This is a genomic window from Cupriavidus sp. OTU4054 (assembly GCF_038440175.1).
Lineage (GTDB): Bacteria > Pseudomonadota > Gammaproteobacteria > Burkholderiales > Burkholderiaceae > Cupriavidus > Cupriavidus pauculus_D.
In genome coordinates, this window is record NZ_JASATF010000002.1 from 224,447 (window position 1) to 281,494 (window position 57,048).

49 protein-coding genes (2 of these 49 only partly in view) are annotated in these 57,048 nt (G+C 65.8%); 17 read left to right on the forward strand and 32 right to left on the reverse strand.

Translation table 11 applies throughout. From position 1 onward, the window contains the following. On the reverse strand, nt 1-400 hold the 5' portion of the coding sequence (locus AAHB16_RS03890) for a LysR substrate-binding domain-containing protein (RefSeq protein WP_342050151.1). Its footprint begins 524 nt before the window's first position; 400 of the gene's 924 nt are visible here — the first part of the coding sequence; it begins with the start codon at nt 398-400; the stop codon falls past the left edge of the window. A 129-nt stretch (nt 401-529) separates the two neighbouring features. Here AAHB16_RS03890 and phnA point away from each other — a divergent pair, with 129 nt between their 5' ends. Together phnA and AAHB16_RS03900 are read left to right on the forward strand one after the other, a co-directional pair. After that, complete coding sequence (phnA, locus tag AAHB16_RS03895) at nt 530-1,750, forward strand: phosphonoacetate hydrolase (RefSeq protein WP_342050152.1); 1,221 nt, start codon at nt 530-532, stop codon at nt 1,748-1,750. A gap of 42 nt (nt 1,751-1,792) precedes the next feature. Continuing rightward, complete coding sequence (locus AAHB16_RS03900; RefSeq protein ID WP_342050153.1) at nt 1,793-3,103, forward strand: MFS transporter; 1,311 nt, start codon at nt 1,793-1,795, stop codon at nt 3,101-3,103. On the opposite strand, the gene AAHB16_RS03905 is transcribed toward AAHB16_RS03900, so the two are convergent. After that, nucleotides 3,090-3,650 carry a CBS domain-containing protein gene (locus tag AAHB16_RS03905; protein ID WP_317889556.1) on the reverse strand — a complete coding sequence of 187 codons (561 nt, stop codon included), beginning with the start codon at nt 3,648-3,650 and terminating at the stop codon, nt 3,090-3,092. The two genes, AAHB16_RS03900 and AAHB16_RS03905, sit on opposite strands and share 14 nt — an antisense overlap. A 54-nt stretch (nt 3,651-3,704) precedes the next feature. Between AAHB16_RS03905 and AAHB16_RS03910 the strand changes: the two genes are divergently transcribed. After that, nucleotides 3,705-4,088 carry a hypothetical protein gene (locus AAHB16_RS03910; protein ID WP_150374476.1) on the forward strand — a complete coding sequence of 128 codons (384 nt, stop codon included), beginning with the start codon at nt 3,705-3,707 and terminating at the stop codon, nt 4,086-4,088. A gap of 42 nt (nt 4,089-4,130) precedes the next feature. Here AAHB16_RS03910 and AAHB16_RS03915 read toward each other — a convergent pair whose 3' ends face one another. Then, on the reverse strand, nt 4,131-4,976 hold the full coding sequence (locus AAHB16_RS03915) for an oxidoreductase (RefSeq protein WP_150374477.1): 846 nt from the start codon (nt 4,974-4,976) through the stop codon (nt 4,131-4,133). 221 nt (nt 4,977-5,197) lie between these two features. Between AAHB16_RS03915 and AAHB16_RS03920 the strand changes: the two genes are divergently transcribed. Further along, nucleotides 5,198-6,601, forward strand: coding sequence for an NHL repeat-containing protein (locus tag AAHB16_RS03920; protein WP_150374478.1), 1,404 nt, complete (start codon nt 5,198-5,200; stop codon nt 6,599-6,601). A 139-nt stretch (nt 6,602-6,740) separates the two neighbouring features. Continuing rightward, nucleotides 6,741-8,126 (forward strand): GntP family permease, encoded by a 1,386-nt coding sequence (locus AAHB16_RS03925; RefSeq protein ID WP_150374479.1) that lies wholly within the window; start codon nt 6,741-6,743, stop codon nt 8,124-8,126. Nucleotides 8,127-8,147: 21 nt separating this feature from the next. Here the strand turns inward: AAHB16_RS03925 and AAHB16_RS03930 are convergent, their stop codons facing one another. Beyond that, a complete protein-coding gene (locus AAHB16_RS03930) occupies nt 8,148-9,062 on the reverse strand; it encodes a LysR substrate-binding domain-containing protein (RefSeq protein ID WP_150374480.1) in 915 nt (304 codons plus the stop codon). A 126-nt stretch (nt 9,063-9,188) separates the two neighbouring features. Here AAHB16_RS03930 and AAHB16_RS03935 point away from each other — a divergent pair, with 126 nt between their 5' ends. Next, nucleotides 9,189-10,640, forward strand: coding sequence for an amidase (locus AAHB16_RS03935; protein WP_150374481.1), 1,452 nt, complete (start codon nt 9,189-9,191; stop codon nt 10,638-10,640). Nucleotides 10,641-10,712: 72 nt separating this feature from the next. Next, a complete protein-coding gene (locus AAHB16_RS03940) occupies nt 10,713-11,696 on the forward strand; it encodes a Bug family tripartite tricarboxylate transporter substrate binding protein (protein WP_150377283.1) in 984 nt (327 codons plus the stop codon). Here AAHB16_RS03940 and AAHB16_RS03945 read toward each other — a convergent pair. The 4 genes from AAHB16_RS03945 to AAHB16_RS03960 form a co-directional block, all read right to left on the reverse strand. Continuing rightward, a complete protein-coding gene (locus AAHB16_RS03945) occupies nt 11,683-12,633 on the reverse strand; it encodes an SMP-30/gluconolactonase/LRE family protein (RefSeq protein WP_150374482.1) in 951 nt (316 codons plus the stop codon). The two genes, AAHB16_RS03940 and AAHB16_RS03945, sit on opposite strands and share 14 nt — an antisense overlap. A gap of 16 nt (nt 12,634-12,649) precedes the next feature. Then, nucleotides 12,650-13,105: a RidA family protein gene (locus AAHB16_RS03950; protein WP_342050154.1), complete on the reverse strand. Its 456-nt coding sequence runs from the start codon at nt 13,103-13,105 to the stop codon at nt 12,650-12,652. Between the two features lie 99 nt (nt 13,106-13,204). After that, the gene (locus tag AAHB16_RS03955) at nt 13,205-14,953 is read right to left on the reverse strand and encodes a M30 family zinc metallopeptidase (RefSeq protein WP_342050155.1); all 1,749 of its coding nucleotides are present in this window, start codon (nt 14,951-14,953) and stop codon (nt 13,205-13,207) included. Nucleotides 14,954-15,029: 76 nt separating this feature from the next. Further along, nucleotides 15,030-16,694 (reverse strand): hypothetical protein, encoded by a 1,665-nt coding sequence (locus AAHB16_RS03960; RefSeq protein WP_342050156.1) that lies wholly within the window; start codon nt 16,692-16,694, stop codon nt 15,030-15,032. Between the two features lie 247 nt (nt 16,695-16,941). Between AAHB16_RS03960 and AAHB16_RS03965 the strand changes: the two genes are divergently transcribed. Both AAHB16_RS03965 and AAHB16_RS03970 read left to right on the forward strand, forming a co-directional pair. Continuing rightward, on the forward strand, nt 16,942-18,219 hold the full coding sequence (locus tag AAHB16_RS03965; RefSeq protein WP_342050157.1) for an MASE1 domain-containing protein: 1,278 nt from the start codon (nt 16,942-16,944) through the stop codon (nt 18,217-18,219). After that, entirely contained in the window at nt 18,212-19,408 is a 1,197-nt protein-coding gene (locus AAHB16_RS03970) for an alpha/beta hydrolase (protein ID WP_342050158.1), read from the forward strand. Before AAHB16_RS03965 ends, AAHB16_RS03970 begins: the two co-directional genes overlap by 8 nt. 106 nt (nt 19,409-19,514) lie before the next feature. On the opposite strand, the gene AAHB16_RS03975 is transcribed toward AAHB16_RS03970, so the two are convergent. The 9 genes from AAHB16_RS03975 to AAHB16_RS04015 form a co-directional block, all read right to left on the reverse strand. Continuing rightward, nucleotides 19,515-20,834 (reverse strand): hypothetical protein, encoded by a 1,320-nt coding sequence (locus AAHB16_RS03975; protein ID WP_342050159.1) that lies wholly within the window; start codon nt 20,832-20,834, stop codon nt 19,515-19,517. A gap of 21 nt (nt 20,835-20,855) precedes the next feature. After that, nucleotides 20,856-22,508, reverse strand: a complete 1,653-nt coding sequence (locus tag AAHB16_RS03980) for a phospholipase D-like domain-containing protein (protein ID WP_342050264.1) — start codon at nt 22,506-22,508, stop codon at nt 20,856-20,858. 67 nt (nt 22,509-22,575) lie between these two features. Then, nucleotides 22,576-24,066 carry a M81 family metallopeptidase gene (locus AAHB16_RS03985; RefSeq protein WP_342050160.1) on the reverse strand — a complete coding sequence of 497 codons (1,491 nt, stop codon included), beginning with the start codon at nt 24,064-24,066 and terminating at the stop codon, nt 22,576-22,578. A 12-nt stretch (nt 24,067-24,078) separates the two neighbouring features. Further along, nucleotides 24,079-25,332 (reverse strand): Zn-dependent hydrolase, encoded by a 1,254-nt coding sequence (locus AAHB16_RS03990; protein WP_342050161.1) that lies wholly within the window; start codon nt 25,330-25,332, stop codon nt 24,079-24,081. Nucleotides 25,333-25,355: 23 nt separating this feature from the next. Further along, the gene (locus AAHB16_RS03995; protein ID WP_150374491.1) at nt 25,356-26,060 is read right to left on the reverse strand and encodes an ABC transporter ATP-binding protein; all 705 of its coding nucleotides are present in this window, start codon (nt 26,058-26,060) and stop codon (nt 25,356-25,358) included. After that, the gene (locus tag AAHB16_RS04000; protein ID WP_342050162.1) at nt 26,057-26,824 is read right to left on the reverse strand and encodes an ABC transporter ATP-binding protein; all 768 of its coding nucleotides are present in this window, start codon (nt 26,822-26,824) and stop codon (nt 26,057-26,059) included. The genes AAHB16_RS03995 and AAHB16_RS04000 overlap by 4 nt, the downstream gene beginning before the upstream one ends. Further along, nucleotides 26,821-27,819, reverse strand: a complete 999-nt coding sequence (locus AAHB16_RS04005) for a branched-chain amino acid ABC transporter permease (protein WP_150374493.1) — start codon at nt 27,817-27,819, stop codon at nt 26,821-26,823. The genes AAHB16_RS04000 and AAHB16_RS04005 overlap by 4 nt, the downstream gene beginning before the upstream one ends. After that, the gene (locus AAHB16_RS04010; RefSeq protein ID WP_150374494.1) at nt 27,819-28,676 is read right to left on the reverse strand and encodes a branched-chain amino acid ABC transporter permease; all 858 of its coding nucleotides are present in this window, start codon (nt 28,674-28,676) and stop codon (nt 27,819-27,821) included. Before AAHB16_RS04010 ends, AAHB16_RS04005 begins: the two co-directional genes overlap by 1 nt. Before the next feature lie 104 nt (nt 28,677-28,780). After that, a complete protein-coding gene (locus AAHB16_RS04015) occupies nt 28,781-29,983 on the reverse strand; it encodes an ABC transporter substrate-binding protein (protein ID WP_342050163.1) in 1,203 nt (400 codons plus the stop codon). 146 nt (nt 29,984-30,129) lie between these two features. Here AAHB16_RS04015 and AAHB16_RS04020 point away from each other — a divergent pair, with 146 nt between their 5' ends. After that, entirely contained in the window at nt 30,130-30,969 is an 840-nt protein-coding gene (locus AAHB16_RS04020) for a FadR/GntR family transcriptional regulator (RefSeq protein ID WP_342050164.1), read from the forward strand. A 2-nt stretch (nt 30,970-30,971) separates the two neighbouring features. On the opposite strand, the gene AAHB16_RS04025 is transcribed toward AAHB16_RS04020, so the two are convergent. Genes AAHB16_RS04025 through AAHB16_RS04045 form a run of 5 tightly spaced genes read right to left on the reverse strand, consistent with a single transcriptional unit; the run spans nt 30,972 to nt 35,763 of the window. Next, nucleotides 30,972-31,676 (reverse strand): RraA family protein, encoded by a 705-nt coding sequence (locus AAHB16_RS04025; protein WP_342050165.1) that lies wholly within the window; start codon nt 31,674-31,676, stop codon nt 30,972-30,974. A gap of 53 nt (nt 31,677-31,729) precedes the next feature. Further along, nucleotides 31,730-32,932, reverse strand: a complete 1,203-nt coding sequence (locus AAHB16_RS04030; protein WP_150374498.1) for a pyridoxal phosphate-dependent aminotransferase — start codon at nt 32,930-32,932, stop codon at nt 31,730-31,732. Nucleotides 32,933-32,955: 23 nt separating this feature from the next. Beyond that, complete coding sequence (locus AAHB16_RS04035; protein WP_342050166.1) at nt 32,956-33,480, reverse strand: LeuD/DmdB family oxidoreductase small subunit; 525 nt, start codon at nt 33,478-33,480, stop codon at nt 32,956-32,958. Further along, nucleotides 33,473-34,774, reverse strand: a complete 1,302-nt coding sequence (locus tag AAHB16_RS04040; protein WP_342050167.1) for a 3-isopropylmalate dehydratase large subunit — start codon at nt 34,772-34,774, stop codon at nt 33,473-33,475. The genes AAHB16_RS04035 and AAHB16_RS04040 overlap by 8 nt, the downstream gene beginning before the upstream one ends. Beyond that, on the reverse strand, nt 34,774-35,763 hold the full coding sequence (locus AAHB16_RS04045) for a Bug family tripartite tricarboxylate transporter substrate binding protein (RefSeq protein WP_223851714.1): 990 nt from the start codon (nt 35,761-35,763) through the stop codon (nt 34,774-34,776). Before AAHB16_RS04045 ends, AAHB16_RS04040 begins: the two co-directional genes overlap by 1 nt. A 135-nt stretch (nt 35,764-35,898) precedes the next feature. Between AAHB16_RS04045 and AAHB16_RS04050 the strand changes: the two genes are divergently transcribed. Then, complete coding sequence (locus AAHB16_RS04050; protein WP_342050168.1) at nt 35,899-36,873, forward strand: LysR family transcriptional regulator; 975 nt, start codon at nt 35,899-35,901, stop codon at nt 36,871-36,873. A gap of 57 nt (nt 36,874-36,930) precedes the next feature. Here the strand turns inward: AAHB16_RS04050 and AAHB16_RS04055 are convergent, their stop codons facing one another. Together AAHB16_RS04055 and AAHB16_RS04060 are read right to left on the reverse strand one after the other, a co-directional pair. Next, a complete protein-coding gene (locus tag AAHB16_RS04055; RefSeq protein WP_342050169.1) occupies nt 36,931-37,344 on the reverse strand; it encodes a phosphate-starvation-inducible protein PsiE in 414 nt (137 codons plus the stop codon). Nucleotides 37,345-37,495: 151 nt separating this feature from the next. Continuing rightward, complete coding sequence (locus AAHB16_RS04060) at nt 37,496-38,251, reverse strand: SDR family oxidoreductase (RefSeq protein WP_150374502.1); 756 nt, start codon at nt 38,249-38,251, stop codon at nt 37,496-37,498. A gap of 116 nt (nt 38,252-38,367) precedes the next feature. Here AAHB16_RS04060 and AAHB16_RS04065 point away from each other — a divergent pair, with 116 nt between their 5' ends. Continuing rightward, the gene (locus AAHB16_RS04065; protein WP_342050170.1) at nt 38,368-39,267 is read left to right on the forward strand and encodes a LysR family transcriptional regulator; all 900 of its coding nucleotides are present in this window, start codon (nt 38,368-38,370) and stop codon (nt 39,265-39,267) included. Between the two features lie 3 nt (nt 39,268-39,270). Here AAHB16_RS04065 and AAHB16_RS04070 read toward each other — a convergent pair whose 3' ends face one another. Further along, nucleotides 39,271-39,924, reverse strand: coding sequence for a hydrolase (locus AAHB16_RS04070; protein WP_191002357.1), 654 nt, complete (start codon nt 39,922-39,924; stop codon nt 39,271-39,273). Between the two features lie 221 nt (nt 39,925-40,145). Between AAHB16_RS04070 and AAHB16_RS04075 the strand changes: the two genes are divergently transcribed. Both AAHB16_RS04075 and AAHB16_RS04080 read left to right on the forward strand, forming a co-directional pair. After that, nucleotides 40,146-41,027: a LysR family transcriptional regulator gene (locus AAHB16_RS04075; RefSeq protein WP_342050171.1), complete on the forward strand. Its 882-nt coding sequence runs from the start codon at nt 40,146-40,148 to the stop codon at nt 41,025-41,027. Between the two features lie 194 nt (nt 41,028-41,221). Next, the gene (locus AAHB16_RS04080) at nt 41,222-43,159 is read left to right on the forward strand and encodes a hypothetical protein (RefSeq protein WP_342050172.1); all 1,938 of its coding nucleotides are present in this window, start codon (nt 41,222-41,224) and stop codon (nt 43,157-43,159) included. Between the two features lie 22 nt (nt 43,160-43,181). Here the strand turns inward: AAHB16_RS04080 and fabI are convergent, their stop codons facing one another. Genes fabI through AAHB16_RS04105 form a run of 5 tightly spaced genes read right to left on the reverse strand, consistent with a single transcriptional unit; the run spans nt 43,182 to nt 51,212 of the window. Further along, nucleotides 43,182-43,964, reverse strand: coding sequence for an enoyl-ACP reductase FabI (gene fabI, locus AAHB16_RS04085; RefSeq protein ID WP_150374506.1), 783 nt, complete (start codon nt 43,962-43,964; stop codon nt 43,182-43,184). After that, nucleotides 43,961-45,178 (reverse strand): acetate/propionate family kinase, encoded by a 1,218-nt coding sequence (locus tag AAHB16_RS04090; protein ID WP_342050173.1) that lies wholly within the window; start codon nt 45,176-45,178, stop codon nt 43,961-43,963. The genes fabI and AAHB16_RS04090 overlap by 4 nt, the downstream gene beginning before the upstream one ends. A gap of 4 nt (nt 45,179-45,182) precedes the next feature. Next, nucleotides 45,183-46,109 (reverse strand): phosphate acetyltransferase, encoded by a 927-nt coding sequence (locus AAHB16_RS04095; protein WP_263364826.1) that lies wholly within the window; start codon nt 46,107-46,109, stop codon nt 45,183-45,185. Nucleotides 46,110-46,132: 23 nt separating this feature from the next. Continuing rightward, complete coding sequence (locus tag AAHB16_RS04100; RefSeq protein WP_342050174.1) at nt 46,133-48,442, reverse strand: DUF3141 domain-containing protein; 2,310 nt, start codon at nt 48,440-48,442, stop codon at nt 46,133-46,135. Further along, on the reverse strand, nt 48,432-51,212 hold the full coding sequence (locus AAHB16_RS04105; protein WP_342050175.1) for a decarboxylase: 2,781 nt from the start codon (nt 51,210-51,212) through the stop codon (nt 48,432-48,434). Before AAHB16_RS04105 ends, AAHB16_RS04100 begins: the two co-directional genes overlap by 11 nt. Before the next feature lie 195 nt (nt 51,213-51,407). Here AAHB16_RS04105 and AAHB16_RS04110 point away from each other — a divergent pair, with 195 nt between their 5' ends. Together AAHB16_RS04110 and aspT are read left to right on the forward strand one after the other, a co-directional pair. Next, the gene (locus tag AAHB16_RS04110) at nt 51,408-53,024 is read left to right on the forward strand and encodes a bifunctional aspartate transaminase/aspartate 4-decarboxylase (RefSeq protein WP_150374511.1); all 1,617 of its coding nucleotides are present in this window, start codon (nt 51,408-51,410) and stop codon (nt 53,022-53,024) included. 21 nt (nt 53,025-53,045) lie between these two features. Beyond that, a complete protein-coding gene (gene aspT / locus AAHB16_RS04115) occupies nt 53,046-54,737 on the forward strand; it encodes an aspartate-alanine antiporter (RefSeq protein ID WP_342050176.1) in 1,692 nt (563 codons plus the stop codon). Here the strand turns inward: aspT and AAHB16_RS04120 are convergent. Next, nucleotides 54,721-55,830 (reverse strand): AI-2E family transporter, encoded by a 1,110-nt coding sequence (locus AAHB16_RS04120; RefSeq protein ID WP_150374513.1) that lies wholly within the window; start codon nt 55,828-55,830, stop codon nt 54,721-54,723. The genes aspT and AAHB16_RS04120 overlap by 17 nt on opposite strands. 23 nt (nt 55,831-55,853) lie before the next feature. Next, entirely contained in the window at nt 55,854-56,123 is a 270-nt protein-coding gene (locus tag AAHB16_RS04125) for a hypothetical protein (protein ID WP_223851715.1), read from the reverse strand. 117 nt (nt 56,124-56,240) lie between these two features. Here AAHB16_RS04125 and AAHB16_RS04130 point away from each other — a divergent pair, with 117 nt between their 5' ends. Next, nucleotides 56,241-57,048, forward strand: partial view of a patatin-like phospholipase family protein gene (locus tag AAHB16_RS04130; RefSeq protein ID WP_446718061.1) — the start only. Its footprint extends 1,508 nt past the window's final position; only the first 808 of its 2,316 coding nucleotides appear in the window; it begins with the start codon at nt 56,241-56,243; its stop codon lies off the right edge, out of view.

Below are 57,048 nucleotides of genomic sequence, written 5' to 3' on the forward strand. Positions count from 1 at the left end.
CATTGCTGAACGCGGTGGAGACGCGCACATCCACATCGGGCTGCTGCTGCCGGAAGTCGTCGAGGCGCGGAATCAGCCAGCGCATCGCAAAGGTGGCGGGCGCGTTGACCCGCACCACCTTGCGCGTCGCAATGCGCCCGTATCGCTCCGACGCGGCGCTGATGTGATCGAAAGCTTCGCTGATCTCGCGCCCGAAGGCCTGGGCATGCACCGTGGGCACCATGCGCTGCCCCTGCCGGATAAACAGCGGCTGCCCCAGCCACTGCTCGAGGATTTCTATCTGCCGGCTGACCGCGCCATGCGTGAGGTGCAACTCGCGCGCCGCGGCGGAATAGCTGCCGGCGCGCGCGGCGACCTCGAAGATGCGTAAGGCGTTCAACGGCGGCAACTTGTGGGGCACTGTGATGTTTCCTGACAGATTGTGAGAGAGAAACTCGTTTGTGTGAGTTTATTAACCACCATAGCATGGACTTCAAGCGGATGCCCCACCCCATCCGCCCTATTTCCCCACTCTCACAGCGAGATTTCCATGAGCGCCAGGATCGAAGTCAACGGACACGCCTACCAGTTGCCCGCCCGCCCCACCGTCATCGTCTGCATCGACGGTTGCGAGCAGGAGTACATCAACCTTGCGGTACAGGCCGGCGTGGCGCCGTTCTTTGCCAGTCTGGCCTCGCGCGGAACGGTACTGACCGGCGATTGCGTCGTGCCGTCCTTTACCAACCCCAACAACCTGTCGATCGTGACCGGCGTGCCGCCGTCGGTGCATGGCATCTGTGGCAACTTTTTCTACGACGCGGAGACCGGCGAAGAAGTCCTGATGAACGACGCGCGCTACCTGCGTGCCCCCACGGTACTGGCCGCCGCCGCGCAAGCCGGCGCGAAGGTTGCCGTGGTGACGGCAAAGGACAAGCTCCGCGCGCTACTCGGCCACGGCCTGCGGGGCATCTGCTTTTCCGCGGAAAAGGCCGATCAGGCGACACTCGAAGAGCATGGCATCGACGATGTACTGGCCCGGGTCGGCTTGCCATTGCCAACGGTCTATAGCGCCGATCTGTCGGAGTTCGTATTCGCCGCGGGTGTTGCGCTTCTCAAGTCCGACCGGCCGGACCTGATGTACCTGTCGACCACGGACTACGTACAGCACAAGCACGCACCGGGTACGCCGGGCGCCAATGCGTTCTACGCCATGATGGATGGCTATCTGTCCGACATGCAGGCGCTCGGCGCGGTCATCGGCATCACGGCCGACCATGGCATGAACGCCAAGACCGATGCGCTGGGCAAGGCCAACATCCTCTTTCTGCAGCAGGTGCTGGACCAGCGTTTCGGTGGCGGCGCCACGCGCGTGCTGCTGCCGATTACCGATCCCTATGTGGCGCACCACGGCGCGCTCGGCTCTTACGCCACCGTGTATCTGCCGGCGGGCACCGATCCGCGCGCGGTGCATCAGGCCATCGAGGCGCTGCCGGGCATCGAGCTCGTCCTGGACAAGCGCGACGCATGCGAACGCTTCGAACTGCCCGCGGACCGCATTGGCGACCTGGTGGTGGTCAGCGACCGCCTGACCGTCATCGGCACCGCGCCCGCGCGTCATGACCTCAGCGGTCTCGATGTGCCCCTGCGCTCGCATGGCGGGCTGTCCGAACAGAAGGTGCCGCTGCTCTTCAACCGGCCCCTGGCCAACCTTCCGGCGGGCCGTCTGCGCAATTTCAGCGTCCTGTCGCTCGCGCTCAATCACGCCGACTAGGCGCGCCGTGCCCCCACAAAAAAATACAACGGAGACAACACGATGGACATGCTGCAACAGCAGGAGCGGCGCGCCGGGCGATTGCCGCAAGATGCCCTGCCGCACGAGGCGGCAACCAGCGCCAGCCTGTATGCCAGGTGGCAATGGCGGGCCCTCCTCGGGGTGACGTTCTGCTACCTGTTCTATTACACGGGACGCCAGACGTTCGGCTTCGCGATACCGGGCATTCAGGCGGAGCTGGGGCTTTCGAAGTCCGCGCTCGGGTGGGTCAGCGCGACGATGCTGTGGGCCTATGCGGTCGGGCAATCGATCAACGGCAACCTCGGAGACAAGTTCGGCGGACGCGTGATGATGCTGGCGGGCGCGATTCTCTCGTTTCTGGCCAACGTCGCGACCAGCGAAGCCAGTGGACTGGTCTCCCTGATCGTCTTCTGGGGCATGAACGGCTATTTTCAGGCGATGGGATTCGCGCCCGGCAGCCGGCTGATCTCGAACTGGTGGGGGCATGGCAAGCGAGGCTTTGTCTATTCCTTCTATGTCGGCGGGTCGAGCCTGTCCTCGGTGATTGCCTATGTGTTGCCGATTCTCATCCTGCAGGTACTGGGGCTTGGCTGGCGGGAGATCTTCCGGTATGCGCCGATGCTGATGGTGGCGGGTGCGCTGGCGATGTTCTTCGTCGTGCGCGAGCGTCCCGAGGACCTGGGGCTAAAGGGGCCGGAGCAATCGGCTGGCGGCGCGTCCGAGCGCGAATACGCCAGCAGCGCGGCCCGATACAAGGCGGTGCTGTCGCAATGGCGGCTGTATGTCACCGCGCTATCGATCGGCTTTCAGAATGCCGCCCGTTACGCGCTCCTTATCTGGATTCCGGTGCACTTCTTCGGTCCGCAATGGAAGTCGCATCCCGACGGCATCGACCCGATGTGGATCACGCTGGCGTTGCCCGTGGGGATGGCGATCGGCGCGATCACCAATGGCTGGCTGTCGGATGCGCTGTTCGGTTCGCGGCGGTATCTGTCGATCGTGAGCTATATGGTCATCGCCACGCTCGTCGCGATGGGCATGATCGTCCTGCCGCACGGTAGTCCGTGGGCCGTGGCGGCGATCATGGCGTGCGGCTTCTTCGTCTACGGCCCGGCGTCGTCGTTCTGGGCACTGTGCCCCGATATCGTCGGCCGCAAGCTGGCCGGCACGGCGACGGGATGCGTCAACTTCGTGAGCTACCTGTTCGCCGGGCTGGCCGAGCCGATGATGGGCCGGCTGATGGACCATACGGGTTCCACCGCGGTGATCTTTCCGGTGGTTGCCTCGCTCTGCATGGCCAGCGCCATCACGGCGATATTTATCCGGCGCTGACGCTGTCCCGCTCGGCCACTGCCCGCAGAATGTCGCGCCAGCTGACGATGCCTACCGGTTCGAACGCTGGCGTGACGACAGGAATGCACGAGATGTTGTTGGCCAGGAACAAGGCGATGGCGTCCGCGATCGTGGCTTCCGGCGGCAGTGTCAGCGGCTGACGGGACATGATCTGGTGCACGCGCTTGTTCAGCGTGGCGAGATCGCGGGCGTTCTCCACATTGCTGCCGATGAATGGGCTCAAGGCGCGCAGCAGGTCCCGGTCGGACACGACGCCGCGCAGCTTGCCGTCCTCGACCACCAGCAAATGGTGAAAACTCGCCTGATCGAAGATATCCCTGACGGTCGTCAGCAAATCGTCGAACCCCACCGTGGCGAGGCGCCTGGACATGATGCTTTCTACGTTCACTTCTTGCTCCCCTCTTGCACGCGTCTGGGCCGTCCGACAGGTACGGTAGCCCGCCTCTATATCGGCAATATCCGGGAAGAATTGAATCGGGAAGGCGCCGGCGACCCCGCCGTGGGAGGCATGGCGTTGCCATGGCACGCAAACGATGCTACATCGTACGTGGTCAGCCTCAACCCGCACCGAAGCGCGCCGATGCCCTCCGCCGTCCGTAATTCCCTGCTCTGGATCTTCGACGCCTTCGATCGGGATGCCACCTATCTCCGCAAGCAGATGTTCGGCTGCGATGCGGCCTATATCGATGGACGCCTGTGCCTCGTGGCGGCGGATCGGGCGAAGCCGTGGAATGGGTTGCTGGTGTGCACCGCGCGGGAAGCGCATGCGAGCCTCCTCGAGGACTTGCCTGCGCTGCGTCCCCATCCGGTGCTCGGCAAGTGGCTCTACGTTCCGCAGGAGGATGCCGCGTTCGAGGACACCGCCGAAGCGCTCGTCGCCCTTGTGCTCGAGCGCGATACGCGTATCGGCGTGGAAGCGAAGCCCCGGAAGCGCGGCCGGCGGTCGGCGTTGCCCAAGCCGTAGCCTGTTTCGTCGCCGCGACGATCGCGGCCGCCTCCGGCGCAATCAAGCATCGTAGTCGGCCGACCGGCTCAGATCCCGCTGGCTTTCGATCTCGTTCACGCGCTTGTGCAGGTCCTGCACGACCGTATCGAAGCCCCACGCGCCCAGTACCAGATGGCGCGGCGCGTCGGCATTGCGCGCGATGGCGACCATGGCCTCGCCCGCGCGGACGGGGTCGCCGGCCTGTGTGCCGCTCGCCTGTTTGGTGCCGGCCAGCCGCTTGCCCGCAGTGTCGGCGTAGTCGGTAATCTTGCTCTGCGTCTGCCGCAGCGACCGGCCGGCCCAATCGGTGCGGAATGGGCCCGGCTCGATACACGTCACGCCGATACCCAGCGGCGCCACCTCCGCGCGCAGCGAGTCGGACCAGCCTTCCACCGCGTGCTTGGAGGCGGCATAGTAGCCAGACCCCGCGAAGCCGATAAAGCCGGCAACCGACGTGATATTGATGATATTGCCGCGCCGCCTTGCGCGCATGTGCGGAAGCACGGCACGCGTCACGCTGAACAGGCCGAAGACGTTCGCATCGAACTGCGCGCGGATCTCGGCATCCTCGCCTTCCTCGACGGTGCTCTGGTAGCCGTAACCGGCATTGTTGACCAGCACGTCGATCTGGCCGAAGCGCGCAACGGCCTCGGTCACGGCGGCTTGCACGTCGGCGGGGCTGGTCACATCGAGCGTAAGCGCGAGGGCACGGTCTTCCGCGCGCTGGACGATGTCGGCGACGCTCGACACATCGCGCGCCGTGACGACCACGCGCCAGCCCTTGTCGAGGATGACGCCCGCGAGCGCGCGGCCCAGACCGGTGGAGCATCCGGTGATCAACCAGACGGGAGTATCCGTTTGCGACATGATGTGTCCTTCAGAGGGGTTACATGGAGGGCGTGCGGGTCCTGATATCCGCACACTGTAGGCATTCCGCGCGGCGCGATAAAGCCATGTCACCCACATGCGCCTTGCCAGGGGATTTCATAATGCCGCGGCAATCGCCCCTGTGGCGATTGCTGCTCAAGGGTTAACAGTCGGTGCCGATACAAGGCGAGAGCGATTGGCTCTTCTCCTCACTATCGAGCATGCACACTCAAACTCGCATTACCCATATTGCTGCCGCGTCGATGCTTCTGATCGGCCTGACGATCGCCGGTTGCGGCGGCGATAGCAATGGTGGGCAGGCTGCCACCGCACCGGCAGGCAATACGCCCCCGCCCCCCTCCACGCCTTCCGTCCCGGAAGCGAAGACCTATACGATCGGCGGCGCGGTGACGGGCCTCGCCTCGAGCGCGACCGTGGTACTGCAGAACAATGGCGTGGACGCGGTGTCGGTGGCCGCCAATGGCAGCTTCACCTTCGCCACGGCTGTCAGCGGTGCATACGACGTGACGGTTTCCACGCAGCCGGCGGGCCAGACCTGCACCGTTACGCACGGATCGGGCACGGCCACGGCCAACGTCAGCGATGTCGCCGTGGATTGCGTCAACAATCCCGCGCCCGAGGCGCAGGTATCGACCTACGCGGGTTCGGCCACCGGCGGCTTCACGGACGGCCCGCTCGCATCGGCCACGTTCCTGTCGCCCATCGGCATCGCCTTCGATGCGGCCGGCAATATGCTCGTCGCCGACTCGCAGAACAGCGCGATCCGCAAGATCACGCCCGCGGGCATCGTGAGCACCGTCGTCGGTACGAACACCGTGGGCGTCGTGGACGGTCCCGCGGCATCCGCGCGCTTCCGCTATCCGAACGCGGTGACCGTCGATGGGGCGGGCAACCTGTACATCGTCGACCAGGGCAACAACTCCATCCGCAAGTTCGACGGCACGACGGTCTCCACCTACGCCGGCTCCACGGCCGGCACGCCGGGCTATGCCAACGCCGGATCGGGTACTGGGGCGCGATTCAGCTCGCCGACGAGCGCGGCGTTCGACGCGAGCGGCGATCTCTACGTGACCGAGTTCAACAACCACACGATTCGCAAGATCACGGCAGCGGGCGTCGTCACGACGCTGGCGGGTAGCAACCTGACGCCGGGCGCCACGGACGGTCCGGGTTCCACGGCGACGTTCTTCTCGCCGATGGATATCAAGCGCGATTCGCACGGCGATTTCTTCATCGTGGACATCTCGACCAACTCGATTCGCAAGATGACGCCGGCAGGCACGGTCACGACGTTTGCCGGATCCGGTGTCGCCGCCGTGGTCGACGGCACGGGCACGGCTGCCCAGTTCGACGGCCCCAACGGTCTGGCCATCGACCCGGACGACAACCTGTACGTTGCCGACCGTAATGGCAACACCATCCGCAAGATCACGCCCGCCGGCGTGGTAACGACCATCGCGGGAGGAAGCACGCCGGGCTCCACAAACGGCAGCGGGTCGACGGCGCGATTCAACACGCCGACCTCGATCGCGATCGACAGCGCCCGGAACCTCTATGTGACCGAGCTCAACCAGAACACGATCCGCAAGATCACGCTGCCTTGATGCGTGCCCGGCTCTCGTAGCACAGAGGGCGGGCGCGGTGACGAGGGCCACCGTGCGCGGGTATCCCCTGCGCACGGTGGCCCTTCGTTGTTACACTTCGGGCTTGCCAACGTGGCGCACGCCCTGCCTTCATCCCCCTATGACTCCTCTGGATTTACAACTGCTGCTGACCGCCCTGGTCAGTGTGCTGGTGCTCGTCGCGCTGATCGTGTCGCGCATCAAGATGCATCCCCTGCTTGCGCTGCTCGTGGTTTCAGTGGGGGTGGGGTTTGCGACGGGCATGGCGCCCGAAAGCATTGTCAAGCATCTGGTCGATGGCGCGGGCAAGACGCTCGGGGCCGTGGGTGTCGTGATCGCGCTGGGCGCCATGCTCGGCAAGATTCTTGCCGATGCGGGCACCACGGAGCAGATTGCCGAAGCCATCCTGCGGCGCGCGTCCGATCGGATGATTCCGTGGGCCATGACGCTCGTGGCGTTCGTGGTCGGGATTCCGATGTTCTTCGAAGTGGGGCTCGTGGTGATGCTGCCGTTGATTTTCAGCGTGGCGCGCAAGCTCGAAGCCAAGGGCCGGTTCAAGGGTTCGGCCTACGTTTATGTGGGCGTGCCCGTTATCTCCGCGCTGGCGGCCATGCATGGCATGGTGCCGCCCCACCCCGGTCCGCTGACCGCGATCGCCAGCCTCAAGACCTCGGTCGGTCCGACGATGCTGTATGGATTTCTGGGCGCCATTCCGGCCATGATTCTCGGCGGCCCGCTTTACGGCGCGTTTATTTCGCGGCGCATGACCACGAAGCCCGACCAGGCGTTGCTGGACCAATTCACGATCACGGAAAAGGCAGACGCCAGCCGTCAGCCCGGTGTGGGCATTGGCGTGCTGGCGGCGCTGCTGCCCGCGATCCTGATGCTCGTGCATGCGATCGCGGAAACGGTTCTGCCCAAAGGCAGCGCGGCGCTGCATGTGGCCAGCTTTCTCGGCAATCCGCTGATCGCCATGCTGCTGGGGGTGCTGTTCGCGATTGGCGCTCTCGTGCTGTCGCGCGGCGGCGATGCCGAGAAACTGCGCGGCGCGCTGGGCAGCAGTCTCAAGCCCATTGCCTCGATCATCATGATCATCGCGGGCGGCGGCGCCTTCCAGCAGATGCTGACGAGCGCCAAGGTCGGCGACGCCATCGTCCATCTGACGCAGCAGCTCGCGTTTCCGCCGCTGATTCTCGGCTGGCTCATCGCCATGCTGCTGTCCGTGTCGACAGGCTCGGCCACGGTCGGCATCGTGGGCGCGGCGGGCCTGCTCGCGCCGCTGGCCGGCAGCGATCCGAGCCTGAACCTGCCGTTGCTGGCCTTGTCGATCGGTTGCGGCTCGCTGTTCTTCAATTACGCCAATCACGCGGGCTTCTGGATGGTCAAGGAATCGTTCGGCATGACGATGAGCGAAGCGACCAAGACCATCTCGGTCGTGCAGTCGATCGTCGCCGTGGTGGGGCTGATCATGGTGCTGATCTTCAACGCCGCGATTCCCATGCACTGAGGCGCGGCCCCGGTTCCCCCATCAGCCCGCCTCCGCCACGAGGCGCTCGCGGATAAAGCCGAGGAAGGCGCGCGTGCCTTCCGGCAGCACCCGTCCGGCCAGCGTCTGGATTTCGATCACGCGGCTGCTCATGCCGCGTTCCCGGATCGTCACCGGGTGGATTTCCCCGCGGCGCACGCGGTCGCCGACCGTTACCGCGCCGGAGATCGACAGGCCGCCACCGTTCAGGACGAAGCTCGTCAAGGTTTCGAAATGGTTGGTCACCAGCACCGGTTCGAAAATGATGCCGCGCTCGCTGCAGGCGATATCGAACAGCTGGCGCACGGTGTTGTCGCCCTCGGGTAACGCGACCGGATGCGCCTGCATCTGCGCGAGCGTGATGCTGCGGAAGCGCGCGAGCGGATGATCGGGACGCATGATCGCGATGACGGGGGCCGGCTGCCTGTGCTCCACGCGAATGCCGTGCCCGGCCGCGCGACTATAGGTGATGCCGATATCCGCATCGCCATGGAGCACGATATTGGTGACCTCGGCCGGCGGCGCCACGCGAAGGTGGAAATGCAGCCCCGGATAGTCGTTCCGAAACGCTGCAATCGCCCGAGGCAGGAAATCGATCGCAAAGCCCGCGGACGTGGCTACCCTGACCCGGCCACGGCGCAGGCCCTGCAGCGCGGCAATCTCGGTCACGACCCGGTCGGCGTCGAGTGCGCCCCGCAGCGCGAAAGCGGCCAGCAACTCGCCGGCCGCGCTGGCCACCATGCCGCGCGGCCGGCGGTCGAACAGCGGCACGCCCAGCTGGTCCTCGAGCACGGCGACCTGTCGGCTGACCGCGGACACCGTGACATTGAGCCGCTTGGCGGCATCGGTCAGGGATCCGCAGCGGACCACTTCCAGGAAATAGCGCAGCGAGGTGTCCTGCAGGCGGTGTGACAGCACGATTCTGGTCTCTCCGGGATATCCCGAGGTTTGCGTTTTACGCAAGGATATCTGGAAAAATCATCGATTGTCGAAAAGGCACGCCCGCTCGTATGCTTTTCGGAACGCGACAAAAACAGAGCTCTTATGCCATCGCCTGCCAACGCTTCCATCGTCGAACTCGACGCCGTGTCCCTGTCCCGTGCCATCCATGCACGCGACGTCTCCTGTGTGGAGGTGCTCGATGCCTTCCTGGCGCAGATCGACCGCCACAATCCGCAGGTCAATGCGATCGTCGCGCCCGTCGATCGCGACGCCCTCCGCACATTGGCCGCCGAGCGCGACGGCGAGCTGTCCCGTGGCCAGAGCCGCGGCCCGCTCCATGGCTTTCCGCAGGCGCCCAAGGACATCATGCCGGCCGCCGGGATGGTCACCACCAAGGGCTCCCCGATCTTTGCCGGCCAGGTCAGCCGCACCGACGCCGTGATCTTCGAGCGCATGCGGGCGGGCGGCGCGCTGTTCGTCGGCCGCAGCAATTCGCCGGAGTTCGGGCTGGGGGGCCACACGTACAACCAGGTCTATGGGACGACCCGCAATGCCTGGGAACCGTCGCGGTCGGCCGGCGGCAGCAGCGGCGGTGCGGCGGTGGCCGTGGCGCTGCATATGCTGCCCGTGGCGGACGGCTCGGACATGATGGGATCGCTGCGGACACCGGCCGCGTTCAACCATGTGTACGGGCTGCGCACGTCCTTCGGTTGCGTGCCCCACGGGCCGACCGATGAGGTCTTCTTTCAGCAATTCAGCGTGGCCGGGCCGATGGCGCGCAATGTGCCGGACCTGGCATTGCTGCTGTCGGTGCAGGCCGGATTCGATGCACGGCTGCCTTTGACGCGCCGCGCGGAACCTCAGGGCAGTGTTGCGCTGCCGCCGCCGCGCGACTGGAAAGGCGTCCGCATCGGCTGGCTCGGCGATCTGGGCGGTCAGTTGCCGACGGAACCCGGTCTGCTCGGGACCTGCGAGCAGGCGCTGACGCATCTGCGCGATATCGGCTGCACGGTGGAAGCCGCGCTGCCCGACTTCGACCTCGAATCGCTGTGGATGGCGTGGATCGACCTGCGCAGTTTCGCGGTGGCCGGGGCCAACAAGGCGCTCTGGGATGACCCCGCGAAGCGTGCGCTGCTCAAGCCCGAAGCCGTTTGGGAGATCGAACGCGGGCAGGCGCTGTCCGGCAGCCGCGTATTCGAGGCCATGTGCGTGCGCAGCGCCTGGTATCAGGCCATGCGGGCGCTGTTCGAGCGTTACGACTACCTCGTCTTGCCCTCCACGCAGGTATTCCCCTTCCCGGCCGAATGGGACTGGCCGCATGCGATCGATGGCCGCGACATGGATACCTATCACCGCTGGATGCAGACCGTGGTGCCGGCCACGATGGCGGGACTGCCCGCACTCGCGGCACCGGCCGGTTTCGGTCCGAATGGATTGCCCGCGGGCATCCAGATCATCGGGCCGGCGCAGGCCGATGCGGCCGTCCTGCAGCTTGGGCACGCCTATGACGAGGCCGGCGGGTTCTCGCGCCTGCGCAGCCCGCTGTTGGGCTGAGCCATTGCACTGACGGACCCTCGCTTTCCCCAACGATCGATTGCCCCCGAAATCTTCGCAGACATTGACATGATGACCTCCACACTCCTGAAACTGGTGCTCGCATGCGGCGTGGCCATGACCTTGTCCGCGCCGCAGGCCATGGCGCAATCGGCGTCGTATCCCGATCGGCCGATCCGGCTCGTGGTGCCCTTTGCCGCCGGCGGTGCGACGGATGTGCTGGGACGGTTGCTGGCGGTGGGGCTCGGCGAGAAACTGGGGCAGTCCGTGGTCGTCGAGAACAAGCCCGGCGCCGGCACGATCGTGGGCGCGACGCAGGTCGCGAAGGCGGCACCCGACGGCTATACGCTCCTGCTGGCCTCCAACAGCACGCTCACGCTGAATCCGGCCATTCGCCAGCACCTCTCATATGACTCGGTCAAGAGCTTTACCGCGCTGGGACAGGTGGCCGATATGGCGCTCGTCCTCGTCGCCAACCCCGACACGCGGCTTGGCTCGCTGAAGGATCTGGTGACGCAGGCCAAGGCCCAGCCGGACAAGTTCTCCTATGGTTCGTTCGGCAGCGGATCGTCGGTCCATTTCGGGGCCGAGATGCTGAAGTCCGCCGCCGGCATGCGCATGGTGCATGTGCCGTTCAACGGCAGCGCGCCGAGCCTGACGGCGCTGGTCGGCGGCCAGACGCAGGTGGCCGTGGATACGATCGTCGCGAGCCAGCCGCTGATCAAGGCCGGAAAGATCAAGGCGCTTGCCGTGCTGTCCGCGCAGCGTCACCCGGCGCTGCCGCAAGTGCCAACGGTCGCGGAAAGCGGCTATCCGGGCTTCGAGATGGGGAGCTGGTTCGCACTGATGGCCCCGGCGGGACTGCCCGCGCCCGTGCAACAGAAACTGGAGAAGGCGCTCGCCGATGTCGCCAACGCGCCGGCCACGCAGGCACGCATGGTGGAGCTCGGGCTGACGCCCGCCTATGGCAACGGTGCCACGGTGCAGACGCGCATCGAGAAGGAATTGCCGGCGATGCGCGCCGTCGCGGCGCGCGCCGATATCAGGGCGGACTAGCTGGCAGGCGATAGATGCGGCCCGACGATCCCGTGACCGACGTGACGTACATGTCGCGGCCATCGCGGGAGATGGCGAGATTGGAGTGATGGTCGCCGGGTACATCGATCGCCTTCACCAACGCGCCTTTGGCGTCGAGGACCCAGACGCCGCCGCCATGGAACAGCGCCACGAATAGCGATCCATCGGGTCCGGTGCGAATGCCGTCGGGCGTATGGCGCCCCGTGGCGCTTGAGGGGGCCAGCGCATCGAGTGCCGCGAAGGTGTGGCGACCTGGCAATGATCCATCGGCACGGATCCGATAGTCGAGGACGCTGTCCGATCCGCTTTCGCCGACGTAGAGGATGCGCTCGTCGGCGGACAACGCGATACCGTTCGCGTTGTCGAGGCCGGACGCGATTTCCTGCGCGACCTGATTCGCGGCAGCGCCGGCTTGCGGTACCAGAAACACCTTTCCGGTGCCCGGCCGGTCGCCCGACGCGGTGAAGTAGAGATCGCCGCGCCGGTTCGCGACGAGGTCGTTGGGGCGAACGAATCTTTCCCCATCACGAGAACGGTCGATGCGGCCCAGACGCCGGCCATCGGGAGCGACGCGCTCGATCGTTCCGCTGTCGTAGCATGCCACCCACAAGTCTCCGTTCACGACGGCCAGCCCGTTGGCCCCGCAGCCGGGCAACGTCTGAACCACCGCGGGGCCTCTGTCATCGAGCCGGTTGACGGTGGAAACCTGATAGTCGACGTAATAGAGCACCTTGTCCGCCAGCACGGTGCCTTCGGGAAAGCCGAGTGCGTCGGCAACGATACGCGCACGGAGCGGCTCGGCGAAAGTGCCGCTCGTGCCGGCCGCGAGCGATGCCGCCAGCAGCAGGCCGACCCAGCGCTTGATCGTGGCGGTCCCGATGGTGGTCCCGATGGTGGTCCCGATGGTGGTTCTCATGGCAGGCGCACGATGGTCAACCTTTCAGCTCGAAAATACTGTCGATTTCCACCGGAATCCCCATGGGCAGCGAGTACATGCCCAGCGCGCTGCGCGCCGGCAGCTTGTCTCGCCCGAACAGTGTCAGCAGCACGTCGCTCGCACCGTTGGCCACTTTGGGATGCTGGGTGAAGTCCGGTTCCGCGCGCACATAGACGGTCAGCAGGTTGCATCGCTCGATATTGTCCAGACCGCATGCCTGATCGACGCAGGACAGGATCATCAGCATCGTCAGGCGCGCCGCATGCTGGGCGGCCTCCAGCGACATATCGCGCCCGACGACGCCGACGATCGGCTTGCCATCCTCGAAGGGGCCGAGACCGGAGACATACACCTGGTTTCCGGAAATGGAGACGGTCTGGTAGGACCCCAGGGGCGCGATGGGGGCAGGCAACGCGAGGCCTGCCTGGGAGAGGCGGTCGAGTAGGGACATGTTCCGGCTGAGCTCGTATCGAAGGCGTGGTCCATTGTATGGATCGGCAGCTTTCAATTCGCCTGCGGTCGCCGGTCAGATGACACCCTGAAGGACAGGCTAGTCCTCCGTATCCTCCACATCGCCGAAGTCCTGCACGATGATCGATAGCGTGATGCCCGGCGGCACTTTCACCACCTCGGTGAAGCTGCCTTTGACCGCAAGGCGCAGAATCGGCACGCTGGCATAGGGCTGGATCGCGGCCGGCAATGTCGTGACGTAGGTGCGGAACACCTGCAGGAACAGCGGATTGATCTTGTTGAGGTGGAAGCCCCCGTCGAAGCGCTCGGGGAAGCCATATCCCGCGGTGAATGGCGAGACCATCATGCCCGCCGCGGTGACGGAAAACTTGCGCCACTGATCGGCGAATCCGGAGCCCGGAACGGCCTCGCGGATGGCGGCATCGAGCACCGCGAGCGTATCGGGACTCGACACGTTGTACAGCAGCGTCTTGTAGAAGCCGAGGCCGAGCTGGCGATTCAGGAATGCGCCGAAGGAGCCCGAGACCGAATAGCTCTCGCAGGTATTCGTGAACGGCGTCCAGTGGACGAGGCTGCAGTTGTAGGAGCCTTCGCGCCGCGCGACATAGTCCAGATACCGTACGTCGGCCAGCGGACTGTAGCCCGGCGTAATGCCCTCGGCCGCGAAGTCCTCGATCATCATGGCGGTGCCCTCCTCCAGCCATGAGTCGTACATCGCCGGCCATCCGTGCAGCACGCCACGGCGATAGAAGTTCTGCATGTGCATCCCCTCGTGCGCAAGCGTCATCGTGCTGTTCTGCACGCCCTGTGCGCCGCCAAGATACAGCGTCTCCGAATCCAGATAGAGCGAGATCGCATCGTTCCCGTAGAGGTTCTCGGTAGCGGTGCGCTTGATGGCGTTGCGCGAGAAGAAATAGCCCACGTCGCCAAACGGCTCGCCATTGCGATCGAAGTTCAGGATGACGATATCGATCGGGCGTCCGTTGCCCGACAGCAGATTGGTGTAATTGTGGGGACCCCACAGCGGGCCGCCGACGGCAGTCAGGATGTCGTAGATGCGGCCGGCGGGTACGAACGCGTTCATCAGCGTGTCGGCCAGCGTCGTGCCGATCCGTGACGGCGCCCATTCGTCTGCCTCCACCCACAGGTTGACCGTGGTGCCATCCGAGACCTGCGCCTGGCGCATCAGCGTGGCGGTACGCGCCGTGTTGTCGGAGTGATACCAGGTCCGCGAGTCGCCCACATGCCCGGGATCGACGGGCTGCACCGAGCGATACAAGCCCGGCTGCGCGGTGCGCTCGCCCGCGAAATCGACCCAGCCGCGGCGGTTGAACTCGCCGATGGCGTCATGCATCGAGCGCCCCACGATACTGGCGGCGGACGCGTTGGCAACGGACGCGCCGATGCGATCGAGTTGCCACGGTTGCCGCGTAGCGGTGAGCGAGATCGGCGGCATGGGCTGTGCCGTGCCCGTGGTATTGGCGAACACCAGCGTGACATCCTGGCCCGTGAGGCCGTCGATGCGGACCGGCACGTCGAGGGTGTCGTTCGTGTCGTTTACGTGCTGCCATACGCCGATGCCCGCACCCGCATAGGTATGCGCATCGAGCGCGGCGCAGTTGCTGCAGGCGGTGACGACGGTGGATGCCGCGTCCGGTTGCGGCGCGGGCGTATTCGGCACGGCAGGCGCGGCGGTGCCCTGCTCCACCGTCTGCGTGCTCGCGGTCGGCTGCGCATCGTCGCCACCGCAGGCGGAGAGCATCAGCGCGAGCGCGAGCGCGAGTGCGGCGGCCGTGCGGGAAAGACAGGGAAAACTGTGGGGACGCATAAGCTGGAGGGGAGCGTGATGACGGACCCGCTGCGATGTTCGACAACGTGCGGCGGGTCCGGTCCTGCGGTGGGGATTACTGAACGATCAGCACGGGGATATGCAGATCGCCATCGCGCACGGAAGGCGCCGCGCCCTTCGGCGTGGTGTTGATCTTGATGTACCCGAAGCTACCCACTGCGGCCGTCTTGGGCACGCGGATCGTCAGCGGCTGGTCGCCACTGCGCGAGCTGCCCTTGGAAGGCGACAGCGTGAGCCAGTCCGGCGCATCGGTGACCTGCCACTGCAGGCGGTACGGCGTGCTGGTGTCGCCGGCCTTCACGTCGATCCTGAACGTCTCTTCCGGCTTCAGGCGAATCGGATTGTCGGCGTCCAGCGTCACGGGCCTGGTGCCACCCGCGCCATCGGACACCACGGCCCCGAACATCGGAGGCGAGTACGTCTCGGAGATGGCATTGGCCGTGCGGTAGCCAAACAGGTCCACGCCGACCGAGCTGGGCACGAACAGGCCCGGGTCCACGAAGAACCCGAAGTTGCCGGAGAGCTCCGACACGTTCAGCGTCACGTCATCGGCCACGCTGGCGGACCCCGCCGGCACCTGGAAGACGACCCAGATGGGCGTGTCGACGTTGCGAATCGTCGTATCGGCGCCGCTGAACAGATCGCCACTGGAGAAGACGTGCCCGAGATCGGTCGCGTGATAGCGCGAGAAGGTGAGCACGTTGTCCTGATTGGAGGCAGCGATGCTGACGGACGGATACGAATACGACTGGGTGACATCGCTGCTTGCCGTGACGCCGCCCTTCTCGCCCGCGGTGGCGCTGACGCCGACCTTCCTGCTCGTGGTCGTATTGCGTGCCATCGTGACCGGCGCATAGTCGACGATCTCGCCTTTGATCGTCTTGCCCGCGCGGGTGACGTTCAATTGCAGCTTCAACGTCGAGTCGTTGTTGTAGTAACCGCAGGCAACCGTCGTGCAGGTCGCGGCCATGATCGGCGTGCTCGACCATTTGATCTTGGCGAGGTAGTAGTCCACCTGATTCACCGAGTTCAGACGATACAGGCTCATATTGGCCGTCACGTTGCCGGCAGCGGCCTGCCCGTGATACCAGTGCTTGATGCCGTTGACGGTGGTCGAGTACGTTTTCTGGCCCCGGCCGAGCAGGGTCCACGCATTCGCATCGGGCTCGACATTGCCGATCGCATCGAACATCGGCGCGGCGGAGGGCGACATCACGTGCTGCGCGACCTGCTGTCCCGGCGTGCGCAGCGGCGCGAGGCAGTTCTCGAGGCCCGCTTCCAACGCCGCGTCGTCACCCGAGATTTCGCAGGTGACCGGTGTGTAGTTGGCATCGGTCGACTTGGCCAGCACGAAGCGCGTGCGCGGTACCGACTCCGCTTCGGCGGGTGCCGAGGCCGGCAGCATGCTGATGATCAGATCGTCGCCCGTCGCCGGCGACTTCGCCTTGGTGGGGCTCAATTGCTGGAAGCCACCGTGCGCATCGCCGGCGGCCCACGGGTCGACGTCCTCGTCCGAGACGATCGCGTAACCGGCGATATAGCGCTTGGCCACATCGCATGCGTCGTAGCTTGCCGCGCTCACGGAATAGACCGGGTAACCGGTGACTTCCTGAATCTGGTCCATCCCCGTGCAGTTGGCCAGCTGATTGTTCGGCGTGGGCGCTGCCGCGGTGTTGCTGTTGTCGTCACCACCGCCGCAGCCGTTGAGTGTGGCAGCCATTGCCGCGAGCGCTGCAGCGCGTGCCGTCCTTCTCCAATAGGTCTCGAACATCGACTTCCCTTCTTCGTTGGTTTTCTATGCGAATACCTAACGGTCGTGACGTTTGGCACTTTAGTTAAAAGTGTGCTTTTTGAAAAATCTATACACAGTGCGTCGTGCCGTGCAAATTCTGGAACGGCAGTGCCTTGCTCAAGGCCCATATGCGCGCGCCGATAGACGACAGGAGACCTCTCTGGGAAAACCATTCATGCAGTCCGCACGTAACCGCTTCATGCTTGTCGCAGGCGTTGTCGCCCTCGCTTACTTGTTCGTTGGCGCGCTCTCTGCTGCAATGGCCGCGAGCGATACGCAAGCCATTGCCGTGTGGCTGGCATCGGGCGTGAGCTTCGGCGCCATGCTCGCGAGTTCGGCGAGCCATCGCACTGCCGTCGTAACCGGTACGGCGGTGGCAACCGTGCTCTGGGGTGCGATCGGGCATGCATTGCCGTGGAACGCGGCCATTGCATTCGGCCTGATCGAGGCGGGCAGTATCGTGCTGGGCGCATGGGTGGCATCGCGCGCGAACGTCGATCGGCCGCTACAGCAAGTGACGCTGCTCGTGCTTGGCGCATGCGTCACAGGTATCAGCGGTGCCACGCTCGCCAACGAACTCTGGCGATGGCAGTACCCCGAACAACTCGTGTCGTCGAACGAGTGGCGCGCGTGGGCGTTCTCCACGATTGTCGGCATTCTGCTCGTGGCACCGGTTATCGGCGCATTCAAGGGTTTCGCGATCAAGCGTTCGGGCGGCATGCCCATGAAACAGTTCGGCGCGGGTGCCGCGATGTTTGCGCTGTTCCTTGTCACGACGCTGATCGTGTTCAATCGCGGCGTGGATGCGCGGTTCGGCGAGATCGCGCCGACGCTCGCCTATCTGCCGATGCCGTTCCTGCTGCTGGCGTCGATGTTCTGGGGCCCGCGCGGCGGCTCGCTTGCCACGCTGGTGGGCGCGGTGCTGATCATCGGCCTCACGGCCCGAGGGGGCGGCCCGTTTGCGGTCAACGAGGCGTTCGCGGGCGAAGCGGTGATCGAGGTGCAGGCCTACGTTTGCGTGTGGGCGGTGCTGTTGCTCGCCGGCCGCGCCCTCAACGAGGCACGGCGCATGGCGTTGATCGATGCGCGCGAGTGGCAGTTGCGCTACGAGCGCACGCTGCTGGCCACGGGCGTGGCGAGCGTGGAGTTCGATCCCGTCACGGGTGCCGCGGTCTGGGGCGAGTCCGCAGAGGCCGTGCTGGGCAAGGATGCCGTGCAACTCCGCAATATTCGCGACTGGCTGGATCGGGTCGTCATGCGCGACCGGCCGCTTGCGCAGGCGGGATGGGATGCGGTGGCGAGTGGTCGGCACGACGGCAGCGCCGGCACCTGCGACATTCGCCTCGACGGGCGTGAACTGCATGTGCAGACGCGATTCGCATCGGTACATGGACCCGATGGTGCCGTCGAGCGCGTGGTCTGCCTGATCCGTGCGGAAGCGCATCATGCGTGAGCCGGGCGTATTTCTGATTCACGGCCTGGGCGGCACGCAGTTCGATCTCGGCTCGATGCACAAGCGGCTCAAGAACGCGGGCTTCGTCACGCACTCGCTGACGCTGCCGGGCCACGGCACGAAGCCTGAAGACCTGCTGAACGTCAGCGCGGAAGACTGGCTCGACGCCGTCCGCGAGAAATATCGCGAAGCTGCGGCCCAGCACGATGTGCTGCATGTGATGGGCATGTGCATGGGCGCGCTGCTGGCCGTGGAAACGGTCAAGCGCGAGCGGCATGCCAAGGGCAAGCTCGTGGCGCTGGCGCCACCGATCTATATCGATGGCTGGGCCACGCCGTGGTACAGCTCCGCCCGTTCGCTGCTCTATCGCGTGCCGGGCGTGGCCGCGCGCATGAAGGTCGTGGAGGACGAACCCTACGGCATCAAGAACGAACAGCTTCGCGGCATCATCAAGGCCAAGTTCAAGCGCGGCGAGAACTTCCATTACCGCTGGGTGCCATTGGCCTGTATTCGTGAAGTGGACCGCCTGCGCGCCATGGTCATGGCCGACCTCGATCAGATCGTGTGCCCGACGCTCGTGGTGCACGCGCGCGAAGACGAACTGACGAGCCTTCGCTCCGCGAGTTATCTCGTGGAACGCATCGGAGGCCGCGCCCGCGCGGGCCTTGCGCGTATGGTCGTGCTCGAGGACAGCTATCACATGATCTGCGTGGACAACGACCGCGAGATCGTCGCGCGCAACGTGGTGGAGTTCTTCGATGCCAACGCGGCGGCTTCGCTGGGCATGGGACTCGTGGATGCGGCCATGGCACCCGCCGATATCGAGCGCTTGCTCGATACGGTGCGGCAGTTGCTGGACGCCGGCGACTTCGCGGGCCTGTATGCCGCGGGCATTCCCGACTTTACGTGGCTGCAGCCGGGCGTCAATCGCACGTCGGGCGTCTATCGGGGAGTCAAGGGCCTGGCGAAGCTCAAGGGCTGGGCCATGGGGCAGACGCCCGTGCATTTCGGTGCATTCGGCAAGCCGAGCCTCAATGGCGGCGTTGTCGTGCTGCCTGCGTCGTTGATGAGCGGAAACGGGCTGGCGTCGCCCGGGGTGCTGGCGTTGTCGCTGCGCAGCGGCAAGCTGCTCGAGGCGCGATGGTTTCCGGACGATGTGGATCTGGAGGATCGATACTTTGGCGTTTGAACTGTAGCGTTTGAACCTCGGCGCTTGAACCTCGGCGTATCGACTTCCGTTTGCGATCCCGGGAGCCGGCTTCAGGAAACATCTCCATAAGCCGGCTCCCGGCCGATCAGTCGAACACGACCACTTCGCCGTTGCTCAGGCCCATGCTCAGGATGCCGTCGTTGGTCACGACCGCGGTCATGATGCCGTTGGCGCCGAAGCTCGCGATATCGAAGTCGGTCGCCACCCAGCGCGCATCCTTCGATTCGAACTGGTAGATCTGCGCCGACTCCGTGATGCCGAACACGGTCCTGAGGTCGGCACTCGCGATGACGCGCGTGATATCGGGCCGCGCGGCGGACAGGTTCGTCGTCGAACCATTGGCCAGGTCGTGGAGGAAGTACTCCGCGACATCGCCCCGCGTGGCGCCGATCAGCACCCTGGGATCCTTGCCGTTCATGCTGCCGAACACAACCGAAATATCTTCATCGCCGGCAATATTCACCGGCACCTCGCGCCATATGCCATCGCGATACGCCGCGACGCGGTTGTTGTTCATCGTGGCGACGATATAGAGGTCCTTGTTCGGCCCGAACCCATAACGCCTGTCCACCACGTCGGTCGCTCCAAGCGCGCCCGCGTTCAGGCCGGATGGCACCCATTTGCCACCGATCCGGCGATAAAAGTCGTTCCTGACGTCGTCGAAGACCACGACCTCGTTGGCGGTACCGCCGACGCTGAAACCGTCGCCGCCCGGCAGGATGCCGTGGGAGATATCGAGTCCTGCCGTGATATCGCGGGCCGCGCCCGTGGCGTCGAACTGGATCATGCCGTGGTCGGCGTTCAGCACGTAGAAGCTGCCGTCGTCGGCGATCATGCTCAGCGTAAGCTCGCTGGGGTCCGCGGTGCCCGCATCGACCTTCATCGTGCGCCACTTCCTTTCGTCCAGACGGTATTCGCAGATGGTGCCCGCATCGTTGAGCAGCGCGATGGCATTCGATCTGGCATCGAACGAGGTATCGATGACATCGGTGTTCGCGGTGTCCATGCAGGACGCGAGGTTCAGATCGGACCAGCCTGCGCCGTCGAAGAACAGAATGCGATCGCTCGTCGTGGCCGCCCATGCGGAACGGCCATCGGGCCGCACGACAAACGACAGCAGGTCCTCCACGGCACCGACGAGGCTGGAAGGCGGTGTCACGTCCACCCAGTTGCTGCCCGTCCAGAACGCAATGGCGCGATTGCCGCCGAGCAGAAATAGCTGCTTGCCGCTTTCCAGTCCCGCGTTGAGGGAAATGGCATCGATCGAATTTCTGGCTTCATGGGAAGCGTCGGCGACGACGAGCGGCGACGCGGTCTTGCCCCAATCGCCGGCGGACTTGCCGTCATCGCCGGAAGAACATGCCGTCACGACTGCCGCAGCCACGATAGTGAGATATTTTTTCATGATGGATGTGGGCGGTTCCGGTTACCTGGCGTTGTTCCAGTTGTATTGCCAGAACTCCTCGTCGAAGCGGCTGGCAAAACGCTGCGAATCGACGATGACGCCGTACTCCGCGTGAGACTGGTCATAGGTGTTGTGCGAGCCCACATACACGAGCCTGCCGTCCACCTGGCCGGTTGCCTTGTTCAGGCTATCCACCATCACGACCTTCGAATGGTTGGGGAAATGCGGGAAACTGGTGGCATCGGCCGTGGCCGCCGCCTTGTTCCAGTTCGTCCGGATCTCCAGCACCCTGGTGTCGTCGATCAGGCCGCGCTGGCATCCGCCGAACGTCACGAGATAACCCTTCAGCTCGCTGATGGACGCGTACGCGGGATAGGTCACCTCTCGTCCCAGCGGCGGACTGTACGGATACGCGCCTGGATGGCCCTTTTCTCCGGACGTCATGACCTGCACCTTGACCCCGCGCGCCATGGCGCCGCACAGCGCCATCAGGATCTTGCGCGGGAACGGCACCACATCGCGATAGCCGGGCGTGTTGGCATCTAGCGCGCTCAGCGCGTTGTTGTACAGCGATTGCTGGGAGATGCGCACGTACGAGTTCGCGCGCTGGATCATGCTGACCTGCGCCACGTCGGAGGCATCCTGCTGCCAGTCCGCAACATCGCCCAGGCGTCCGAGCGAGATGGCATAGTCCGCGGACGGGTCGTCCTGCTGGGTATGGTTGCTGACGAAATCGAAGGTTCTCGCGAGCTTGTCGGGACATCCGGTCTCATAGACGTTGCCGTTCTGAAAGCGCTGGAGGTCCCACGAGGGCCTGCCGCCACGCGTCCACAGCGCGGTCGCCGCCCACAGGACGCTCTTCTCGGCGTCCTTGGCCTGCTTGCAGACGAGGTCCCACTGATTGTCGAGGAACTTGCTGGCGGGCACGCCGAGACCCGCGCCGCGATAACCCAGCGACATATCGTTCACCGGGTTGACGTCGCTCACATAACCTCGGGACTTGAAGTCGCCGTCGAGAAAATTGACACCGCCGATGATCACGCTGTCGCCATCCACGGAGAGGATCTTCGCGTGGTTCCACGAGCGGCCGAGATAGCCCGAGCGATACATGCCCACGTACACCTTCATCGGCGACGAGGCTGGAATGCCTTGCGTGATGTACTTGAGCGTATCGGCCGCGGACTTCGGCGAGTTCTGGACGCGGAAGTTGAGCAACTCAGGTACCGAGCCGAACATCACGCGTACGGTAATCGGCTTGTTCTTCCTTGCCAGCGCTGTCAGCGCGGCGCGGATATTGTCCAGCATCACGCCGTCCTGCGAGTCGAGGCTCGCGATGTCGACGTAGCTCTCGGCGGACTGGATCAGCTGGTTGTACTGGCGGACAAAATTCATCCCCGGCTGGGTCAGCAGGAGCTTTTCATCCTGGCAGGGTTCCACCACCTTCGAACAATCGGCGACGGTGGGCTGTGCCGTTCTGAAAAACGGCACTTGATAGATCCCGATGGCATCCGTACTGGCAAGCTTGTTGACGCTCCACACGCTTCGCTTCGCGGAGAACTGGCTGCCTTGCAGATCGGAGATGATGCCTTGTCCCACCGTCGACGCTGACGCGTGGAACGCCGCATGTCCCAGCAGGACACCGGTGATCGTGACGACACCGGTCACGCAATTCATCTTCACGAGCGACTCCTTATAGACCTTTTGGTCTATCGGATATCGGCGTGCCTGCTAGATGCTGAAGTTAATACGTCGTGTCCTTGTCGAGCGGAAACACCGGCCTCGACACCTTGCGGAAAGGAAACTTCTCGTAGCGCGAACTGGTTACGCCTTCGCCGTCGCACTCGACGACCGCCTTGGCGATCGGCACGAAGACCGGCCGGCAGTACATGCGCGACTTCAGCAGCAGAAATCGCGCGGCATGCGGGTCGACACCGATATGGGTGAAGATGCCGAGGTCCCAGTGCTCCTGCGGTGTCTCCGTGACGATGATTTTCGCGGCACCCGTATCGAGCAGGACCGTCCTGCCCATCCGGATTTTCTGGCCCGTATAGGTGGGGCCCGAAATGACATACTCGCCGTCGCTGATGGCCGTGACGATCCCCGACACCGGTTTCGGTTGCGGGTACTGGTTGAGCTGCGGCATCGCGACCTTGTCGCCGACCTCGAGCGTGACGCGCGCGCCGACACCGGCCGCGATCAGCGCCGCCACGGCCTCCGGATCGCACACAGGGCCCACCGCAATACCATCGAGCCCCTGTGCCAGCGCTTCGTGGAGCACCGCCATGTTGTCGCACGTGCCGCCCGACATGCAATTGTCGCCGTGGTCGAGCAGCAGCACGGGGCGCTGCCTCGAGGAGGTGTCGTCGCTCGCCTGCGCGGCGTGGGCCGCCGCGGCGATGGACTCTGCCAACGGTGCGGAGGTGTAAACGAAATCGTTGCGGTCTTCCCAGATCTGTGCCGCAATCCGGTCCGCAACGGCCTCGGCCGCATCCGGATCGCCGTTGCCCACCACAATCACGCTCAGGCATGGCGCGGCAATGTCGGCCAGGCCGAAGCCCGCCAGCACCGACACCGCGAGCATGCCGTCGCGCTCAGCTTCCTTCGCGCTCGCCACGGCGCGGGCCATCGCGCCCTCATCGGTGCGGCTACGCAACGTATGCGTGACGAGCGGCGGCCGGCGCCACGCCATGACGGGACGAACCCTTCCGGCCATCATATCGAACAGCAGGCGGCCCGCATGCGCGCCGGTCTCGTACATATCGACGTGCGGATATGTCTTGAAACTGACGGCGATATCGGCGTGGTCGATCAGCGTTTGCGTGATATTGCCGTGGAGATCGAGCGCGACCGCGATCGGCGCATCGGGCAGCACCTTGCGCAGGCGTTCGAGCAGCTCGCCCTCGCCGTCATCGCTGTTCTCGGCGACCATCGCGCCGTGCAGATCGAGCAGTACCGCATCGCAGCCGGCCGCTGCGCCGACGATCGTGTCCGTGAGATGCGTGTACGCGGCCGCGGCCACGCGCCCGCTGGGATTGGCGCCCGCGATGACGGGCACCACGATCTCCGCGCCCGCGGCCTCCGCGAGGTCGATAAACGCGCCCGCGGCGGTGCGCGATCCCTTCGCGGCCCGGTAGCCCTCGGCGCCGTACTGCGGGTCGAACGAGGCCAGTGGCGTGGCCACGGGCGAGAACGTATTGGTTTCGTGGTTGAGCCTGGCAATCAGAATCTTCATGAGCCCCTCGGCTTATCGAATGGTGGGGTGCGCGATATCGAGCATCGCATGCAGCAGCACATTGGCGCCCGCTTCCAGATGCTCGGGGCTGGCGTCCTCGATCTCGTTATGGCTGATGCCATCCTTGCAGGGCACGAAGATCATCGCGGTGGGCGCCACGCGCGCAAGATAGACCGCGTCGTGCCCCGCGCCGCTGATCACATCCATCTCGGAAAGACCAAGGCGCGTGGCGCCCTGGCGTACGGCATCGACGAGCGCGTCGTCGAACGGCTGCGGCGGAAAATAGACGACTTGCCGCACATCGATCTCCACGCCGTGGCGCTCGGCGAGTGCCTGCGCACGCGCGAGCAACGCATCGTGCATGGCCGAGAGCTGCGTATCGTCGGCCGCGCGCAGATCCGCCGTCATGGCGACCCGCCCGGGAATCACGTTGCGGGAATCGGGATGCACGGACAGGCAGCCAACCGTGCCGCGCCCGTGTGGCGCATGCTCGAGCGCGATGCGATTGACGATCGCCACGAGCTCGGACGCGGCAAGCAGCGCATCGCGGCGCAGCGCCATCGGCGTCGGTCCCGCATGGGCCTCCATGCCCGTGACCGTGACGTCGTACCAGCGCTGCCCCAGCGCGCCGGTGACGACGCCGATCGTCGTCTCGTGCGCTTCCAGCACCGGCCCCTGCTCGATATGGGCTTCGAAGTACGCGCGAGGCTTGCACTCGCCCAGCGGGGCCGAGCCGGCGTAGCCGATGGCAGCGAGCGCCTCGCCGACGGAAACGCCATCGCGGTCGGTCTGGGCGAGCAGGCCCTCCAGTGCGAACTCGCCGATATAGGCGCCCGATCCCATCATGACGGGCACGAAGCGCGAGCCCTCTTCGTTCGTCCAGACGGCCACCTCGATCGGCGCCTCGGTGACGATGCCATGGTCATCGAGCGTCCTGAGGACCTCGATACCGGCAAACACCCCGTAGTTGCCGTCGAACTTGCCGCCGGTCGGCTGCGTATCGATATGGCTGCCCGTCATGACGGGCGGCAGGGTGTCGTCGCGCCCCGCACGGCGCGCGAAGATATTGCCGATGGCATCGATGCGGATCGTGCAGCCGGCCGCCCTGGCCTCCCGCACGAAGAAATCGCGGCCCTGCCGGTCGAGGTCCGTCAGCGCGAGGCGGCAGACGCCGCCTTTCGGCGTTGCACCGATGTCGGCAAGACGCATCAGCGTGTTCCAGAGCCGCTCGCCATCGATGCGCAATTCACGTGGTGTGTTTTCCATGCTGCCTCCAGTGCAATGGCGGTTCAGACGGCGAGGCCGACACCGAGATACCGGTCCTTGATCGCGTCGTCCTGCCGGAACGCCTCGTTGGTGCCGGTGTAGACCACCTTGCCCTGCTCGATCACCACATGGCGGTCGGCAAGCTGCATGCAGACCTCGAGGTTTTGCTCGACCAGAAGAATCGGCACGCCGGCGGCCTTGATCACCTTGAGCTGCGCGACGATCTCCTCGACGATGACGGGCGCGAGCCCTTCCACGGGTTCGTCGAGCATCAGCAGGCGCGGATGGTTCATCAGCGCGCGTCCGATCGCGAGCATCTGCTGCTCCCCGCCCGAGAGCTGCGCGCCGCCATTGCCGCGCCGCTCGCGCAGCCGCGGGAAAATCCGGTAGACGTCGTCGAGTTGCCACGGCGAAGCCTTCCTTGCCGCGAGCTTGAGGTTCTCCTCGACCGTCAGCAGCTTGAAGATACCCCGGTGCTCGGGCACGAAACACAGGCCTTCCGAGGCAATACGGAACGCCGGCTTGCCCGTGACGTCCTGCCCACGGAACAGTACGCGGCCGCCGCGCGGTTCGACGATTCCGGCAATCGCCTTCAGCGTCGTCGACTTCCCCGCGCCGTTGCGGCCCAGCAGCGTGACCAGCTCCCCGTCGCCGACGCTCAGCGACACACCCTGCAGCACGTGGCTCTTCCCGTAGTAGCCGTGAATATCCTGTACGTCGAGCATCATGCCTTGCCTCCGGTGATCATATTGCCCAGATAGGCGGCGCGGACGCGCGGATCGCCACGCACGTCCGCGGGCGCGCCCTCCATCAGGACCTTGCCCTGCTGCATCACGGTGATGGTGTCGGAGATATCCATCACGATATCCATGTTGTGTTCGATCAGCACGACCGTGTGGTCCTCCACCAGGCCGCGAATCAGCCGTTTCATCGCACCGAGGTCGTCCACGCCCATGCCCGAGGTCGGCTCGTCGAGGAACACCGCGCGCGGGCGCGCCGCCAACGCCATGCCGACCTCGAGCCGGCGCTGCTGGCCGTGCGACAGTGCGCCGGCCGCCGAGGACGCCACGTGCGCAAGTTCCAGCCGCGCCAGGATCTGATCGACGATGCCCGCGCAGGCCAGGTCGCCGGTCGGCAAGCGCCAGCCGCTCATGGCCTTGCGGGGCGAGGTGCCGAGCGCCGCCAGCCGAAGATTCTCGCGCACGGACAGGTTGGGAAACAGGCTCGTGACCTGGAACGAGCGCGCGATACCGCGCTGGACCCGCTGGTAGTCGGTTTCCGTCGTGACATCCTTCCCTTCGAACACGATGCGCCCCGCGGTGACCGTGCGCGTTCCCGTCAGCATATGGAACAGCGTGGTCTTGCCCGCGCCGTTGGGCCCGATCACGGAATGGATCGTGCCCGGCATCACGCGAAGGTCCACGCCGCCGAGCGCCATGAACTTGCCGTACTGCTTGACGATACCCGTCGCTTCGAGAATGGGCGTGGTCATGCGCGCTCCTCGTGAGTGGCCGCGGTGTCTTTCAGGCCGCGCAGGCGCGCCGCAACGGTCGAGCACAGGCCCCATAGCCCGCGCTGCATGAACAGGCTCACGGCGATGAGCAGGAAGCCCAGCAGCATCAGCCACCGTGGCCAGAGCGTGGAGAGCCAGTCGGCCAGCAGCACGTAGAATGCGGCGCCCAGCACGGACGCGAAGATATTGCCGGTGCCGCCGATCACCGTCATGACCAGGATCATCTCGCTGGCGTGATAGTCGATGTTCGCCAGCGGCGCGATGCCCGTGAGCATGGCGTGCAAGGCGCCGGCCAGCCCCGTGACGGCGCCCGAGATGACGAACGCCAGCAGCTTGAACGCGCGCACGTTGTAGCCGACGGCCAGCGCCCGTTCCTCGTTGTCGCGGATGGCCAGCAGCGTGCGGCCGAGCACGGATTCCGTGACGCGCAGGACCAGCGCGAAGACGATCAGGAACAGCACCGCCACAAAGGCGTAGAAGCCCCACGACGAGGTGATGTCGATCAGCGTGTGCCCGCCGATCGCGATGGGCGGCCGGGGAATGTCGAGCAACCCGTTGTCGCCGCCGGTAATGCCGGGCGTCGTGTACGCGATGAAGTAGAACATCTGCGCGAACGCCAGCGTCAGCATCACGAAATAGGTGCCGCGCTGGCGAATGGAGAACCATCCCACCAGCGCCGCGGCCAGCGCGCCGATGACGGCGGCACCGAGCAGCGCCAGCGGCATCGGCATGCCCTGCCATCGCGTCAGCGCGATACCGGCCGCATAGCTGCCCAGACCGAAGAAGATGCCCTGCCCGAACGACAGCAGGCCCGTGTATCCCAGCAGAAGGTTGCACGCCATGGCGGCCATGGCATAGATCAGCACCTCCGTGGCGAGCGTGCCCGACCGGATCGTGAGCGGAAGGAGTAACGCGATACCGAGCGCGAGCCACCAGAAGCGGTAGCGGACGAGCCATTGTTTGCCTGATGCCATCATCCCCTCCCCAGCAGACCGTGCGGACGCAGCAGCAGTACCGCGGCCATCGCCACATAGATCATCAGCCGCGCGCCCTCGGGCCAGAGCGTGCTCATCAGGCTCTGCACGATGCCGACGAGCAGCCCGCCCACCAATGCGCCCGTGAAGCTCCCCATGCCGCCGACGACGACCACGATAAACGCCACACCGAGCGCTTCCACGCCCATGAACGGCTCGGCCCCGCGAATGGGCGCGGCCAGGACGCCGGCAATCGCCGCGGTCCCCGCGCCCAGCGCGAACATCAGGCTGAACAGGCGAAACACGTTGATGCCGAGCAGCGAGACCATTTCCGTCGATTCGCTGCCGGCACGCACGGCGCTGCCGATGCGCGTGCCCTCGAGCAGCCACCAGAGCGCTACCGCGAGGAGTGCCGTGAAACCGATGACGAACAGCCGGTATTTCGGATAGATGAAGTCGCCCCACATGACGACGCCCTGCAGGATGTCGGGCGGTGGCACGTCAACGCCCAGCGGCCCCCACCCCACGATGATCAGCTCCTGGATCGCGAGCGCGAGGCCCACGGTAATGAGGATATGGAACTCGTGCGGCTGCGCGTAGACGTGGCGCAGCATGAATTTCTCGGTGAGCCATGCCAGCGCGCCGATGATCACGGGCGCCAGCACCAGCGCGGCCCAGAAATTCAGCCCGAACTGCAGGGCCTGGAAGCACAGGTATGCGCCCAGCGCGTAGAAGGCGCCATGCGCGAAGTTGACGAAACGCAAGAGGCCGAAGACGATCGACAGGCCTACCGCCAGCAGGAAGTAGAGCATGCCGATCCCGACGCCATTGATCACCTGTAGCAGATAGACGTTCATAGGCCGTACGGATGAGTGAAGCCGCCGGAACGCGGTGGCGCGCTCCGGTGCATCGGATTTGACGGGGAAGATCCGCGGCCGGGATTACCGCGGCTTCGCGCGGCTTATGCCATCTTGCACTGCGTCTGGTCGAGGGGCAGAAAGGCCTTGCCCACACTCACGACTTCGGCGTAGTCGTCCTTGTCCTTCATGGCGGACCTGGCCTTGCCTTTCAGCAGGTAGTAGTTCTTGAGCACCTGGTGATCGCCCGCGCGGATTTCCTCGGGGCCGGTCAGCCCTTCGTACTTCAGCCCTTCCAGTGCGGCGATGACGGCCTTGGGATCGGCGGTGCCCGCCTTGATCATGCCGTCGACCAGAATCTTCGTACAGATATACGAACCCGCCAGGCTGTAGTTCGGGTTCGCCTTGAACGCGTCCCGCGAACGCTTGACGAGGTCGCGGTTCAGCGGCGTATCCACGCCATGCCAGTACTGCGCGCCGAAGTAGATGCCTTCGCAGAGGTCCGCGCCCAGCGACTCGAACTGCTCGAGGCCCGAGGCCCACGCGACGAGGATCGTGGTGTTCTTCTTCATGCCGAAGCTCACGGCCTGCCGAAGGGTGTCCGAGGATTGCGAGCCGAAATTGAGGATCAGCAGCACGTCCGGCTTGGCGGCCAGCGCATTGGTGAGGTAGCCGCTGAACTCCTTCTCGGTCAGCGCGTGGTAGCTGTTGCCCACGTGCTCGATGCCCTTCTCCTTGAAGATGTTCTTGGCCGCGGAGAGCAGCCCGTCGCCGAATACGTACTGCGGGGTGATCGTGTACCAGCGCTTTGCCTTCGGCATCGCTTCGATCAGCGGGCGCACCGTGCGCTCGATTGCGCCGTAAGTCGGCACGGACCAGCGGAACGTCGCGCGGTTGCAGTCCTTGCCCGTGATCTCGTCGGCGCCGGCGGTCGTCACGAAGACGCCCCCGAGCTTCTCCGCTTCCTTCCCCATGGCCAGCGATTCCGAGGAGAGGATGCCGCCCGCGAAATAGCGTGCCGCCTTCTGCTGCGCGAGCTCCTGCACCTTTCTGACCGCCGTGGCCGGCTTGCCTTCGGTATCGAGCACGCTGTACTGCAACGGCCGGCCGAGCACCTTTCCGTACTGCTCGACCGCAAGCTTCATCCCGAGATCCGCGAACTTGCCATTCGCGGCGAATGGGCCGGACATCGGTACCGGACAACCTAGCTCGATGGTCTCGCCCGCGGCAAGGGCGGTGCGCGAATGCGTCACCATGCCCGGAACTGCCGACAGCGCGGCCAACTTAAGCAAATCACGACGATTCACGGCTCACTCCTCGATAAGATGGGGGATCGCGGGGTTTATCCTATTTATCATGATAAATAGAATAGAATCATCTTATGAGCGGCGGAAACGGCTTGTCAATCCGCCCGCTCTCAGGGTTTACGCAGGTACTTACCAAGGATTGGGCAATGTCGACGATGTTTCGCGAGGCCAGGGAAGGCGCGTTAGGCATCCGCAAGCAAAAGCGCGCGGATCTGGTTGCCGAGGAATTGAAGCGCCTGATTACACAGCGCAATCTCCGGCCGGGCGACAGGCTGCCGCCCGAGATCAAGCTCCAGCAGATGTTTGCCGTGAGCAAGAGCACGATCCGGGAAGCGCTGAAATCGCTCGAAGTGCAGGGCCTGATCAGTGTGTCGACCGGTCCGGCCGGCGGTGGCACGATCGTCGAAGTGCCGCTGGACCGCACGTTCCAGCTCATGCAGAACTACCTGTTCTTCAAGGATGTGGGCATTGCCGACGTCTATACGATTCGCCGGTTGCTGGAGCCGGAGCTCGCCGCGGGCGCCATCGCCCATCTGACGGAGGACGATTTCGCGGCGCTCGAGCGCACGATCGATCTTTGCGATCCGGCCTCGAAGGCTGCCGCCGACGCACAGATGCTGGACCAGCGGCAGGAAGACCTGACATTCCACGACATTCTCGCCGCGGCCAATCCGAACCCCATGCTGCGGTTCTGCTGCGAACTGATCAACGAGATGCTTCGCCAGCTCGTCGTCTTCGGCAATGAGACGCCGGCCTGCGAGCACGAGCGCTTTGGCGCGGCGAACGTTTCATTCCATCGCCGCATCCTCGAAGCGGCGCGCGCGCGGGATGCCGACCAGGTGCGGACGCTGATGTCCGCGCATATGGAGGAATGCACGCATTTCGTGACGCGGATGAACGGCCGGGTGCATGGCCGCCTCGTGCTCGACTCGGAAATGACCCGGCGTACCTGGCTCAAGCCCAAGGACGCCGGCGACAAGCCTTAGGGTCAGACCGGCAGGCCCTTGGCCCGCAGCACCGCATCGAACCGCTCGGGATCGGCGGTACCGGTGCGATTGGTCTCGCGGATGCGGGCTTCGCGTTCCAGGTGCGCCTGCGTGCGGCGCAGCACGTCTTCGGCCTCGGCGGCGGGCACCGCGATGACGCCGTCGGCATCGCCGACGATCAGGTCGCCCGGCAGCACCGCCATGCCGGCGCACGAAATCGGGATATTGATCTCGCCGGGACCGTCCTTGCTCGGGCCGCGGTGCGTATGGCCGCGCGCGAAAATCGGCATCCCCTCCTCGGCCCATTCGAGGAGGTCGCGCACGGCACCGTCGATAACCAGTCCGCCGAGCTGCTTCGCGATGCAGGTGGTACGCATGAGGCCGCCCACCAGTGCCTGCGTGACATCGGCCCCGCCGTCGATCACGAGCACGTCGCCGGGCTGGACCATCATCAGCGCCTTGTGGATCATCAGGTTGTCACCGGGACGCACGCGCACGGTCACCGCCGGGCCGCACAGCACGGTGTCGAGACGCGCGTGATACTGGCGCAGTCCGTAGGTGCCGACGTTGCGGCTCATCGCGTCGCCGATGGCCGCGACGGGCATCGTCCGGAATGCGGCGACGATCTCGGCGGCCGGGCCGTCGGCACGCGGGTTGATGCGGTAGCCCGCGGGCCATTGCGGGGAGGGAGCGGACGGGTTCGTCATGGTTCGCCTTTATGGAATCGAATGTACTGGGAGGTCGCTCAGGGTAGCGCAGATCAGCGCAGCATCTCGCACGCCACGCGCAGTCGAGCAAGACCGGCCTCGAGCTTTTCCATCGAGGTCGCGAACGAGATGCGGAAGAACGGCGACACGCCATAGGCGCCGCCCTGCAGCACCGCGAGGTTCTGCGCCTCCAGCAGATACAGCACGAAGTCTTCGTCGGTTTCGATCCGTTGTCCCGTGTGCGTGACGGTGCCGATGACCTCGGCGCACGACGGGAACACATAGAACGCGCCCTCCGGCGAATGGCAGCGAATACCCGGAATGCGGTTGAGCGCGCCCACCACGGCGTCGCGGCGCGTCTGGAAGATGCGCGTGCGCTCGGCGATGAAATCCTGCGGGCCGCTGAGCGCTTCCAGCGCGGCGGCCTGGCTGATCGAGGACGGGTTGGACGTGCTCTGCGACTGCAGCTTGACCATCGCCTTGACCAGCGGGGCCGGCGCGCCGCCGTAGCCGATGCGCCACCCCGTCATCGCATACGCCTTGGACACCCCATTGATGGTCAGCGTGCGTTCCTTGAGCGCGGGTTCCACCTGCGCGATCGTGGCGAACTTGCGGCCGTCGTAGAGGATGTGCTCGTAGATGTCGTCGGTCATCACCCATACGTGCGGATGCCGCATCAGCACCTCCGCCAGCGCCTTCAGTTCGGCGTGCGAATAGGCGGCGCCGCTCGGATTGTTCGGCGCATTGAGCACGAGCCAGCGCGTGCGCGGCGTGATCGCGCGTTCGAGGTCTTCCGGCGCGAGCTTGAAGCCGTTCGCGGGCAGGCAGTCGACGAACACGGGCGTGCCTTCGGCCAGCAGCACGATATCGGGATACGAGACCCAGTACGGCGTGGGCACGATGACTTCGTCGCCCGCCTCCACCGTGCACATGAACGCGTTGAAGATGATCTGCTTGCCGCCGGTGCCGACGATCAGTTCGTTGGGCGCGTAGTCGATCTGGTTGTCGCGGCGGAACTTCTCCGCGATGGCCGCGCGCAGTTCGGGCGTACCGCCGACGTCGGTGTACTTGGTCTGCGAGCGGGACATCGCCCGTGCCGCCGCTTCGCAGATATGCGCGGGCGTGTCGAAGTCGGGCTCGCCCGAGGTCAGGCCGATGATGTCGCGGCCGGCGGCGCGCAGTTCGCGCGCGCGCTGTCCAGCCATGGAGCTCGGCGACGGTTTGATGCGGTTCAGGCGTGCAGCAATGAGGCTCATGATGGTGGTCTGAGGGGGAATTGTCAGGTGGGAGCGACAAACTTGCGGTGGCGGCGCAGATAAGGCACGAGGCCGCCGGCTTCACGGATGGTCAGCACGATGTCCGGCACGGGCTCGCAGGAAATCGCGCGGCCGCCGTCGCTGCCGACGCGCAGCTCGGCGCGCGAACCCTGCAGGTGCAGCGCGACGGCCTCGCCCTCGCGGACGCTTCCGGTATCCGCGGTGATCAGCAGCAGGCCGTTGTTGACCGCATTGCGCCAGTAGGTGCGCGCGAAACTCCGGGCCACCACCACGCGAATGCCGGCGGCCAGCACCACGGTGACGGCCACTTCCATTGCCGAACCGCAGCCGAAGTTGTGGCCCGCCACGAGGATGTCGCCGTCCCGCACGGAACCGGCGAATCCGGAGTCCAGATCCTCGAGCAGGTAGTTGCGCAACACGCTGGGATCGAGGCTGTCCTTCTTGCGGCTCGACGAAATGATGTAGTCGGTGTTGATATCGTCGCCGAGCAGGCGCGCGCGCCCGGGAATAATAGTCACGTCATGCATGGCCGGCCTCGCGCGGATCGGTCAGACGGCCGGTCACGGCGGCCGTGGCGCATGCGCGCGGGGAGGCAAGGAAGATCTGCGCCTGGCGATTGCCCATGCGCCCCTTGAAATTGCGATTGGCGGTGGACAGCACGCGTTCGCCGTCGGCCGGGACGCTGCCACAGGTCCCGCAGCACGAGCCGCAGCCCGGCGGCTGCAGTTCGGCGCCGAGCGCTTCGAATTCGGCGAGCATGCCGGTTTCCTCGAGTTCGCTCTGGATGGCCGCGGATGCCGGCGTCACGATCAGCCGGACACCGGTGGCCACGCCGCCGCCGCGCCGCAGCACGTCGAGCGCTTCGCGATAGTCCTTGGTCCGGCCGCCTGTGCAGGTACCGAGGTACACCATATCGATCTTCGTATCGCCGGCGGCATCGATATCGACGACGTTGTCCACGCGATGCGGCAATGCCACCTGCGGGGCGATCGCATCGAGATCGAACGTCATCGACTGCGCGTAAACCGCATCGGCGTCGGCTTCCGCGGGCTCGAACGGTGCGTCGGTGCGCGCGGCCAGCCATGCGCCCGTGCAGAGATCGTACGGGAACAGGCCTGCCTTGGCGCCCATCTCCACCGACATGTTGGCCAGCACGATGCGATCGTCCATGTCCAGCGTGGCGACGCCCGGCCCCTGGAACTCCAGCGCGAGATAGTTGGCGCCGCCCGCGCCAAGCCGGCGCGCCATCGTCAGCGCGAGATCCTTGGCCGATGCGTATGCGGGCAGTTTGCCCGTCAGCACCACGCGGATCGAGCCCGGCACCTTGAGCCAGATCTGGCCACATTGCAGAATGCCCGCGAAATCGGACGAGCCGATGCCCGAGCCAAAGGCGTTGAGCGCACCGTACGAGACCGCATGCGAGTCGGCGCCTACCGCGAGCTGGCCCGGCAACACGCGGCCCCGCTCGAGCATCAGCTGGTGGCCGATGCCCTCTCCGACCTCGTACACGCAGACGCCGTGCGCTTGTGCGTAGTCGCGGGCGCGAGCCTGCAGGGCCAGCGCCCGTTCGCCGGATACCGCGCCGTAATGATCGAGCGCGAACACGAGCCGTTCGGCCCGTGCCGGCGCCGGCAGCGAGCCGTCCTCCTGCATATCGCGGAAATAGTCGAGCGCCATCGGGATGGAGCCGTCCGTGCCCATCGCCGCGTCGGGTTCGCAGATCGCGAGATCGCCGGCGTAGAGTTTCGTGCTGGCTTTCGTGCCGGCGGTCGTTCCGGCTGCGCGCGAGAGCAGCTTCTCGGCAAGCGTCTGGCCGCGCATCAGTTCAGCTTGATGTCGGCCGTCTTGATGACCGTGCCCCATTTGGTGTGCTCGGTCTCGATCAGCTTCGCGAAGTCCTCGGGCGGGCCGCCAACGGGTTCCACACCGAGTTGCACGAGCTTGTTCCTGACGTCGTCGGACTTGAGGATCTGATCGATCGCGCGATTGAGCTTCATGACAATCGGACGCGGCGTGCCCGCGGGCGCCACGACGCCGCTCCACGACAGCGACTCGTAGCCCTTGATGCCCGCCTCATCGAGCGTCGGCACGTTCGGCAGGCCCGGAATGCGCTGGCGGCTGGTCACGGCCAGCGCGCGCAGCTTGCCCTGCTGGACGAAGCCGATGGACGACGGCGCGTTGTCGAACAGCATCGACACATTGCCGCCCAGCAGATCGGTCAGCGCGGCGGAGCTGCCTTTGTACGGTACGTGCAGCAGGTTCAGGCCGGCCATCGACTTGAACAGCTCGCCGGACAGGTGGGTCGAGCTGCCGGGGCCCGACGACGCGAAGCTCAGCGTGCCGGGCTTGCTCTTCGCAAGGGCGACCAGCGACGAGACATCCTTGACCGGCAGGCTCGGCGAGACCACGAGGATATTGGCGTTTTCCGTGGCATAGGCCACGGGCACGAAGTCCTTCTGCGCGTTGTAGTTAAGCTTGCCGTACAGATGGTCGTTGATCGACAGGATGCCCGTGGCGCCCATCAGCAGCGTGTAGCCGTCGGCCGGTGCCTTCGCCACGAGTTCGGCGCCGATATTGCCGCTGGCGCCGGCGCGGTTGTCCACCACGAACGGTTGCTTGAACTGGGCCTGCAGCTTCTCTGCCAGGATGCGCGCCACCACGTCGGTGGAGCCGCCCGCCGCGAACGGCACGACGATGCGGACGGCCTTGTCGGGATAGGTATCCTCGGGGCCCGCCATCGCGGCCATCGGCAGCGTGGCAAGCGGGGCGGCGACAAGGACGGCGGCGGCAACACCGGTAAGCGTCTTCATGGGGGTCCTGGGCAAGAGGTTGGAATGGGTTGGCTTGCTGCGGGACAAGTCTAGAGACGGCCATTTGTCTGGACAAACGAATTTTTTCGGCCGACTATTACGAAATTCCGATAAATCGGGCCCTCCCCGCCTCCCATGCGCCACAACGTCACCCTCAAGCAACTGCGCTGCTTTCTTGCCGTGGCGGAGACGAACTCGTTCACGGCGGCGGCCGGGCGTCTGTGCATGACCCAGTCCGCGCTGACGGCGACGATCCAGCAGATGGAAGAGGCGGTCGGCCTCAAGATGTTCGACCGTACGACGCGCCGGGTGATGCTGACCGATCAGGCGGCGCGGTTCATGGCGGAGGCCGAGCGCGTGGTCAATGGGTTCGACAGCGCGGTGTCGGACCTCGTGGCGCTGGCGCAGGGAGAGCGCGGCCATATCCGGATCGGGGCGGCCTCGTCGGTCATCAGCCAGTTCCTCGTGCCGGCGCTGCCTCACTTTCGCGAGGCTTATCCGGGCATCACGATCTCCCTGCGCAATCCGGCCGCACAGCAGACGGAGCGGCTGGTGCTCGAGGGCGAGGTCGATTTCGCCATCGACAGCAAGTTTCGCGGCAGCGAAGACCTCGATTACACGCCGCTGGTGCGCGACTGCTATGGCGTGGTATGCCACCGCGACGCGCCGGTGGCGATGCTCGATCGGCCGGTAACATGGGCCGACCTCACCGCGAGCCTCGATGCGCGCTATGTGGGCTTTTCCGCCGACACGGGCATCGGCCAGTTTCTGCTCAACCACGCCGCGCACTGGCCCGTGCTGGGGGGCGAGCACGACGAAGTGGAAAGCACCGCGTATCTGTTCGCGATGCTTGCGCGCGGCAACTACTATTCGGTGCTGCCGGCGCTGGCATTCGAGCGCAACGAGTTCGCCAGCCTGACCTTCCGCGAACTCCACGAGCCGCGGCTGTCGCGCGAGCTCTGCGTGATCACGCGGCCATTACGCTCGCTGTCGCCGAGCGCGCAGCGGCTGCTCGACATCCTGCGCACCACGCTGGCCGCGATGGAGATGCCGAGCGGGGTGTCGCTGCTGGCGGCATCGGACGATGGCGCCCCGCACATGCTGCCGTAGCCACCCTGCCCGCCTGCCGCGAGAATCGAGACGGATCGGCCGGCACGCCGACGCCGGTCACGGACCGCCCTGCTCCGCACTCCCCGCGTCCTTGTCGTCCGGAAGCGGAAAGCGTGTCTGGCTGTAGCGCAGGATCAGCACGCCGCAGGCCAGCATCACGATGCCCGTGCAGAGTGCAAGCAGATGGAACTCGGAGACTTCGTTGAAGCGAAGGATCAGGTCGCGCGCCAGCGACACCATCGCGATATACAGCGGGAAGCGCACGGGCAATTCGCCGAGCTTCAGGTACCGGCCCACCATCGCCAGTACTTCGAGGTAGAGGAACATCAGCAGCAGGTCGGTGATCGATACCTCGCCCTGCCCGACGATCTTCCAGCCTTCCTGTGCCATCGCGAGGATGGTCCCCAGGCCGATGACCGCCAGTCCCACGACCTCGACGGCGCTGAGGATGCCTTCGAGTTTTGCGCGCACGAAGCGCTCGGGCGATGACCCTCGGTTTGAATTCTTCACGATACGTGCCTGTCCACCCAGTCCCGCCAATGATGGCTTTGGCGGGACCGGACCGGTTATGTCGTCTGCTGCGCGATTTCGCAATCGCACGAACTGGACCGGGGGGGGGCGCTCAGAATTCCTGGGCGGTCGGGCGCAGCACGATCTCGTTGATATCGACGTCGGCCGGCTGCTCGATGGCGTAGGCAATCGCGCGTGCCACGGCGGCGGACGGGATGGCAAGCTTGTAGAAGTCCTTCACGAAGTTCGCGCTTTCCTCGTGCGAGCTGCCGTGCTTGAGTTCCGAATCCACCGCGCCGGGTTCGATCGTCGTCGTGCGGATCGACGCGCCCACTTCATGGCGCAGCCCTTCGGAGATCGCGCGGACCGCGAACTTGGTGCCGCTATAGACCGTGCCGCCGGGGCTGAAGACCTTGACGCCCGCGACCGAGGCGATGTTGATGAAGTGGCCGTAGCCCTGCTGCTGGAATACCGGTAGCGCGGCGGCGATGCCGTAGAGCACGCCCTTCACGTTGATGTCGATCATGCGGTCCCATTCATCGACCTTGGTTTCGCTCATCGGGGCAATCGACATCAGACCGGCATTGTTGATCAGTACATCGACCTTGCCGAACGCCTTGACGGCGGTTTCGATCAGCAGGCGCACGTCGGCCTGCTTCGTGACGTCCGTGGGTACGACCTCCACGAATCCGCCCGCCGCGCGAATCTCCGCGGCAATGCTGGCCAGCCGTTCCACACGGCGCGCCGCGAGTACGACGTTGGCGCCGAGCGCGGACAGATGGCGCGCGGTGGCTTCGCCGAGGCCGCTGCTGGCACCGGTGATGACGACCACTTTTCCTGCGATGTTGTTGGCGAGAGGGTTGCTCATGTTCGGCTCCTTCGAGAATGTATCGTTGCGATGGAGCCTAGTATTGGTGTGGCGACAGTTTCTTGAAATGGAAACGTTTCGATTTCATAATTCCAGAAATTGGAATCGAGACCGACATGCTCAACCGACTCGAAATGCTCCGCATCTTCATGGCCGCCGCGGAAACGGGCAGCTTCAAGCAGGCCGCGATCCAGCTCGGCATCTCACCGCAGGCGGTCACGCGCGCGATTCAGGAACTGGAGCGCCTGCAGGGGGAGATGCTGTTCCACCGCAATACGCGGCAGATCCGCATTACCGAGTTCGGGGAGCAACTGGCCAGCCGCGCCGGAGACAGCCTGCGGCAGGTCGATGCGCTGTTCGCGACCGAGCATGGCCGGCAAACGTCGGAGTTCGAGGGGGTCGTGCACCTGACCGCGCCCAAGGCGCTGGGCCGCATCGGCCTGCTGCCCGTGCTTGCCGATATCGCCATGCGGCATCCGGGGCTACGGATCGACCTCAACCTGAGCGACACGCCCGCGCATGTGATCGACGAGCGGATCGATATCGGCGTACGCTTCGGGCTGTTGCAGGACAGCCGGTTCGTGGCGCGCAAGGTCGCGAAGCACGCATTCCATGTGGTCGGCACCCCGGGGCTGATCGCGCGTGTCGGCGCGCCCGCGCACGTACGCGATCTGGAGTCGCTGCCAACCACGGTCATGCATGACGAGACGACCGGGCGCGGATGGCCCTGGCTGTTCCGGGGCGGTCAGCGCTTCACGCCGGCAAAGCCCACCTTTACCAGCAACGACTCGGAGGCCGAGCGCGATGCGGTGCTGTCGGGACTGGCCTTCGGGCAGATCGCCGGTTTTCTGGCGGACAGCCATATCGTTTCGGGCGAACTGGTGCCGTTATTGCAGGCGTTCGCGCCGGAGCCGTGGGATCTGTGTGTGTACCGCCCGCAGCGCGGTCCGGTACCGAAGCGCGTGCGGGCGGTGTTCGACGGGCTCGTGAAAGCCCTGTCGGATAAGGGACGATAAGGGTCAGCGCGCGGCCTTGGGCACCGGCGTGTTGAGCAACTGCTGCTCCCACAGATACGCAATGCCGCTGCCGCCCGCATGCTGGACGAGCACTTCCGTCAGCGCGGCGGCGCTTGCCACGCGGGCCCAGTCGCGCTGCCATTCGGCCGCGACCGCCAGCCACGTCATCATGTTCGCGCCGGCCCCGATCATGCGCTGGATGGCGACCTGATGGGACTCCACCGAGGTGCCGCCCGATGCATCGGTTACCACGGTCACGTCCCAGCCCTCGCCGAGGGCCTGGATGGCCGGCATGGCCACGCAGACCTCGGTCCAGAGCCCGGCGATGATCAGCTGCTTGCGGCCCGTCGCCCTGACCTTGTCCACCACGCTGCGGTCCTCCCAGGTGTTGATGAACGTGCGGTCGAGGACCTCCTGGCCCGGAAACACATCGGTGATCTGCGGAAAGAGCAGGCCGCCGCGTTCGGCAATCACGGTCGTCAGGATCGTGGGAACGCCAAAGGCCTTGGCGGCCTTGGCGAGCGCCACCGTGTTGTTGATCACCATCTGCGGCTCGTGGCTGTTGACGTTCGCGAGCTGGTAGGGCTGGTGGTCGATCAGAACGAGTACCGAGTCTTCCGGACGAAGAAGCGAAGCGAGGCCGTTACGAAAAGTCATCAGAGCATCCTTGGTTGCCATTGGCGCGGCATGGGTTTTCGAAGCAACGTGCGCTTGTGACGACGTTGCGCGAAGCCGCATTCTGCGATTGCCCCCTCCCCGGCGGTAGTGGTATCCGGCGGTGAGCTGTGTCGCGAAAAGTGGAACGCCCGCTCCTGTCCAGTACCGCTTTAACATATTGGCGATCGGCATCGCGGCATCAAACTGGGGGGAACGCCAAATTGAATATCGAAGCACTGCAGACATTCGTGGAGGTGGCCGATGCCGGGGGCATTTCGCCCGCCGCCGTCCGGCTTGGCGTGACCAAGTCGATCGTCAGCCGCCGGCTCCAGCGCCTGGAGGAGGAACTGGGGGTCCAGCTGCTCGCGCGCTCGACGCGCGGCGCCGCGCTGACGGAAGCCGGCGCCACGTTCCGCGATCATGCGGCGCGCGCCTGCGCCGAGATCGAGGTGGCCCGTGAAACGATTCTGCCCACCGGCGAACTCCGCGGCCGCCTGCGCATTGCCGCGCCGCTGTCCTTTGGGCCCACACACCTGGCGCCCGTGCTCGCGGAGATGGCGCAGCGGCACCCGAGGCTGCATGTGCAGGCCTGCTACAGCGATCGATTCATCGATATCGTCGCCGAAGGCTACGACTGCGCGATACGGCTCGGGCATCTTCCGGACTCGAACCTGCTGGCACGACGCATCGGTCCGATCCACGCGAAGATCGTCGCAAGCCCGGCCTATATCGCCGCGCACGGCGCGCCCGAGACGCTGGACGAGCTCGGCGACCATCAGGCGCTGATGCAGGGCACCGAAAGCTGGCAACTCATGGACGGCGAAGCGATCGTGATGGTTCGTCCCCAAGGACGCTTCAAGGCCGACAACGGCACGGCCCTGCTCGCCGCGGCGCTTGCCGGACTTGGCGTTGCGTATCTGCCGAATGGCCTGACGGACGAGCATGTGGCTTCCGGCGCGCTGGTGCCCGTGATGACGCGCCATCCGGTGCCGGTGGCAGGCGCCTACGTCGTGCGCCCGCCGAGCCAGCATCCGGCGCGGAAGGTCGAGGTTCTTACCGAGATGCTGCTCGCCTGTTACGACACGTCCCCGGTGGCGGCGTGAGACGGCCGACTCGCGCGTAACCGCTCCGGGTCGCTTGAGCGGCATGGATTGCGCGGCCGCGATTGTGTAGGATTCGCCACGACATACAACGATAAATACGGTGGGGTCCAGCGATGAAAAGACGGGAGAACCAGGGGTATCGGGCGGGGGTACGGGCGCGGGTACGTGCGCGGGTACGTTTACAGGCAGGTGCGATGGTCGCGCTGTGCGCGGCGTTTCTGACGGCATGCGGCGGCGACGATCCCGCCTCCACCCCCACCCCCCCGCCCCCGGCGACACAACCGCCAGGCGTCGCGCTGGTGTCGGTCGCCGCCGACTCGGGCACCCTTGACGAACTCCCCACGCGCGTCGTGGCGACATTCAACGCGAAGATCGCCGCGCTGGGCGCCGGGTTCTTCCGGACCGCCGGTACCTGCGGCACGCTGCCGACGGCCACGCCGACCGTCGACGCCCCGGGCAAGACCGTCACGGTGACGCTTGCCGGCAGCCGCTGCAACGACGGCCAGACCGTGACGCTGACGCTCGACCCGAATGCGGTGACGTTCGACGGCACGGTGGGACAGAAGGGTGCGATCTGGACCCGCACATACACGATCTCCGGCACGGCGCGCAGCGTTGGGGGCACGGTCAGCGGCCTCGCCGGCACCGTCGTGCTGCAAAACAATGGCGGCGATACGCTGTCTACGAGCACGGACGGCACGTTCAATTTCCCGACGCTCGTCGCGCAGGGCGGCGCGTATGCCGTGACCGTGGCAAGCCAGCCCGCCGGACAAACCTGTTCCGTGAGCCATGGCACCGGAACGGTGGGCACCACGGCCGTGCAGGACGTGGCCGTCGTCTGCGCGACGAATACGCATACCGTCGGCGGCACGGCATCGGGCCTCGCCGGCACGGTGACCGTGCAGAACAATGGCGGCGATACCCTCGTCCTGAGCAGCAACGGCCTGTTCACGTTCCCGGTCGCGATTGCGGAGGGCGGCGCGTACGCGGTCACGGTGCAGTCGCAGCCCGCGGGCCAGACCTGCACCGTGGGCCAGGGCAGCGGCACGATGGGTAGCGCGGCCGTGCAGAACGTGTCGATAACCTGCTCGGCGAACACCTACACGGTCGGTGGCACCACATCCGGTCTGTCCGGGCAGGTGCAGCTGCAACTGAACGGAGCGGGCACGCAGATCATCTCCGGCAATGGCGCTTTCACGTTCGCCACGCCGGTCGCGCAAGGCGCGACCTATGACGTCACGGTGCTGGCGCAGCCCGCCACGCAGACGTGCACGGTCACCAACGGCAGCGGCACCATGGCCGCGCAGAACGTGACGAACGTCGGCGTGTCCTGCGTCACGAATACCACGACGCTGTCGGTGCCGGCGACGGGCGTCATCGCCGTCAACGGCGGCACGACCTTCATCACGGTCATGAACACCGGGGTCAACGCTGCCACCAACGTGGTTGCACAGCTTCCGTCCGCGTGGACCGGTGTGACGCAGAATGCGGGCAACTGCGGCACTCTGGCGCCCGGCGGAAGCTGCCTGCTGCAATTCACCGCGACACAGCCGTATGTCGCACAGGGCGGCATCGCGGTGACCGCGGACAACGTTGCCAGCCCCAGCCCGACGATCGCGCTGGCGTTCAGCATCGACGGCGATCTCGTGTATGCCGTTACGGGTGCGTCCACGGCGAAGGTGCTGGCCGCACCCAGCACTGGCCTCACGACGTGGGGCGGCACGGGGATCGCGGTAGGGGCCGGCGCACAGAGTCTGACCGATGGCGCGGCGAACACCACGGCCATCGTCGCGACGCTCGGCACGGGAACGCCTTACGCGGCAAGCGCGTGCAACACCAGTACGCTCCGCGGCGTGCCCGCGGGAACGTGGTACCTGCCGGCCGCGTGCGAGATCGGCGCGGAGGGCGGCTCCCCTGCCTGCCCGGCGGGCATCCCGAATATCGAACAGAACCTGTTACGGCTGGGCTTCGGCAATATGAGCGGCGTCCCAATCTGGAGTTCGACGGAGTCTTCGGTCAACCCCGGCCCCCTTGCCTGGGCCGTCTTTCTCGGCACGGACCCCGCTCCGGTCCTGCTGGCGCCCAAGTCCCTCGTCGTGGACGCACGTTGCGCGAGGTCGGTGACGTATTGACCGGTGACGTCCCGGGTAGGTGTCAGGCGACGATATTGACGCCGCCATCGACATACAACGTCGCGCCGGACAGCCGCGTCGCATACTGACTGGCAAGAAACGCGCACGTGAAGCCCACGTCCATGATGTCGACGAGCTCGCCCAGCGGCGCGCGGTGGCCGGCGTCGTTCAGCATCAGGTCGAAGTCCCTGAGGCCCGACGCGGCGCGGGTCTTGATGGGGCCCGGCGAGATCGCATGCACGCGGATGCGCCGCGTGCCGAGCTCGTAGGCCAGATAGCGCACCGAAGCCTCCAGCGCCGCCTTGACCGGCCCCATCACGTTGTAGTTGGGCACGACCTTGCTGGCGCCGTGATAACTCATCGCAAACAGCGTGCCGCCATCGCGCATCAGCGGCACGGCCCGCTTTGCCAGTCGGATAAAGGAGTGGCAGGAGATATCGATGGCCTTGCCGAAGCCCTCGCTCGAACAGTTCAGCAGGCCGCCCTGCAGATCTTCCTTTGGCGCCCACGCGATGGAGTGAACGACGATATCGAGCTTGCCCCACGTTTGCGTGATCCGATCGAACACGGCGTCCAGTTCGGCCGGCTTCGTGACGTCCAGCGGCATGAACAACGGTGCGGCCAGCTCGCGCGCCAGCGGTTCGACGTACGGGCGGGACTTCTCGTCGGCGTAGGTGATGGCGACCTCCGCGCCCAGCGCGCGAAAGGCCTTCGCGCAGCCATAGGCGATGGACGAGTCGTTGGCGATGCCGCAGACCAACGCCTTGCTGCCCGCCAGAACGGGCGATGGCGTGTCGATGGTCATGGTCTGTCTCCTTGCGTCCGCACCGGCGCATCGCCGCCGAAGGCAATGGCGCGCGTGTGCTTCGCGATCATGAGTTCCTCGTCCGTGGGGACCACCCACACCGATATGCCGCTCGCATCGCTGCTGATGCGCGGGCCTCCGTGCGCATTGCGGCCCCCGTCGATCTCCACGCCGAGCCACGCCGCCCGTTCGCAGACCTGCTGACGGATGGGAGCGGCGTTCTCGCCGATGCCGGCGGTGAACACGAGCGCATCGAGCCCTTCGAGCGCGGCGGCAAGGCTGCCAAGCTCGCGCCCGATCCGGTACGTATAGAGCTGGATGGCGAATCGGGCCCGGGGGTCGTCGCTCGCGAGCAGCTCGCGCATATCGCTGGAAATACCGGACACGCCGAGCAGGCCCGACTTGCGATAGATCAGGTCTTCCACCGCGCGCGTATCCATGCCCAGTTCGTCCATCAGGTAGAGGATGACGCCGGGATCGAGGCTGCCGCTGCGCGTGCCCATCGGCAGTCCGTCCACGGCGGTGAAGCCCATCGTGCTGGCCACACTGCGGCCTGCCGTCATGGCGCACAGGCTGCTGCCATTGCCGAGATGGGCGACCACGGTCGCGCCTTGCGCGGCGCGGCGGTCGAGCCTCGGCAGCACGCTGGCGATGTATTCGTACGAGAGGCCGTGAAAGCCGTAGCGGCACACGCCGCGGTCCGTGATCGTCGCTGGCAGCGCAAACGCCCGCGCGTGTTGCGCCTGCGTGAAATGGAAGGCCGTATCGAAGCACGCCACCTGCGGCAGATCGGGACGGCGCTCGAGCAGGATCTGGATGGGCTTGAGATTGTGCGGCTGATGCAGGGGCGCCAGCGGCCGCAGCGCGGTCAATTCCGCCACCACTGCGGGCGTGACCCTTGCCGGCCCTGCGTAGCGCATGCCCCCATGCACCACGCGATGCCCGACCGCCACGAGCGTGTGCCCGCCCTCCTCGTCGCGAAGAAACCGCGCCAGGAACTCCACGGCTTCGGCATGCCCGAATCCTTCGCCCCCCTCCCATCGGGCATTGCCGATCTCCGCGCCCTTCCCGTCCCAGGCATGGAACGCCGGCGAAGTGTAGAGCCCATCGAGCACGCCCCGAAGCACGAGGGGCAACTCTTGCCGGCCCGCATCGTAGGCACGGAACTTGATGCTCGATGACCCGGCGTTGAGGACGAGAATCACGTCTGCCATGCGCTCATACCAGGTTGCGCCGTGCCGCCGCAACGAGCGCGGCCACCGCACAGGAGGCGAGCCGCGTCGTGACCGTGTCGGCCCGACTGGTGAGGATGATGGGCACGCGTGCCCCCAGCACGATGCCCGCCGCGTCGGCACCGGCCAGGAACGACAGGCTCTTCGCGAGCATGTTCCCGGCTTCCAGATCCGGCAGCAGCAGCACGTTGGCGCGCCCCGCCACCGGCGATTCGATCTGCTTGATGCGCGCGGCCTCCGGGTCGATGGCGTTGTCCAGCGCAAGCGGGCCGTCGACAAGCGCACCGGTGATCTGGCGACGGTCCACCATCTTGCACAGCGCCGCGGCCTCGATGGTGGACGGCACCTTGGGGTTGACCGTCTCCATCGCGGACAGGATGGCCACGCGCACCTCGTCGATATGCAGCGCGTGCGCGAGGTCGATCGCGTTCTGGAGGATATCGACCTTCTCCATCAGCGTCGGCGCGATATTGACCGCCGCATCGGTAAGGATCAGCGCATTGGGATGGCCGGGCACGTCCATGACGAAGCAGTGGCTGACGCGCCTGGCCGTGCGCAGTCCCGACTCGCGGCTCAGCACCGCGCTCATCAGTTCGTCCGTATGCAGGCTGCCCTTCATCAGAGCCTCTGCCTGCCCCGCGCGCACCGCATGCACCGCCTGCGCGGCGGCGGCCTCGCTGTGCGGCGCGTCGATCAGCGGGAAGCGCGCGATATCGATCCCGCACGTGCTCGCGACCTCCCGGATGCGCGCCGCCGGACCGACCAGCAGCGGCTCGATCAACCCCGCCTTCGCCGCTTCCACGGCGCCCTCGAGCGCGCTGCGATCGCAGGGATGCGCCACGGCCGTCGGCATCGGCGGCAACGCGCGACAGAATTCGATCAGGCGGTGGTATTTCTCGTGTCGGGCTTCCATATGCGTGGCTCCGGTGGCGCACTTCACGCGACATGACGTGGGCGCCGTGGCCCGCTGGAAAGCACCGCGCGAATCCGTGCGAGCATCGCGCGCTGATCCTCCGACGGCGTGGCGCCGATCACGCGTTCGTCCGCGGCCACCTTGTCGAGCAGCGTCAGCAGGCGGCGACGGTCGGCGTTGTCCCGCAGCATGATCGGGAGGCCCTGGAGCGCCTCGGCGGGCGCGCCGCGCACGATGATCTCCTGCAGCCCCCGCGTGGTGCGCCAGGCATGCGTGTCGACCTCGGGCAGCAAATCCGCGTAGTCCTCCGCCAGTTCCTTTCGGAGTTCGAGCCGGGCCAGCGGCAATGGCTTGCCGTCGCGCGTGAGCATGACGGCCACGCGTGCCAGCGCATCGACGTAGGTGCCCTTGTTGAGGGCGGCCATCGCCTGCTCGATCTCAGGCGGAACACGCGGCGCCCGACGCCGCGCGCCGGCATCGCCCTCCCGCGGAGAGAGCGCGCGCAGCGTGCCGAAGATGCCGAAGAATGCCGCCTCCATGAACGCATCGCGCAGCGCGCGGTAATGGTCGAGCGCGGCGCTGACCATCTCGGCGCCCGCGGCCTCGCGCTGGCGCATGGGATCGTCGTCCCCGAGCGCCTGGCGGTTTGCCCTGACCGCTTCCGCCGCGGGCTTGACCCATGCCATCCACGGGTTCAGGTCCGAGAACATCCAGTTCTGCACGCGCAGCGGATGCCATTCCCGCAGCATTCTCGCCGTCGTCTCGTTGGACATCGCCTGCACGAACGGCTGCGCGAACAGCTCGTAGGCGCGCTGGTTGAGCTCGGAGATACCGGCCACCGTCTCGAACGGTTTCTCGTCCACGCGCTCGAACCGGTTGAACCGCTCGACGATGTCCTCGAGGCGATGTTCGCGGAACGTGACCTCGTACTCGGGCTCGCCCGATTGCGGATCCGTCGCCCCGGTCTCGGTGATCGCCATGCCGTAGAGACCCGGCGGCAGCGACTCGATACTGCGCAGCACCGATACGATCTGCTTATGTTCCTTGCGGGCGACCTTGCCGGACACGAAGATGCCCAGATGCCCCACCGACTCGTGCATCATGCCGACGATGACCTGCCCGCGCGCCTTGATCTCGTCCGTGCTGCCGTACAGGTCGGCCACCCAGTTGAACGCCTGTTGCGGCGGCGTGATGTTGTCGCCCATCGAGGCGAACAGGATGATCGGGGACTTGATATTGCGCAGGTCGAAGTGCTCGGGCTGGTGGTCGTGCGTCCCGCGTTCGCCGCCATCGGACCAGAGCTTGTTCCCGACGAAGAGATTGCGCGTGATCCATTCGATCTCTTCGCGGTTCATCAGGTAGAAGCCGCCCCACCAGCGCTCGAACTCGAGGAACCGGGGCGGCTCGGTATCGACCTTGCGGTAGAGGTTGTAGTACTTGTCCCAGAAGGTGTTCGCGGGGTTCAGGTTCTCGAAGTTCTGCACGAGATGCGCGCCGTCGAACCTGCCGTCGCCGAGATCGGCCGTCAGCGACGCGAGCCACGTACCGCCGAGCAGCCCGCCCGCATAGCGCATCGGGTTGTCGCCCTCGCCCTCCTGCCACGCACCGCTCCAGTACGACATGGGCGCGCCGTTGATGACGATCGGCCCGGTGTCGTCGGGGTCGGAGGCGGCCACCATCATCGCGGCCCAGCCGCCCTGGCAGTTGCCGACGATCGCCGGCTTGCTGCTGTCCGGGTGCCGCGCGCGCACCCATTTGACGAACTTCTGCTCGGCCTCGCAAACGTCGAGCAGTGTCTGCCCGGGTTCGGGATCGCGGAAAAAGATCACGAAGTAAACGGGATGGCCCGCGCGCAGGGCCACGCCGACCTGCGAATCGTCCTTGAAGCCGCCGATGCCGGGCCCATGCCCCGCGCGCGGATCGATGATCACGTAAGGGCGCCGCGAATCGTCCACGGTGACGCCGTCCGGCGGCTTGATGCGCAGCAGCGCGTAGTTGACCGGCCGATCGAAGGTCCGGCCGTCCAGGACCATGTCGTAGTCGAAATGGAGCACGGGCTTGAGTCCCGAGACCGTATGCTCGACGAACTGGTTGCCGCGTTCCCGCAGCGTGTCCCAGAACAGGATGGCGCGCTGGCCCGCGTCGAGCGCATAGGCAAAGGCGCCCGCCGGGTCGGCCATCGACGCGACCGATGGCGCGTCCCCGGGCGCGGGGGTCGCCTGCCGGACGCGTTCCGCAAAGGCTTCCCGCGCGTGCGCCACGCGCTTTCGCAACACGAGCCCGCTCTTGATGCCCACCTCGCGGGCACGCGTCATTCGCTTGTCAGCCGCCATGGCGATTTCCTCCCGGCATGCGCTTCACCGCCAATGCGGCGAGCGCCTCCGGCTTGATCAGTTCCAGACCGCGCGCGGCGTTGAAGCCGTGGATTTCCTTGACATCCAGCTTGCGCATGAACGCAATGGTTTCGGGCGTGATCACCTGGCCCGGCACCATGATCGGAAAGCCGGGCGGATATGGGATAACGAACTTGGCGGACACGAGTTCGGGGCCGTCAGCCAGCCGCTGGTCGATGCGCGGATCGTTCAGCCGGAGGTATTCGCAGCACTCGGCCCGATAGGCCAGGTAGTACGCGGTGCGCATATCGCCTTCCGGCGTGCGGCTGTCCGCATCGTCGCGCAGGGCATCGTGGAACCGGCTGAAGTTGGGCAGGTCCGGCACGTCCTCCACGAGCGCCTGGACGCGCGCAGCAAACGCCGTGCGCTCGGGCTCTCCGCCCTCCTCCAGCCGGCGATCGAGTTCGCGGGACAGATCCGTCAGCGCCTTGACGAGGTGGGCGAGGTCGCTGCGCGTGTTGTTGATATTGATCTGCACCAGCACGCTGTTGCGCGACGTCTTGTTGATCTGGATATCGAACCTCTCCGCGAGCAGCCCCTTGAACTGCGTGCCGTCGTAGCCCGCGCCTCCGCACAGCAGCGTGATGCGCGTGGGATCGAGGAAGAATTCGTCGTCGCGCAGGGCCTGCGCGGTATCGGCCACGGTCTTGCCCGGCGCCGCATAGTCGGCGAAGCCCGAGATGCGGTACGGCTCGGGAATCATCTCGGCCGGCGTGGCGGCGCGGAAATACTTCGAGATCAGCGGATGCTGGTTGATCTCCTGACGCAGTTCGATGGCCAGTTGCAACGCACGCTGCACCAGTTCGTAACCTTCCAGTTCCATCTGCCGGCGCGCGAGATCGATCGACGCGATGATCTGCAGGTTCGGCGACGTGGAGGTATGCGTGAAGAACGCTTCCTTGAAGGGCGCCTCGACCGTATGGAAATCCTGATCGGCCACCACGATGATGGAGCCCTGCCGCAAGGCCGACATCGACTTGTGCACGGAGTCGGTCTCGTAGACGCGTACGCGCGTGCGGTCGGGGTCCGGTAGCTGCTCCATGTCCAGCCGCCGCGGATCGGTATCGGGCAGGTCCCGGACCGAGGCCCGGAACGCATCGTAGCGATCGCGATAGGCCGGGTCCGCCATCATCGCGCGTATCTCGGCCGCCGCGCCCATGGCCGTGCGCATGCGCAGGAACGGCGAGAAGCGCGCATAGCCGTACCACGCTTCGTCCCACAGGAAGATCAGGTCCGGCTTGATGGCCAGGCATTCCAGCATCGTGCGGCGGACATTGGCGATATGCCCGTCGAACGTGCAATTGGTCAGCACCAGCATCCGCGCACGGTCAAGCTTGCCTTCGGCCTTCAGGGCGAGCAGCGCCTCCTTGATGGGTCGGATGGCGAGGCTGCCGTACATCGAGTACTGCGTCAGCGGATAGGCGTCGATATATAGCGGCTGCGCACCGGCCAGCACCATGCCGTAGTGATGCGACTTGTGGCAGTCGCGATCGATCAGCACGATATCCCCGGGGGACAGCAGCGCCTGATGCACGATCTTGTTGGCCGTGGAGGTGCCGTTCGTCACGAAAAAGCTGCGATCGCCGCCGAATGCGCGCGCGGCCTTGTCCTGCGCCTTCTTGATATTGCCCGTGGGCTCGAGCAGGCTGTCCAGCCCGCCCGTGGTCGCCGACGATTCCGCGAGGAACAGGTTTGCCCCGTAGAACTCGCCCATGTCGCGAATCCAGTTCGACTTGAAGATCGACTTCCCGCGTGCCACCGGCAATGCATGGAAGGTGCCGATGGGCCGCTGCGCGTAGCGCTTGAGGTTGTCGAAGTACGGCGTCTCGTAGCGGTCCTTCACGCCGTCCAGCACGGCCAGATGGACTTCCATGGGCTCCTCCACGCCATAGAAGATCCGGCGGAGCGGCGCGGCCGCCTCGGAGCCCGCCAGATGTCCCACATCGCGATCGGTGGACAGATAGACGTCGAGCTCCGGCCGCAGCCGGCGCAGCAATCGCGCGAGCGACACGCCGTTGTCATCGACGCCCTGCTTCGTGCCCACCGGCGTATTGCGCGTGATGATCTCGCGCAACTCGGGAGACGTATGGGCCGAGGCGAACGAGAAGCCATCGACGATGACCACCGCCTGGAGGTTGAAGTTGAAGATCGCCGCAAGCAGCGCGTCTTCGAACGTGCCCGCGACCACAGGCTCGTAGACGAAGGGATCGTCGTCGCGGCGCAGCAGGCGAAACGACGCGCAGATGTCCTCCCACGCGGCGCGGTCGCCCGGCGAGACGATCAGTACCTCGAAATACGGCTTGCGGCTCTGCCCGTGTCCGATCGAGGGCGGCAGAAAGTCCGGCAGACGCAGCACCTCGCCTTCGTCGTCGGGCAGCCAGGCATCGCGCTGGTCGCGGTAGCTGTTGGAGAGCAGCGCGTTGCTGATGCGGCCCAGCAGCCGCGTCAGACCGTTCCAGTCCTGTTGCGCGAGCCGGCCCTCCACCTGGCCGAACAGCCGTGGCCCGGGATAGCCATTGAGCTGCTCGAGCGGACGCAGCTCCTCGAGCAATGCGCGCGCCTGCGCGACGCAATCGTCGGCGGTCGCGCTCCCCGCGCCCGCCGCGCGGCTGACGCGATGCAGCGTGCGCCAGCGGTCGATGCGGCCCTCGGACGCGGCAAGAAACTGATGCAGCCCCCGCGTCTCCGGTTGAATCCGGTCCTGTTCCATGGATCGCCTCCCTATGCCAGGGGTTCCGAACTCCAAAGGGTTCCGGTTTCGGATATCCCCCACCAATGTGGACCGCATTCGAACGCTTGCCATTGGACTTTGGGCCCATTCGCCACGCATTAGCCCTTTGGGCCAATTGAGCGTCACGCGGTTGCGACCTACGTTGACTATCGGGTAAATGACCGGAGACGGGCGATGAACAAGCGGGATACATCGAATCTGGCGAGTCTCTCGCCATTCGAACTCAAGGACGAACTCATCAAGCTTGCCGGCAGCGTGTCGAACCGGCTGATGCTCAACGCGGGCCGCGGGAATCCAAATTTTCTGGCCACCACGCCTCGCCATGGTTTCTGGCAGCTCGGACTGTTCGCGATGATCGAGTCCGAACGTTCGTTTTCGTATTTGTCGTCCGGCGTCGGCGGATTCCCCCGCCGCGCCGGTATCGAGGAGCGCTTCGACCTGTTCGTACGCGCGCATCACGACGTGCCGGGCGTGCCGTTCCTGGCCGGTGCGGTGTCCTATGTGCGCGACCAGCTGGGTCTGGACGGCGGCGATTTCCTGTACGAGATGTGCGAAGGCATCCTGGCCTGCAACTACCCCGTGCCCGATCGCATGCTTCGGCTCTCCGAAAAGATCGTCAAGCAGTACATCCGCCGCGAAATGATCGGCAAGCATCCGTTCGCGGGCGACTTCGACCTCTACGCGGTCGAGGGCGGCACGGCCGCGATGACCTATCTGTTCTCGTCGATGCGCACGAATCACCTGCTGCGCCCGGGCGATGTGATCGCCCTCGGCAAGCCGATCTTTACGCCGTATATCGAGATTCCGGAGCTCGCCGAGTATCAGCTGCACGAGATCGCGATCGATGCGGATCCGGCGGGCGGCTGGCAGTACCCGAAGAAGGAGCTCGACAAGCTGCGCGACCCCAAGGTCAAGGCCTTCTTCCTCGTCAATCCGAGCAATCCGCCGTCGGTGCGCGTGAGCGACGAGAGCCTTGCCTATATCGCCGAGATCGTCAAGGAACGGCCGGACCTCATCATCCTGACCGACGACGTGTATGGCACCTTCGCCGACGACTTCGTGTCGCTGTTCGCCATGTGCCCCTACAACACGATCCTCGTGTACTCGTACTCGAAGTACTTCGGCGCCACGGGCTGGCGGCTCGGCGTGATCGCGACGCACAAGACCAACCTGCTCGACCATACGATCGGCAAGCATCCCAAGGATGTGGCGGGCGCGCTGAACAAGCGCTACGCGTCCATCACCACGACGCCCGAGAAGCTTCTGTTTATCGACCGTGTCGTCGCCGACAGCCGCACGGTTGCCCTCAACCACACCGCGGGGCTATCGACGCCGCAGCAGGTCCAGATGGTGCTCTTCTCGCTGTTCTCGCTCATGGACACCGCCGAGACCTACAAGCAGACCATGAAGCAGCTGATCCGCAGCCGCAAGGCGGCGCTCTACCGCGGCATGGGCGCGGCGGCGGAGGCGCCCGATGCGAACGTCGTGGATTACTACACGCTGCTCGATGTGGAACAGATGAGCCGCGAGGTGGGACCCGAGTTCGTCGCCTGGCTGCTCGACTCGATCCAGCCCTACGAGCTGCTGTTCCGGCTGGCCGAGGAAGCGGGCGTGGTGCTGCTGCCCGGTGGCGGCTTCGGTACGCATCACCCTTCGGGCCGCGTGTCGCTCGCCAATCTCAACGAGGAGGACTACGTCAAGATCGGCCGCTCGGTCCGCAAGCTGCGCGACGAGTACCTCGAACGTTACCGGGCATCGCATGGCAAGTCGTCGAAGGGAAAAAAGACGTAAGCACAACAACGAGGTGAGATCATGACCTGGTTCGTCAACACGCTGCGCGCCTACCCCGAGATCGCCATCTTCCTGGCCCTCGGGGTTGGCTACTGGATCGGCGGGAAAAGCTTCAAGGGGTTCAGCCTGGGCGCGGTGACGTCGACGCTGCTCGTGGCCATCGTCATCGGGATTCTCGGCGTGAAGATCTCCGGTAACGTGAAATCGGTCTTCTTCCTCATCTTTCTGTTCGCCGTGGGTTACGGCGTGGGTCCGCAGTTCGTGCGCGGTATCGCCCGCGATGGCCTGCCGCAGGCGATCTTCGCGGTGGTCATGGCGGTGCTGTCGCTGGCGGCGTCGCTCGCAGCCGCGATGCTTGCCGGCTACGACCTCGGTTCCGCGGCCGGGCTGTTCGCCGGCTCGCAAACCATCTCCGCGTCGATGGGGCTGGCCACGGATGCCATCAACCGCCTTGGTCTCCCGCCGGACGAGGCCAAGGCGCTGCTCGACGGCATGCCGATCGCCTATGCGGTGACCTATATCTTCGGCACTGTCGGCTCGGCCATCATCCTCGCGCAAATCGGGCCGAAACTGCTCGGTATCGATCTGCAGGCGGCATGCCGCGACTACGAGAAGATGCTCGGCGCGGGCGCGGGTGGCGCGGAAGGCGCGACGGAATGGCACGAGTTCGAGGTACGTGCTTATTCGGTGGCGCCCGACAGCATCTTTATCGGCAAGACCGTCGGCGAGCTCGAAGCGGGCACCCGCGACGGCGTGCGCGCCTTTGTCGAGCGCATTCGCCGCAATGGCAAGATCATCGAGGTGGAACTGGACACGCGTATCGAAGGCAACGACATCGTGGCCATCGGCGGCAAGCGCGACCAGCTGATCCTGCGGCTCGGCCCCAGCGGCCGCGAGGTACATGACGCCGAACTGCTCGACATTCCCACCGAAGGCGTCGATATCTACGTCACGAACAAGGAGGTCGACGACAAGCCGCTCGAGGAACTCGCGCGCTGGCCGGGCGCGCGCGGGGTCTTTCTCCGGAAGATCAAGCGCGGCCCGACGGAGACGATGATTCCCGTGCTGCCGAAGACGCGCCTGTACCGTGGCGACGTGATCACCGTGGTGGGCCGCACGCAGGACATCAATGCCGCCGCGCGGCGCATCGGGTATGTCGATCGCCCCACGACGGTGACCGATGTCGCGTTCGTATCGCTGGCGATCTTCGTCGGCGCATTGGTCGGTGCCGTCGTGATCAAGGTGGCGGACATCCCGCTGACGATCTCCACGGCCGGCGGCGCGCTGATCGCGGGCATCATCTTCGGCTGGTTCCGCGCCATCCATCCCACGTTCGGCCGGATTCCGGAGCCAACCCTGTGGTTCATGAACTCGGTGGGCCTGAACATGTTTATCGCGGTAGTGGGCATCTCCGCGGGGCCGGGCTTTATCGCCGGCCTGCAGAAACTCGGGGTCAGCCTGTTCCTGTGGGGGATCTTTGCCACGGCCGTGCCGCTGGTGCTCGGCATGCTGATCGCGAAGTTCGTGTTCCGCTTCCATCCGGCGCTGATCCTCGGTATCTGCGCGGGCGCGCGCACGACGACGGCGGCACTGGGCATGGTCTGCGATGCGGCAAAGAGCCAGGTGCCCGGCCTGGGCTATACCGTCACCTATGCGGTCGGCAATACGCTGCTGACGATCTGGGGGATGGTCATGATCATGATTCTCGCGTGAGCGCGCGCGTGTCGTCGTCGGCCGGCGGCACGTCCTCCACCCACTGCCAGAACAGCTGATAAGCCACGGCGAGCGCCACCGGCCCGATAAACAGGCCGATGACACCGCCGCTGATCATGCCGCCCAGCGCGCCGATCAGCACCACGGGCATCGGCACCGCGACGCCGCGGCCCAGCAGCATGGGCTTGAGCACATTGTCGACGAGCCCCGCGACGAAGACGTACACCGCAAACGCGACGTTGGCCGTGCTCACGCCCCCAGTAAAGAACACGAAGATGATGACCGGTATCGTGACCAGCGATGCCGGCAGCTGCATGATCCCGAGCAGCAGCACCGCCAGCGCGAGCAGCCCCGCGCCGGGCACGCCCTTGACGACGAACGCGATGCCGATCAGCAGCATCTGAATGAAGGCGATGCCGATCACGCCCTGCGCCACCGCGCGGATGGTCGCCGTGCACAAGTCCACGATGACGGGCCCACGCTCGGGCCCCGAAATGCGCGACGCGATCTGTACCGCGGCGCGCGCGCCCGACTGCCCGTACGCCATGAAGATGCCGGCAACGACCAGCGCGCCGACGAATACCAGCAGCCCCGCGCCGACGCCACCGACGGCCCCGAGCACCGTGACGCCGAGCGCCTTGATCTGTGGCGTGAGTTTCTGCACGACGGCGGTCGCATCGGTCGACGCGAGCAGCCAGAAGTCATAGACGCGCTGGCCGACCACGGGCCAGCTTGCGACCGACTGCGCAGGCGGCGGGATGCGAAGCTCCCCGCTGCGCGCCACCGACATCGCGTGCTCGCCCGATTCGATCAATGCGGTACCGAGCAGATAGGTCGGCACGAGCACCACGGCGATCACCAGCACGATCAGCAGCGTGGCGGTGCGTCCATGCCCGGCCAGAATCCTGCGTTGCAGACGCAGATGCAGCGGATAGAGCGTGATGGCGAGGATCAGCGACCAGACGATGAGATCCAGGAACGGCCGGAAGATCTGGAAGCAGAACACCGCCAGCAGCGCGATAAGGCTGAACCGGATATAGACGTCGATCAGCGTGCGCGAGACGCGCGCGACCGGGAACATGGATCGTGACATGGCAGTCTCCCTGCGCGAAGCGGTCACGCATGCCGCCGCCAGCGCGCCGCGGCCATGAGCCCCGCGCCGATCAGCGCCAGCACGAGGCAACCCAGCAGCCAGTCGTATGCCGGCACGTTGAGCAGGTAGCGCGCCGGCGCGTCCGACAGCTTGAACATCTGCACTTCGAGACCGAGCGCGACCCGCAACAGGTTGATCTTTTCGGGCATGCGGCCGCTCGGCTCGCTGAAGAACACCCCCAGCGCCGCAATCGCGCATGCCGCGCCGATCAGCCAGACTCCGATTCTGTACATGGTGCCTGCTCCCCTCCTGAGCACAGATTCAGCCATGTCTCCGGGCAAAGCAATTGGTCCTTGGGCCTAGCATTGGACCAAAGGCCCTTGTCAATGTGCATGCGGACATCCAGATTGATGGGTGAGGCTAGCAAGCGGCCACCGCGCCGCGTTCACGCGAAGTTTCGACCCCATATCCATGTGTCAAGCCATCGCCTTGCCTGGTCCATTGCGTTCGCGCTGCTGACGAGCCTGCCGCACGCGCCAGTGCGCGCCCAGTCGGGCAGCGGCAGCGACACGAACGACCGCGCGGCGTCCGTGGCGACCGTGGCGCGCCCGCGCGTCTGCCTGGTGCTGTCCGGCGGCGGCGCGCGTGGCGCCGCGCATATCGGCGTGCTGAAAGTCCTGGAATCGCTGCGGGTGCCCGTGGACTGCATCGCGGGCACGAGCATGGGCGCGCTCGTCGGTGCCGCGTATGCCACGGGCACGAGCCCCGAAGCCATGGAAAAAATGGTCGGCACGATCTCCGCGCGCGCGTTGTTCAACGAGCGCCCGCCCCGCCAGAACCTGACGATGCGGCGCAAGGAGGAAGACCGTTCCAACCTCATCACCCCGGAGATCGGCGTTCAGGAAGGCGAACTGGTACTGCCCAAGGGCGCGGTCACAGGCGTCCAGCTGGAGAAGGTGCTGCGCGAGATGGCGCCCGCGCCCGGCTATCGGGACTTCGATACGCTGCCGATTCCGTACCGCGCCGTGGCGACGGACCTCGTGACCGGCACCGCGGTCGTTTTCCGCGAAGGCGAACTGTCGCGCGCGATGCGCGCGAGCATGTCGGTGCCCGGTGCGATCGCCCCCGTCGAGTACGAGGGCAAGCTGCTCGTGGATGGCGGCCTGGTGGACAACCTGCCCATCGACGTGGCCCGCGCGATGGGCGCGGACATCATCA

Excerpts from the sequence above, each read along its gene's own strand:
- AAHB16_RS03950 (WP_342050154.1), bottom strand. The coding sequence starts at position 13,105 with ATGTCCCTACTCGACCGCCTCTCCCAGGCAGGCCTCGCGTTGCCTGCC.
- AAHB16_RS04095 (WP_263364826.1), bottom strand. The coding sequence starts at position 46,109 with ATGGAAGCCCGACACGAGAAATACCACCGCCTGATCGAATTCTGTCGC.
- AAHB16_RS03910 (WP_150374476.1), top strand. The coding sequence starts at position 3,705 with ATGCCCTCCGCCGTCCGTAATTCCCTGCTCTGGATCTTCGACGCCTTC.
- AAHB16_RS03945 (WP_150374482.1), bottom strand. The coding sequence starts at position 12,633 with ATGAGAACCACCATCGGGACCACCATCGGGACCACCATCGGGACCGCC.
- AAHB16_RS04060 (WP_150374502.1), bottom strand. The coding sequence starts at position 38,251 with ATGAGCAACCCTCTCGCCAACAACATCGCAGGAAAAGTGGTCGTCATC.
- AAHB16_RS03900 (WP_342050153.1), top strand. The coding sequence starts at position 1,793 with ATGGACATGCTGCAACAGCAGGAGCGGCGCGCCGGGCGATTGCCGCAA.
- AAHB16_RS03925 (WP_150374479.1), top strand. The coding sequence starts at position 6,741 with ATGACTCCTCTGGATTTACAACTGCTGCTGACCGCCCTGGTCAGTGTG.
- AAHB16_RS04080 (WP_342050172.1), top strand. The coding sequence starts at position 41,222 with ATGGTCGCGCTGTGCGCGGCGTTTCTGACGGCATGCGGCGGCGACGAT.
- AAHB16_RS03970 (WP_342050158.1), top strand. The coding sequence starts at position 18,212 with ATGCGTGAGCCGGGCGTATTTCTGATTCACGGCCTGGGCGGCACGCAG.
- AAHB16_RS03990 (WP_342050161.1), bottom strand. The coding sequence starts at position 25,332 with ATGGAAAACACACCACGTGAATTGCGCATCGATGGCGAGCGGCTCTGG.
- AAHB16_RS04065 (WP_342050170.1), top strand. The coding sequence starts at position 38,368 with ATGCTCAACCGACTCGAAATGCTCCGCATCTTCATGGCCGCCGCGGAA.
- AAHB16_RS03915 (WP_150374477.1), bottom strand. The coding sequence starts at position 4,976 with ATGTCGCAAACGGATACTCCCGTCTGGTTGATCACCGGATGCTCCACC.
- AAHB16_RS04035 (WP_342050166.1), bottom strand. The coding sequence starts at position 33,480 with ATGCATGACGTGACTATTATTCCCGGGCGCGCGCGCCTGCTCGGCGAC.
- AAHB16_RS03995 (WP_150374491.1), bottom strand. The coding sequence starts at position 26,060 with ATGATGCTCGACGTACAGGATATTCACGGCTACTACGGGAAGAGCCAC.
- AAHB16_RS04110 (WP_150374511.1), top strand. The coding sequence starts at position 51,408 with ATGAACAAGCGGGATACATCGAATCTGGCGAGTCTCTCGCCATTCGAA.
- fabI (WP_150374506.1), bottom strand. The coding sequence starts at position 43,964 with ATGACCATCGACACGCCATCGCCCGTTCTGGCGGGCAGCAAGGCGTTG.
- AAHB16_RS04010 (WP_150374494.1), bottom strand. The coding sequence starts at position 28,676 with ATGAACGTCTATCTGCTACAGGTGATCAATGGCGTCGGGATCGGCATG.
- AAHB16_RS04030 (WP_150374498.1), bottom strand. The coding sequence starts at position 32,932 with ATGAGCCTCATTGCTGCACGCCTGAACCGCATCAAACCGTCGCCGAGC.
- AAHB16_RS03920 (WP_150374478.1), top strand. The coding sequence starts at position 5,198 with ATGCACACTCAAACTCGCATTACCCATATTGCTGCCGCGTCGATGCTT.
- AAHB16_RS04125 (WP_223851715.1), bottom strand. The coding sequence starts at position 56,123 with ATGTACAGAATCGGAGTCTGGCTGATCGGCGCGGCATGCGCGATTGCG.
- AAHB16_RS04070 (WP_191002357.1), bottom strand. The coding sequence starts at position 39,924 with ATGACTTTTCGTAACGGCCTCGCTTCGCTTCTTCGTCCGGAAGACTCG.
- AAHB16_RS04105 (WP_342050175.1), bottom strand. The coding sequence starts at position 51,212 with ATGGAACAGGACCGGATTCAACCGGAGACGCGGGGGCTGCATCAGTTT.
- AAHB16_RS03960 (WP_342050156.1), bottom strand. The coding sequence starts at position 16,694 with ATGGCTGCCACACTCAACGGCTGCGGCGGTGGTGACGACAACAGCAAC.
- AAHB16_RS04050 (WP_342050168.1), top strand. The coding sequence starts at position 35,899 with ATGCGCCACAACGTCACCCTCAAGCAACTGCGCTGCTTTCTTGCCGTG.
- AAHB16_RS04120 (WP_150374513.1), bottom strand. The coding sequence starts at position 55,830 with ATGTCACGATCCATGTTCCCGGTCGCGCGCGTCTCGCGCACGCTGATC.
- AAHB16_RS03985 (WP_342050160.1), bottom strand. The coding sequence starts at position 24,066 with ATGAAGATTCTGATTGCCAGGCTCAACCACGAAACCAATACGTTCTCG.
- AAHB16_RS03935 (WP_150374481.1), top strand. The coding sequence starts at position 9,189 with ATGCCATCGCCTGCCAACGCTTCCATCGTCGAACTCGACGCCGTGTCC.
- AAHB16_RS03965 (WP_342050157.1), top strand. The coding sequence starts at position 16,942 with ATGCAGTCCGCACGTAACCGCTTCATGCTTGTCGCAGGCGTTGTCGCC.
- AAHB16_RS04000 (WP_342050162.1), bottom strand. The coding sequence starts at position 26,824 with ATGACCACGCCCATTCTCGAAGCGACGGGTATCGTCAAGCAGTACGGC.
- AAHB16_RS04020 (WP_342050164.1), top strand. The coding sequence starts at position 30,130 with ATGTCGACGATGTTTCGCGAGGCCAGGGAAGGCGCGTTAGGCATCCGC.
- AAHB16_RS04090 (WP_342050173.1), bottom strand. The coding sequence starts at position 45,178 with ATGGCAGACGTGATTCTCGTCCTCAACGCCGGGTCATCGAGCATCAAG.
- AAHB16_RS04005 (WP_150374493.1), bottom strand. The coding sequence starts at position 27,819 with ATGGCATCAGGCAAACAATGGCTCGTCCGCTACCGCTTCTGGTGGCTC.
- AAHB16_RS03975 (WP_342050159.1), bottom strand. The coding sequence starts at position 20,834 with ATGAAAAAATATCTCACTATCGTGGCTGCGGCAGTCGTGACGGCATGT.
- AAHB16_RS03955 (WP_342050155.1), bottom strand. The coding sequence starts at position 14,953 with ATGCGTCCCCACAGTTTTCCCTGTCTTTCCCGCACGGCCGCCGCACTC.
- AAHB16_RS04045 (WP_223851714.1), bottom strand. The coding sequence starts at position 35,763 with ATGAAGACGCTTACCGGTGTTGCCGCCGCCGTCCTTGTCGCCGCCCCG.
- AAHB16_RS03940 (WP_150377283.1), top strand. The coding sequence starts at position 10,713 with ATGACCTCCACACTCCTGAAACTGGTGCTCGCATGCGGCGTGGCCATG.
- AAHB16_RS04025 (WP_342050165.1), bottom strand. The coding sequence starts at position 31,676 with ATGACGAACCCGTCCGCTCCCTCCCCGCAATGGCCCGCGGGCTACCGC.
- AAHB16_RS04100 (WP_342050174.1), bottom strand. The coding sequence starts at position 48,442 with ATGGCGGCTGACAAGCGAATGACGCGTGCCCGCGAGGTGGGCATCAAG.
- phnA (WP_342050152.1), top strand. The coding sequence starts at position 530 with ATGAGCGCCAGGATCGAAGTCAACGGACACGCCTACCAGTTGCCCGCC.
- AAHB16_RS04040 (WP_342050167.1), bottom strand. The coding sequence starts at position 34,774 with ATGCGCGGCCAGACGCTTGCCGAGAAGCTGCTCTCGCGCGCAGCCGGA.
- AAHB16_RS03980 (WP_342050264.1), bottom strand. The coding sequence starts at position 22,508 with ATGAATTGCGTGACCGGTGTCGTCACGATCACCGGTGTCCTGCTGGGA.
- aspT (WP_342050176.1), top strand. The coding sequence starts at position 53,046 with ATGACCTGGTTCGTCAACACGCTGCGCGCCTACCCCGAGATCGCCATC.